Here is a 57,544-nt window from a genome sequence, read left to right on the forward strand (position 1 = left end):
CGCGTCAGCTCATCCCCACGGGCCGCGCGAGGCCGAGGGGCGGTCCCACGGGCCGCGGCGCGGGTAATTGCCGCGGTCGTTGACGGAAAGCGTTCCGCCCTGCGCGCCCATCTGCGCCGCGAGCTGCTGCAGCGCGGCGATGCGGTTCTCGGTCGAGGGGTGCGTCGTGAACAGATTGTCCATCCCCTGCCCCGACAGCGGGTTGATGATGAACATGTGCGCGGTGGCCGGATTGCGCTCGGCTTCCGGATTCGGCACGACATGCGCGGCGCTCGCGATCTTGCCCAAGGCGGATGCGAGCCACATCGGCTGACCGCAGATGCGCGCGCCGAGATCGTCGGCGGCGTATTCGCGGGTCCGGCTTATCGCCATCTGCACCAGCATCGCGCCGAGCGGCGCCAGGATCATCATGGCGATCGAGCCGATCATGCCGGGGCCGCTGTTGTTGCTGCGATGGCCGCCGAAGAACATGCCGAACTGCGCCAGCATCGAGATCGCACCCGCGATGGTCGCGGTTATGGTCATCAAGAGCGTGTCATGGTTCTTGATATGCGCGAGCTCGTGCGCGATCACGCCGGCGAGCTCCTCGCGGCTGAGCTGTTGCATCAGGCCCGTGGTGACCGCAACCGCGGCGTTCTGCGGATTGCGGCCGGTGGCGAACGCATTGGGCTGCGCCTCATCCATCACGAACACGCGCGGCATCGGCAGCCCGGCGCGGCCGGCGAGCTCGGCCACGAGTTGCACGAGGTCGGGCGCGCTGTTGCGGTCGACCTCATGGGCGCCATACATCGACAGCACCATGCGGTCCGAATTCCAGTAGGCAAAGATGTTGGTCGCGGCGGCGATCACGAGCGCGATCACGGCACCGCTGGCGCCGCCGATCAGATAGCCGACGCCCATGAAGAGGCCGGTGAGACCGGCCAATAGAATGGCAGTCTTCAGATAGCTCATTGTCGTCTCCCTACAGCCTGAAGGCGGATAAGCCGTGGCTGGCATCCCAGAGGTAGGAACTGCCCTGGCGGCGCTGCAAGATGCCGGGGTGCGTCGAGGCGCCGCGTTTGGCGCCTAAACCACTGTTTCGGACCAGGTTACTGAAACGTAATCGCCGGCTCAGGCTTCCCGCCGGTTGCCCTCCGCCTCCTTGTACAACGCTGACGGCGCCGTCTACAGTGCCAACAACGGGCAGCACGGGGGGCCGTTCCGCGCCCTCACAAAAGCGCAAGACAATCGCGGCTGTTCGTTCGAAAAACGGGGAGGAATTTAAGAATGTTTTCGCATGTGATGATCGGCACCAACGACCTGGAAAAGGCCAAGGCGTTCTATGACGCGTTGCTTGGCACGCTCGGCGTCCGGCCGGCCAAGGTCGATGGCCACCGCATCTTCTATTTCACCAAGACCGGGGTGTTCTCGGTGACCAGGCCGATCAACGGCCAGCCGGCGACCGCGGCCAATGGCGGCACCATCGGTTTTTCGGCTGATTCAGCCGAACAGGCCGACGCCTGGCACGCGGCCGGCATCGCCAATGGCGGCACTCCTTGCGAAAATCCGCCGGGCGTTCGCCAAGGCGCGGGCGGCAAACTCTATCTCGCCTATTTGCGCGATCTCGACGGCAACAAGATCTGCGCCATGCACCGGATGCCGGCGTAGCATCTCGAACCTCATCCTGAGGAGCGGCGTCTTCGCCGCGTCTCGAAGGATGAGGGCACCGGCGGGCCTCATGGTTGAAGACGGCGCAGGAGCGCCTCCTCACCATGAGGTTTAACATAAGTGATCACGGTTGGAGGGCCCGGGCCATGAATCGATTTGTCATCTCATTGACAGCGTCGGCCGCACTACTCGCGGCAAGTCTGGCACCGGCCCACGCCGAGTTCGATGTCGCTAATCTCAAGAAGGCGATCCAGGCCTCGATCGAAAGCGATTATCCAAAGCTCGACGCGCTCTACAAGGAAATCCACGCCCACCCGGAGCTTGCCTTTCAGGAGGTGAAAACCGCCGCCAGGCTCGCCGCGGAAATGCGCGCGCTGGGATTCGACGTTACCGAAAACGTCGGCAAGACCGGGCTGGTCGCGATTTACAGGAATGGCGAGGGGCCCACCATCATGGTGCGCACCGAACTCGACGGCCTGCCGATGGAGGAGAAGACCGGCCTCGACTATGCCAGCCGCGACAAGACCAGCTGGCAGAGCCGGGAGGTGTTCGTCGCCCATAGTTGCGGCCATGACATCCACATGGCGAGTTGGGTCGGAACGGCGAAGATACTGCTCGGCCTGAAAGCTCATTGGCAGGGCACGCTGATGTTCATTGCCCAGCCGGCCGAAGAAATCGTGGCAGGCGCCAAGGCGATGCTGGCGGACGGCCTGTTCACGCGATTTGGCAAGCCCGACATCGCTCTTGCCCTGCATGCCGGCCCCGGCCCTCATGGCACGGTGTTCTATCGCACCGGGGTCGGCTCATCCGCCGCCGATGGCCTCGATATCACATTCCACGGCCGCGGCGGTCACGGCTCGGCGCCGCACACGACCGTCGATCCCGTTGGGATCGCGGCGCGGTTCATCGTCGAAGTGCAAAGCGTGATCAGCCGCGAAAAGGACCCGGCTGAATTCGGCGTCATGAGCATCGGCGCCATTCACGGCGGCACCGCACCAAATATCATCCCTGACTCCGTGCGGCTCGCCGGCACCATCCGCTCCTACAAGCCCGAGGTCCGCGCCAAATTGCATGCCGGGATCGAACGAACGGCAAAGGCCGCCGCCGCGATGTCGGATGCGCCTGCCCCCGACATCAAGATCGTCGAGGGTACCAAGCCGGTGATGAACGATCCCGACGTGGTCGCGGCCGTCGCCGATGTGCTGAAGGCTGCGCTCGGCGACAAGTTCAGGACTTCACCGCCGGTGACGGCCAGCGAGGATTTCTCCGAATTCGCCGGCGCCGGGGTGCCGTCGATGATGTTCAACATCGGCGTCTATGACCAGGAACGGTTTGTCGCGGCACGCAATGGCTCCGGGCCGCCGATACCGTCCAATCATTCGCCGCTGTTCGCGCCGGTGCCGAGGCCGACCATCGAAACCGGCATCACCGCGATGACGCTCGCGGTGCTCAGCGCGTTCGACAGCAAGGCGCGGCGGAAGTAGCGGCCACGATGCCGCTTCCCATCAGGCGGAAAATCGCGGCCCTCCGCTCGCGCTTGTACAAGCCCCTCCCCGCCGTCTACATTGCCGGCCAACGAGCCGAGCGCGCGTCCGCGGGATCAACGATCCCCGCGCAAATGGGAGGAAATAATCCATGAAACACGCCTATATCCCGCGAACCACGACCTACAATCTCAATCCGGGCGAGGAACTGAACGATCTGCGCATGTCGGATGAAGTTCGTCCGCTGTACGAGCACGTCAAAAAATTCATCCGCGAAACCGTCGATCCGATGTCGGTCGAGTTCATGCGGCTTGGCGAGAGCAAGAAGGATCGCTGGAGCTTTACACCCGAGCAGCTCGCGGTGCTGCAGAAGGCCAAGGACAAGGCCAAGGAGGAAGGGCTGTGGAACTTCTTCCTGCCCGATGCCGAAACCGGCGAAGGCCTGAAGAACCTGGACTATGCCTACATCGCGGTGGAGCTGGCGAAAAATCCGATGGCCTCGGAGACCATGAATTGCTCGGCGCCCGACACCGGCAACATGGAAGTGCTGGAACGCGTCGGCACCAAGGCGCAGAAGGAGAAGTGGCTGAAGCCGCTGCTGGCCGGCGAGATCCGCTCGGCCTATGCGATGACCGAACCGAACGTCGCCTCCTCCGACGCCAAGAACATTTCGACCACGGCAAAGCTCGTCGGCGACGAATGGGTGATCAACGGCGAAAAATATTACATCTCCGGCGCCGGCGACCCGCGCTGCAAGATCATGATCGTGATGGTGAAGACCAATCCCGACGCGCCGCCGAGCAAGCAGCAGTCGCAGATCCTGGTGCCGATCGACACCCCCGGCGTCGAGATTTTGGGCCCGATGCACGTGTTCGGCCACGACCACGCGCCGCGCGGCCACATGCACCTGCGCTTCAACAATTGCCGGGTGCCGAAGGAGAACATGCTGCTGGGCGAAGGCCGCGGTTTTGAAATCTCCCAGGTCCGCCTCGGACCGGGCCGCATCCATCACTGCATGCGCACGATCGGCAAGGCGGAAAAGGCGCTCGACCTGATGGTGCAGCGCGGCCTCACCCGCGAAGCCTTCGGCAAGAAGATCGCCCATCTCGGCGGCAATATGCAGATCATCGCGCAGGCGCGCTGCGAGATCGAGGCGATGCGGCTGATGGTGCTGAAGGCGGCGAAAGCGATGGACGTGCTCGGCAACAAGGAAGCGCGGATCTGGGTCAGCATGGTGAAGGCGATGGTGCCGGAGCGCACCTGCAAGATCATCGACCAGGCGATCCAGATGCACGGCGCGACCGGTATTTCGCACTGGAGCCCGCTCGGCGAAATGTATCAGGATGTGCGGCATCTGCGCTTCGCCGACGGTCCGGACGAGGTGCACTGGATGGTGGTCGGCCGGCACGAGCTGAGCATGCCGTAACTTCCTCCCCTTCTCCCCGTTCTTCACGGGGAGAAGGTCGGGATGAGGGGTTGCTTCCGCAAACGATGCCAGTTCTGCACCGCGCTGAACGATGCCAATCAATCTCCGATCAGAATTTGGGCCCAATGAAGAGATGAAGTTGCCCTATGATGAAGGTTCTGTCTTCTCGATCCCGCTCCGAGATGGCGGAGTTGCTCGAGGAGTTGTGGCGCGGAAGGCCCCAAAGGGCAGAGTGCTGCTCGGATATTTTTTTGGGCCACGACTGGAAAGAGAAGCCCCTGTAGCACTCGATGATCTCAGCCCTGATCGTGCACTGGCGAGCATTCGCTTTGGCGACCTTCGATTGATCAAGGGACCATGGAGAGTCGTTGGCAGCATACCGGATTGGCAACGAGTCGACTGGCCAATGCCGAATTTTGTGAGACGCGATCCAATATCAGGGAAAGCCTGGTTGATCCGGTATTCTGACGTGGACCCGCTGAAAAGCGTTTCAGAACCGCTCTCGGACTACAACGATTTTGGGCATTTAGCCCGCGATGGCTTGTATGGCGCCGAAGCGGCGGAGATATGGATCTCTAAGCTTCTTGGCGAGTAGAACGGACAAAGGCGCACAAGCGCCATGCCGCCGCTCGACTTGCACCCGCGTCGAATGGTGGGCACGCTACGCCTTGCCCACCTAAGCGGAGCCTCGTTACATGCAATACGCCCCCAGCGACCTCAAACCCCGCGAGCGCTACAAGGTGCTCACATCCTTCGTGCTGCCGCGGCCGATCGCATGGGTGACATCGATCGGACCTGCCGGCGTGGTCAATGCGGCGCCGTTCAGTTTCTTCAACGTGTTCTGCGAGGATCCGCCGCTCTGCATGTTCGCCGCCAATCTGCGGCCCGACGGTCGGGTGAAGGATACCGTGATCAACATCCGCGCGACGAACGAATTCGTGGTCAACATGACTGACGAAGCGTTGGCGCTCGCGATGCACGAGAGCAGCGGCGATTTTCCGCCCGATATCGGCGAGCCGGATTATCTGGACCTGAAGCTGGCGCCTTCGACGAAGATCGCGGTGCCGCGGCTGGCGGACGCGCCGTTTTCGATGGAGTGCAAGACCTGGAAGGAGATCGACGTCAACGGCGATCGCCTGCTGGTGATGGGCGAAGGCATCCACTTCCACATCCGCGACGAATTGTGGGATCACGCCGCGATGCGCGTGCACATGGATCGCTATCATCCGATCGGCCGCATGTTCGCGGATCGCTATTGCCGGACGGATGACCGCGTGGTGTTCCCGCCGGCGGAAGGGGCGAAGGCGGGGGCATAGTCCGTAGGGTGTGCAAAGGCGCGTTAGCGCCGTGTCCACCATCCTCTTGCATGAGAGCCGTTAGAATGGTGGGCACGGCGCAAGCGCGCCTTTGCCCACCCTACGAAACCGGCCGATGCGCGCGCAGGAAGGAGCGGATCTGGCGCACTGCCAGCGGCACCCTCTCCTTCGGCTCCTTCCACGGAAACAAACTCACCTCCGCGTTCGGCGCCAGCAGCGCGCTTTCCATCGCGACCGCATAAGGATGCGCCGGGATGTCGTCGGGCAGGATCAGTACTGGCGTCTGACATTGACGCACGAAATCGCGCGTCACCGTGAACACGAAATCGGGATCCGTGCGGTACATCCGCGTCAGGAATTTCTCGGCCTGCTCCATCGTGATGTCGGGCCTGCGCTTTGTCAGTTCCGGTGCCCAGCCGGTCATGTTGTTATTGTAAAACAGGTCGCGCATTTCGGGGCGCGAACCTGAAGGCATTGCCAGCACGGCGGCAACCACACGGTCCGGTGCGCGCTTGATCAGATTCCAGATCAAGGGACCGCCGATGCAGAAGCCCAGCACCATGAACTTTTCGAAACCCAAATGATCCATCAGCGCGAGCTGGTCATCTGTGTGGGAATCCCAGGGGCGGTCGATCTCGAGCGGACCGGAGGATTGGCCGGGCGGCGCGTTGCGCAGGTCGTAGGCGACGCAGCGGTATTCGTCACCGAATTCCTTGATGGCGTTGAACGGCGGATAGTCGCCGGTGATGCCTGTTATGTTCGAGTTCAGCCCGCCGCCGGCGATCAGGAGCAGCGGAAAGCCGGAGCCGGCTTCCTCATAGTGAATACGGACGGCGCCTTTCTCGAAAAAGCTCATGGCGTTTCCCCTTGCCTGCGCTCTACGCCTTCGCCGGCTCGCCGATCTTGTCCTGCGTCTTCGTATCGAAATCACTGGCCTCGTGCCGCTCGTGCAACTGGCTCGCCGGATCGCCCGAGATGCGGTTGACCATGCGACCGCGCTTCACGGCCGGGCGCTTGGCGATCGCATCGGTCCAGCGCTGCACGTTCTTGTATTCGTGCACCGAGAGAAACTCGCCGGCGCCGTAGACCAGGCCCTTGGCCAGCGCGCCGTACCACGGCCAGGTCGCCATGTCGGCGATGGTGTAGTCCTTGCCGGCGAGAAATTCATTGTCGGCCAGGCGGCGGTCGAGAACATCGAGCTGGCGCTTCACCTCCATCGCGTAGCGGTCGATCGCGTATTCGATCTTGGTCGGCGCGTAGGCGTAGAAATGGCCAAAGCCGCCGCCGAGAAACGGCGCGCTGCCCATCTGCCAGAACAGCCAGGACAGGCATTCCGCCCGCGCTTCACCGCTCGTCGGCAGGAAGGCGCCGAACTTTTCGGCCAGATGCATCAGGATCGCGCCGGATTCGAACACCCGGATCGGGGTCGGTCCGCTGCGGTCCATCAGCGCGGGAATCTTCGAGTTCGGATTGACGGAGACAAAGCCGCTGCCGAACTGGTTGCCGTCGATCTTGATCAGCCAGGCGTCGTATTCCGCGCCGCTATGGCCGGCGGCCAGCAGCTCCTCGAACATCACGGTGACCTTGACGCCGTTCGGCGTCGCCAGCGAATAGAGCTGGAACGGATGCCGGCCGACTGGCAATTCCGCCTCATGCGTGGGACCGGCGATCGGGCGATTAATGGCGGCGAATTGGCCACCGCTTGCCTTGTTCCAGGTCCAGACTTTTGGCGGGGTATATTCGGCGGGTTCGTTTACGGGGGCGTCGGTCATTTCTTTTTATCTCCAGAGCCGCAGGGTGGGCAAAGGCTCGCTTGCGCCATGCCTACCACGCAAATGTGCGTGTTGCATATGGTGGCCACAACCCGCCTTGCCTACCCTACATATCTGCGTGATGGGCCCCCGGCCGCAGATGTACTCGGAGCAATGCTTCTGTGGCTGGCGTAGCAGAGATCGGCCATAATGGATGTGTCGCTACAGCAGAGACCTTCCAGATGCTCCCATCACAGCGCGCCTTGTTCGAGATACCGCGCCAGGTTTGCTACCTCAATGCCGCCTCCTACAGCCCGCTGCCGCTTCGAACCCTGGAGGCCGGGCGATCAGCGGTTCTTCGCAAGGGCACGCCATGGACGCTCGAGGCCTCCTTCGCCAGCCAGCAGAATGAGCGCGCGCGCCTTGCGGCCGCCCGGCTGATCAATGCCGAGGCTTCCGATATCGCGCTGATCCCCTCGATCAGCTACGGCGTTGCGACGGCCGCGAAGATCCTGCCGATCGCCCGCGGCACGCGCGTGATCGTGCTGGAGAACGATCATTCCTCGCCGGTGCTCGAATGGCAGACGCGGGCCGAGGCGGAAGGATTTTCCGTCGAGACGGTTCGACAACCTGACGATGGCGACTGGACATCGGCGGTGCTTGCCGCGATCGAACGATCCGGCGCACCGCGGGTCAGCCTGGCCTCGATCTCATCGGTGCACTGGTCGGACGGCGGGCTGATCGATGTCGAGAAGGTAGGCGCGGCACTGCGGCGACAGGGCGCGGCCTTCCTTGTCGACACGACGCAGAGCACCGGCGTACTGACGACCGACGTGAAGCGTCTCGACCCGGATTTTGTGATCTTCCCGACCTATAAATGGCTGCTCGGCCCTTACGGCCGCGCCTTTCTCTATGTCGCCAAACGCCACCAAGGCGGAATCCCGCTCGAGCAGACCGCGTCCGGCCGCCGCAACGTGCGCGCCGAGAACGCGGTTTATTTCACCGATCCCGGTTACGTCGGCGATGCCCGTCGCTACGACATGGGCGAGCGCGATTATTTCATCTCGATGGAGATGGCCTCGATCGGCATGGAGATGATGGCCGACTGGGGCGCGCCAGCCATCGAGCAACGCCTCACGATGCTCACCGAGCGGATCGCGGCGGGCGTGCGCGGCCTCGGTGTCGGCGTGCCCGAGCTTCGTCTGCGCAGCCCGCATGTTTTGAGTCTCGCCTTCAAGGGCGGAATGCCGACGGGGTTGATCGAGGGCATGGCAAGCGAGGGCGTCTACGTCGCGCCGCGTTTGGGCCGCATGCGCGTGTCGCCGCACGTCTATAATGACGAAGCCGACGCCGACCGGTTCGTTGAGGTATTGAGTAGGCGGCTGCGCGCGTGATGCGTAGGGTGGGCAAAGGCGCACTTGCGCCGTGCCCACCATGTTCATGTCATGCCGCAAGATGGTGGGCACGCTGCGCTTTGCCCACCCTACGAGTTCACATTTGCCGTCATTGCGAGGAGCGAAGCGACGAAGCAATCCATTCTTTCTTTGCGTGGTGAGATGGATTGCTTCGCTTCGCTCGCAATGACGACACCTAGGACGCCACCATCTCGCGCGGCTGCTCAGCCCGCTCCATCACAAAGCCCTCATACCCCTTGGCCGCAACGTCGTTGCAGATCTGTCGGTAAGGCCCCACCCCTCCGATATAGGGCATGAAGATGCGTGGCTTGCCGGGGACGTTGGCGCCCATGTACCAGGAATTGGCCTGCGGATAGAGCGTGGTGGCGGCGACCTCGTTGACGTGAGCGACCCATTTGTCCTCCGCGTCGACTGTCGCCTCCATGGTGTCGAGGCCGCAGTCGCGCAAATACGCCATGCAATCGCTGATCCAGTCGACATGCTGCTCGATCGAGACGATCATGTTCGACAGCACCGACGGACTGCCGGGGCCGGTGACGACGAAGAGATTGGGGAAGCCGGCGCTCATCAGGCCGAGATAGGTGCGCGGGCCGGCGGCCCATTTTTGATTGAGCGTCTGCCCGCCGCGCCCCCTGATGTCGATCTTCGCCACCGATCCCGTCATCGCGTCAAAGCCGGTCGCGAGCACGAGTGCATCGACTTCGTAATCCCTGCCCGCGACGCGCACCGCGCTTTCGGTGATCTCCTCGATCGGATTCGATTTGATATCGACCAGCGTCACGTTCGGGCGATTGAAGGTCGCGAAATAATCCGTGTCGATGCAGATGCGCTTCGAGCCGATCGGATGGTTGTTCGGCTGCAACAGCTTCGCCGTTTCTGGATCGTTGACGACCTCGGCGATCTTGCCGCGGACGAAATCGGCGGCGGTGTCGTTGGCGGCCTTGTCCAGCGCGAGGTTATTATAGACCGACATGAAGGTGAGCCCGCCGCGATTCCAGCGCGCCTCGTACTTCGCGCGGCGCTCGTTGCCGCCGTCATCGAGCGCGCCGCGGTCGGGCATTTCGGTATAGATGCCGTTCTTCGCGACTTCGCGCGCGAAGCGCCTGATCTCGGGATAGTTGTCGCGAAATTTCTGCCGCTCTTCCTCGGTCAGCGGCGCGTTGCGGGCGGGAATGGAGAAGTTCGCGGTGCGCTGGAAGACCGTGAGCTGGCTCGCTTGCTCGGCAATAGCAGGCACCGACTGGATGCCCGACGATCCGGTGCCGATCACGCCGACGCGCTGGCCGGTGAAATCGACTTCCTCATGCGGCCAGTGACCGGTGTGGTAGACCTTGCCCTTGAAGCGATCGAGGCCCTTGATCTCGGGCATCCGCGCGTTCGACAGGCAGCCGGTGGCGAGCACGACGAATTTTGCCGTCACCGTCCTGCCGTCCGAAGTCGAGACCGACCAGAGATTGGTGGCCTCGTCGAACGCGGCGCGCTCGACACGGGTATTGAACTGGATGTCCCTTCGCAAATCGAAGCGGTCGGCGACGTGGTTGGCGTATTTCAAAATCTCCGGCTGCGGCGCGTAGCGCTCGCTCCAGTCCCATTCCTGCTGCAGCTCTTCCGAAAACGAATAGGAGTACTGCATGCTCTCGACGTCGCAGCGCGCGCCGGGATAGCGGTTCCAGTACCAGGTGCCGCCGACGCCCGAGCCCTGCTCATAGACCCGCGCCGTCGTCCCCTGCCCGCGCAGCCGGTGCAGCATATACATGCCGGCAAAGCCCGCACCGACCACGACGACGTCGTAGCTCTCGGACGATTTGGCGGTAACGGAAGGCGTAGCGGACATGAGGGCTCCCTGAAAGATTATCTGTTTGCCCGTCAGCATTCTCTCGATAGCGTCAAAGCGCAAGACGCAAATCGACGGCATGGCATTGCATATTTTGCGCGGTGGAATGTTTGCTCCTCATGGCGAGGGCAAGGCCGCTTGGCATGCAAGCCTCCAATAGGCTAGCGTCTCAGAAAGCCGAGCAGCAATCTGGAATGCTGCCGCCGGGAGGACAAGCCATGAAATCGCCGATCTGCGACATGCTGGGAATTGAGTTTCCGTTGCTCGCCTTCAGCCATTGCCGCGACGTCGTCGCCGCCGTCAGCCGTGCCGGCGGCTTTGGCGTGCTGGGCGCGACGGCGCACTCGCCTGAAACCATCGAGCAGGAATTGAAATGGATCGATGATCACACCGACGGCAAGCCCTATGGGCTCGACGTGCTGATCCCCGAGAACATTTCGACCGCGGGCGAAAAGGACGTCACCTGGAAGAGCCTGGAGGCGCGGATCTCGCCGCAGCATCGCGACTTCACCCGCAACCTCCTGAAGAAATACGGCATCGAGCTGACGACGACCAACGTCGCCGACAACCAGCCGCAGCCGTTCGATGCGCAGCGCGCGCTCGACGTTCTCGAGGTTTCATTCCGTCACCCGATCAAGCTGATCGCGAACGCGCTCGGCGTGCCGCCCAGGCAGATGATCGACATGGGCCGCAAGCACGGCGTGCCGGTCGCGGCGCTCGTCGGCTCGAAGGAACACGCGCTGCGGCAAGTCGCCGCCGGCGTCGATATTCTGGTGGCGCAGGGCACCGAGGCCGGCGGCCATTGCGGCGAAGTGTCGACCATGGTGCTGGTGCCCGAAGTGATCAAGGCGATCAGGCCGGTGCGCGACGTGCCGGTGCTGGCCGCGGGTGGCATCATGACGGGACGGCAGATGGCGGCCTGCATGGCGATGGGCGCGGCCGGCGCCTGGACCGGATCGGTGTGGCTGGCGACGGTGGAATCCGAGACCACCGAAATCTTCCGCGAGAAGATGATCGCGGCCTCCTCGCGCGACGCGGTGCGCTCCAAGGGCCGCACCGGCAAGCCGGCGCGGCAATTGCGGTCGGTGTGGACGGATGCGTGGGACCGCGGGCCGGATAGTCCCGGCGCGTTGCCGATGCCGCTGCAAAGCATCATCAGCCGCGACGCCTTCAACTCGATCGACCGCGCCGCGGCCGCCGGCAATGTGCAGGCGCGCGATCTCGTCAGCTATTTCGTCGGACAGGGCGTCGGCCTGATCGACAGCGTGAAATCGGCCGGCGCGGTGGTGCAGGAGTTCAAGGAAGATTTTGCCGATGCCGTGGAGCATATGAATATGCTGATGGAGGAGTGACCTCCACTCCCGTAGGGTGGGCAAAGCGAAGCGTGCCCACCATTCCCGAGCAAGACGTTAGATGGTGGGCACGGCGCTAGCGCGCCTTTGCCCACCCTACGAGTTCGAATTTCTGGAAAGCGAAACAAGAAAAAATGTCCAACTCCCCCCTTCCCGAAGACCGCATTCCCGTCATCGTCGGCGTCGGCGAAATCGTTGACCGGCCCAAGGACATCGCCGCCGGCCTCGAGCCGATGGCCTTGCTCGAACAGGCGGTGCGGCGCGCGGAAGCCGACAGCGGCGCAAAGCTGCTCGGCGAGCTCGGCTCGCTCGACGTCGTCAATTTCCTGAGCTGGCGCTACCGCGATCCGGAGAAGCAGCTCGCAGCAAAGCTCGGCGCCAATCCGGCGCATTGCTATTACGGTCCGGTCGGCGGCGAGAGCCCGATCCGCTACATTCACGAAGCGGCGAAGCGCATCGCGCGCGGCGAGTGCAGCGTGGCGGTGGTCTGCGGGGCGGAGGCGCAATCGACCGCGACCAAGGCCGAGCGCGGCGGCATCTCGCTGCCGTGGACGCCGTTCGCCCATGACGTCGAGGAGCCGAAACGCGGCGCGGCGTTCCAGAAGCCGATGGCGGTGAAGCTCGGCGTGTTCCGTCCCATCACCGTCTATCCGCTGTATGAATCGGCCACTTCGGCGCATTGGGGCCAGACGCCGCGCGAGGCGCTCGCCGAATCCGGCGAACTGTGGTCGACCTATGCGCGCGTGGCGTCCGAGAATGAAAATTCATGGCTGAAGAAGCGTTTTGCGCCTGATGAAATCACCACGCCGACACCGGAGAACCGGTTGATCGCCTGGCCCTATACAAAACTGATGGTAGCCAATCCGACCGTGAACATGGGCGGCGCGGTCCTGCTGACGTCGCTCGCCAAGGCACGCGCGGCCGGCGCATCGGAGGAACGGCTGATCTATCCGCTCGGCGGCGCCTCGGCGGAAGAGCCGCGCGATTACCTCGTGCGCGATCAGTTCTATGAAAGCCATCCGCAGAACGCTGTGCTGAAGGCGGTGATGGATATCGTCGAAGGCGACGGCAGGAAATTCGACGCCATCGAACTCTATAGCTGTTTCCCCTGCGTGCCCAAGATGGCGCGGCGGACGCTGGGCCTAGGCCGCGACGTGCAGCCGACGGTGACCGGTGGCCTCACCTTCTTCGGCGCGCCGCTCAACACCTATATGACGCACGCGGCGGTGGCGATGGTGCGCAAGCTCCGCCAGGGCGACAAGCTCGGCCTGCTCTACGGCCAGGGCGGTTTTGTCACCAAGCATCACGGGCTGGTGCTGTCGCGCGAGGCGCCCAAAGCCGCGCTCAAGCAGGACACCAGCGTGCAGGCCGAGGCCGACCGCAACCGCCGCAAGGTGCCGGAGTTCGTCACGGAGGCTACCGGCAAGGGCAAGGTCGAAGCCTTCACCGTGATCTACAAGGGCAAGGGCGACGTCGAGCATGGCGTGGTGATGCTGCGCACCGAGGCCGACGCGCGGGCGCTGGCCCGCATCCCCGCCAATGACGCGGCGACGCTGAAGCATTTGCTGAACATGGAGCGGACGCCGGTGGGGACGGTCGGCAATATCGTCGCGGCCGAGGACGGCGTGCTGGAGTGGCGCTTGGGTTAGCGGTCGCGTTCTTCCTTCTCCCCTTGTGGGAGAAGGGAAGAGAGTTCTGCTTCTTCCACCTTCCCCTGGAACCGGCTCCGTCACGCCGCCCGCACCGTATCCAGGAAATTGCCGACTTCCAGCTTGAGGCGATTGCTGTCAGCCGACAGCGACTGCGCCGCGGAAAGCACCTGCGCGGAGGCTGAGCCGGTCTCGCCGGCGCCGCGCTGCACATCGGTGATGTTGGCGGAGACCTGCTGGGTGCCTTCGGCCGCCTGCTGCACGTTGCGGGAGATTTCCTGGGTGGCGGCGCCCTGCTCTTCCACGGCGGCCGCGATCGTCGAAGCGATCTCGGCCAGCCGTTCGATGGTGCCACTGATCTCCTTGATCGCGCTGACCGACTCCTGGGTGGCGCCCTGGATGCCGGTGATCTGCTGGCCGATCTCGCCGGTCGCTTTCGCAGTCTGCTCCGCGAGCGCCTTCACTTCGGATGCGACGACCGCAAACCCGCGGCCAGCCTCGCCGGCGCGCGCCGCCTCGATGGTGGCGTTGAGTGCCAACAAATTGGTTTGTCCGGCGATGGTGTTGATAAGTTCGACGACGTCGCCGATGCGGGCTGCCGCCTTCGACAATTCGCTGACGCGGTCGTTGGTGACGCGGGCCTGGTCGACGGCCTCGCCGGCCATCCGCGCCGAGGCCTGCACCTGACGGCTGATCTCGTTGACGGAAGACGACAGTTCCTCCGTCGCCGATGCGACCGACTGCACGTTGGTGGAAGCCTCCTCAGAGGCCGCGGCCACCATGGTCGTCACCTGCTGGGCGCGTTCGGCGGTTGCCGTCAGCGTGCCGGCGGAGGCTTCGAGCTCGGTGGACGCCGACGAGACGGTTTCGACGATCTCGCCGACGGCTGCCTCGAACGAATCCGCCAGCCTGACCATCTCGGCCTTGCGCTGCTGCGCCGCGATCTGGTCCAGCTTCATCTTGGCTTCCGCTTCGTCACGGGCCTTCTGCTCCGAGACGACCTTGAATTTCTCGACGGCGCCGGCGACCGCGCCGAGCTCATCCTTGCGACCAAGGCCCGGCAGCACTACCGCAAAATTGCCGCCGGCAAGCTCTTCCATCGACACGCTCAATGCACGCATCGGCCGGGCAATGGTGAAGAACGAGAATACGCTGGTTGCGATCAGCAGCAGGATCGTGCCGATGCCCAGGGCAAGGGCTTCCCATTCCGACGTGGCCATTTCCCGCTCAGCCTGCGCAGCCTGCTGTTCCACGTTGTGTTTGGCGAAATCGGCGATCTGGTTGGCAAGCGGCTCGAGCTCGGCCGCGATCGGCAGCGTCACTTCGCGGGCGATGCGAATCGCCTCTTCGTTCAGCTTCGCAATCTTCGCTGCCGCCTCGGCACCGCCGCCTGCCGCAGCAATCGCTTCGCTGCGAACGGCCGCGATCTGCTGCGCGCCCTTCGCGTAATCTTCCGCCCGCGCCTTGAGCTTCTCGATGCGAGCTTTGTTCTCGGCGGACTTCGACAGCCTGTGCATTTCGTCGGTGAATTTGCTCACCGACTTGAGGCGAGCGGCGAGATACTCATTAGCCTTCTGCATTTCTATTGCTGTATTGACGAGGCGAAGATCGCGGATACCAACCTGCATGCCACGGATCGATGCCTTTGCGTCCACCGCGTCGCGCGCGATCGTCTGTTGCCCCGCCATGCGGACGTCGAGGTCGCGCATCGCGGCATTGGCGCGGATCTGGACAATCACCATTGTGGCAACGAGCAGCACGCCGAGGGCTGAAGCGATGCCGAGTTTGGCGCCGATTGACAGGTTGAGGATGAATCGCGACATGGCCTTGCGTCCTTCAAATCAAACGGGGAAATAGCAACACGACCGCCTGTGTCCCGCATGGCGGGATCACGGTTGAAGAAGCGCCGGGCCAATTTGGACGAGCCGGTTCGTTACGACCGAAGGGCTCCTGCGGCAGATGGCCACAGAGCGGCACCCATGACCAAAGATCCCATGCGATAGTTAACCAGTGTCTAAGGTGCCGCGGATGACAGGCTGGTAGTATTACGGTATCGCGGCTCGCGCCGTCGTCATCATGATGGGTCGCCGGTCTGCTTGCGCGCCGCCGACAAGGTCTGCTGCGGCGTTTCACCGAACAGTTCGCGATACAGCGCGGTGAACTCACCCATGTGCCAGAAGCCGTTCGCGAGCGCGACCGCTTTCACCGACTGCACTGATACGCCTCGCACCAGTTGTTGTCGGACATTCCATAGCCGCCGCAGCCGCATGTAGCGATGCATGCTCATGCCGCGAATGGCAACCACGGCGTTATGCAGCGTCCGTACCGAGACCCCGAGTTGCCGCGCCACGTCGGCGCTGTATAACGTCTTGCCGGTGCTGTCGGCCACGAACTCGTCCAGCTTCCGGACCAGCGCCAGATAGTGGCTAAGACTCAGGCGCTTGGCTTCGGGTGTGGGCGATGCCGCAGCCATCGCCAGATCGACGGCCAGCAGGAGCGATTCTTCCACGTGCTCGATCACATTCGGCTGTGCGAAAGTATTGGGCGAATGCGAAGCGAGCGTCAGGGCATCGCGAACCGTCGCCCGCAGCGTTTCGCATTTGTCCGGCTGCGTCGCGATCAATTGAGCGCTATCGGCGTCCCCCGGCCAGCCGCGATCGTCGATGGAAGCGAAATTCACAAGCGCGACCAGATTGGCCTGCTGCTCCACGATCTCACACGTCGCGGTACCCCTGACCAGGAGCACCGACGGCGCGCGGGCTTCAACGCCGTTGATGATCAACGAAGCCGCATCGTCCATCGCGAAGCCGACGATCGCGCCGGTGGTGGAATACTGCATCTGCAGGATTCGCGGGAACGTCCGCTGCAGATAGACCGAACATGACTTCAGCTTCAACGAGGCGAAAGCGGCTGCGAAACCTTTGGTGTCGATCGGAATGCTTCTGGCGTCGCCCAGTCCTTCGATGCTCCGGAAACGATCGACGTCCAGAGACCGGCAAACCTTTACGAACTCAGAATCAACTAGTTCATCGAGCAACGACACGCGGCGGTCATCCGAGCCATCGGTAGCGATCATTGGCAGATCTTCTGGCACCAGACCTTTTGACATCAAATCGTCACGATGCCTTTGCGTCTTACCACTTTTTCCCGATTCCGGAAGTTCAGTTTGCCACAATTGGCCCCAGTTTCATTCAGGGCGATTGGTGGGCACGTGCCGCAATCGCGGTTTCACGATCTAGGGATGTCCCCTGCTCCTCTTGCAGCCGAAGATCGGCTGCTCGCGGCAGTTCGTGGTTTCGATTCGAAGCGTCTGTGGTCGCGAAGCCGGCATGAGAAGCCGGCTTCGGACATCAGGACGCACTCAGGCCGCCCGCACCGAGTCGAGGAAGCGGCCGACTTCGAGCTTGAGGCGGTTGGAGTCACCCGAGAGCGACCGCGCCGCCGAAAGAACCTGCGAGGACGCCGAGCCGGTTTCGCTGGCGCCGCGCTGCACGTCGGTAATGTTGGAGGACACCTGCTGGGTACCGGTGGCCGCCTGCTGCACGTTGCGGGAGATTTCCTGCGTCGCGGCACCCTGCTCTTCCACGGCGGCCGCAATCGTCGACGAGATCTCCGAAAGTTTCTCGATCGTGCCGCTGATCGCCTGGATGGCGTTCACCGACTCCTGGGTGGCGGCCTGGATGCCGGTAATCTGCTGTCCGATCTCGCCGGTAGCCTTTGCGGTCTGCTCGGCCAGCGCCTTGACCTCGGAAGCCACGACGGCAAAGCCGCGGCCAGCCTCGCCCGCCCGCGCCGCCTCGATGGTGGCGTTGAGCGCCAGAAGGTTGGTCTGGCCCGCGATGGTGTTGATCAGCTCGACGACGTCGCCGATGCGGGTTGCCGCCTTGGACAATTCGCTGACGCGTTCGTTGGTGACGCGCGCCTGATCCACGGCGTCATTGGCCATCCGCGCCGATTCCTGGACCTGGCGGCTGATCTCGGTAACGGACGACGCCATCTCCTCGGTCGCCGACGCCACCGACTGCACATTGGTCGAAGCTTCCTCGGACGCCGCCGCAACGGTGGTCGCGAGTTCCTGCGCGCGTTCTGCGGTCGCCGTGAGCGTGCCCGCCGAGACCTCGAGCTGACCGGACGCCGACGACACGGCCTCGACGATGCGCCCGACCGCGGTTTCGAAATCGTCGGCCATCTTGCTCATGTCCGCCTTCCGGCTGCTGGTCGCACGGGTCTCGGCCTCGCGCTGTTCGGCTTCCAGCGTCTTTTGGGCGAGAGCATTGCTCTTGAACACCTCCACCGCCTTGGCCATCTCGCCGATCTCGTCGCCGCGTCCGACGCCGGGCACCTCGACGGCAAGGTTGCCGCTGGCGAGATCGTTCATCGCAACGGTCATCCGCTGCAGCGGGGCTGTGACGCTCCGCGCCACGAACACCGACACCACGAGCGTCAACAGCAGGATCACGCCGGCCACGATCAGGGAGCGCTGGGTCGAGGCCCAGGTCTGCGCCGTCAGGTCGTCGATGTACACGCCGGTGCCGACGACCCAGTTCCACGGCGCGAAGCCGACCACATAGGACAGTTTCGGTTGCGGCTTGTCGAAGCCGGGCTTGGGCCATTCATAGGGGACGAAGCCCGAGCCGCCCTTTTTGACGGCATTGACGAAATCGACGAACAGCAGCTTGCCGTTAGGATCCTTGTAGGCCGACAGATCATTGCCGTTCATCTCCGGCTTGATCGGGTGCATCACCATTTTCGGATGCATGTCGTTGATCCAATAATAGTCGTTGTTGCCGTAGCGGAGCACGCCGATCCGCGCCATCGCCCGCTTCTGCGCGTCGGCGTCCGAAATCCCGCCCTTCTGCGCCGCGGCATGCTCTTCCTTGATGATGCCGAGCGCGAGGTCGCCGAGATGCTGCAGTTCGATCTGCTTCTGCTGGTTGAGGCTCGATGCCAGCTCCCGCGAGTCGAGGAAGGCGATGCCCAGGAGCCCGGCGAACCCGAGGCAGATAAGGGCATAGATCTTTCGGCCAACCGTCATCCTGGCCCGACTTACCATTGCAAACATGCTCGGATCTCCACGCGACGACGAAGGTCGTCCGCCCCATTGCACGGAATCGTATAGGTCAGCCGCTCTCTACCCGTTAATTTTGTAGTCAGTAGATATACGGGGTTCTGTTAACCAGGGCCCACGTGGCCGGCGCCTCAGGCCGCCCGCACCGAGTCGAGGAACTTGCCGACCTCGAGCCTGAGGCGGTTGGAGTCCGTCGACAGCGATTGCGCCGCCGACAGCACCTGCGAAGAGGCCGATCCGGTTTCGCTGGCGCCGCGCTGCACGTCGGTGATGTTGGAGGAAACCTGCTGGGTTCCCTCGGCAGCCTGCTGTACGTTGCGGGAGATTTCCTGGGTCGCGGCGCCCTGCTCTTCCACCGCCGCCGCAATGGTCGAGGCAATCTCGGACAATCGTTCGATGGTTCCGCTGATCTCCTTGATGGCGCCGACCGAATCCTGCGTGGCGGCCTGGATACCGGCGATCTGCTGGCCGATCTCGCCGGTCGCCTTCGCTGTCTGCTCGGCGAGCGCCTTCACTTCAGACGCCACGACAGCAAAGCCGCGGCCGGCCTCGCCGGCGCGCGCCGCCTCGATGGTGGCGTTGAGCGCCAGCAGATTGGTCTGGCCGGCGATGGTGTTGATGAGTTCGACGACGTCGCCGATGCGCGCCGCCGCCTTCGACAATTCGGCGACGCGATCATTGGTCGTGCGGGCCTGGTCGACCGCTTCGCTGGCCATCCGCGCTGATTCCTGCACCTGGCGGCTGATCTCGTTGACCGACGAGGACAGCTCTTCGGTGGCCGACGCCACCGACTGCACGTTGGTGGAAGCTTCTTCCGAAGCCGCAGCCACCACCGTGGTCAGTTCCTGCGAGCGCTCGGCGGTCGATGTCAGCGTGCCGGCAGAGGCTTCGAGTTCGGTCGAGGCCGACGACACGGTCTTGACGATCTCGCCTACCGCGCGCTCGAAACCATCGGCGAGTTGCAGCATGTCGGTGCGGCGCTGTGCGGCGGAGCGGACTTCCGCCTCCTTCTGCTCGTGCTCCATGCGGATTCGCGCGAGACCATTTTCCTTGAACACCAGGGCGGTCTTGGCGACATCGCCGACCTCGTCGCCGCGCTCCGTGCCCGAAATGTTGATGTCGTATTTGCCACCGGCAAGCTGCTGCAGCAACTCGACGACCGCGCGGATCGGCTTGGCAATGCCGTACTGACCGACCGCGAAGCCGAAGCCGAGACCGAACACCAGGCTTGCGACCGCGAGGATCATCAGGAGGCGCGACGCGGAGGCATATTCCTCCTCTGCGGCCTTGTTGTTTTCCATGACCCGCTGGTCAAGCCTGTTGGCCACCGCGCGGATAGCGAGCTGCAGCGTCTCTGCCGCGGCGCGGCTCTTCATCGTCGCATCCCGCAATGCGGCCGCCGACTGCGTCACTTCAGTGGATTTGGCGTCATCGACCGACTGAAGCGTCTGCTTCAGTTGCGCCTGATAGGCGGCAAGCGCCGATCTGACGGCCGGCATCAGGGCCTGAGTCTTCTCGTCCACCGTCTTGCTGACCTCGGCAAGACGCTCCTCGAGCTGCTTGACCTGCTCGTCGATTATCGCGCGCGCAGCCAGCCTGTTTTCGTCACGCGGATCGAGAGCGCTGCGAAACTCGCCGCGGTTGATGGCCACCACGTTGTTGTTGGCGCGGGTAGCCAGCAAGGCCCGTTCCGCCGATCGCGCCATGGTATTCGACTTTTCGCTCACCGAATGCAGCGAGCTGATCCCGAGCCAGGCCATGATTCCCGTGATCAGTGACAGCACACAAATGATGGCCAGCACTTTCGTGAGCACACGGAAATTCGACAGAAACGACATCGGGGAGACCTCTTTGTCAGCCGCGTTAAAAAAACGCCTCAACAAAGGGTTTACGTTCCAGCCCTTTATCCAGTGTAAAGTTGACGATCCGTAGCTTTACGGGATTGCGAACGCATTTGTTTCTGAGTGTTGCTGGCGAAAAGAAGAGGCTTGATTCGATCGATGCTCCGTCTTCAAAAAAACGAAAGCCCGGCCGCGAGGGCCGGGCTTTGAATTTTCCTGATGGTGGAGAGATCAGGCCGCCCGCACCGAGCCGAGGAACTTGCCGACCTCGCGCTTGAGACGGCCGGAGTCGGACGACAGCGACTGCGCCGCCGACAGCACCTGCGATGAGGCCGAACCGGTTTCGCCGGCGCCGCGCTGCACGTCGGTGATGTTGGAAGAAACCTGCTGGGTCCCGCGCGCAGCCTGCTGCACGTTGCGGGAGATTTCCTGGGTCGCGGCGCCCTGCTCTTCCACGGCGGCTGCAATGGTCGACGAGATTTCCGACAGCTTCTCGATGGTAGAGCTGATCGCCTGGATCGCCCCGACCGACTCTTCCGTCGCAGCCTGGATGCCGCTGATCTGCTGACCGATCTCGCCGGTCGCCTTCGAGGTCTGCTCGGCAAGCGCCTTCACCTCGGAAGCAACGACCGCGAAGCCGCGGCCGGCATCGCCGGCGCGCGCGGCCTCGATGGTGGCGTTGAGCGCCAGCAAATTGGTCTGCTCGGCGATGGTGTTGATGAGTTCGACCACCGCGCCGATGCGGGCAGCGGCCTTCGACAATTCGCTGACGCGGCTATTGGTGGTGCGGGCCTGATCGACGGCCTCATTGGCCATCCGCGCCGATTCCTGAACCTGGCGGCCGATCTCGGTGATCGACGACGCCATCTCCTCGGTGGAGGAAGCCACCGACTGCACATTGGTGGAAGCTTCCTCGGAAGCCGCGGCCACCATCGTGGTCAGTTCCTGGGCGCGTTCGGCGGTCGTCGTCAGCGTACCGGCGGCGGTTTCGAGGTCGGTCGAGGCCGACGATACGGTCTCGACGATCTTGCCGATCGCGCCTTCGAAATCGTCGGCGAGCTTGATCATTTCGGCCTTGCGCCGTTGCGCCGCGACCAAGTCCTGCTGGACCTTGGCTTCGGCTTCCTCGCGCGCCTTGTGCTCGGCGTTCTCGCGAATGACGGTCACCGTCTTGGCGAGGTCGCCGATTTCGTCGCCGCGGGTCGCACCGGGAATCTCGACTTCGAGATTGCCGCCCGCCATCTCGCCCAGCGCGCCGTTCAGGCGCGTCATCGGACGCGCGACACCCATGAACGAGAACACCACCGAGGCGATCAGCGAGGCGACCACGATGATCGCCATGATCAGGTTGATCTGGTTGGCACTCTCGGTATCGGCCATGACCTCGTCCTTGGAGGTCTTCGCATCCTTTTGCGCGGCCGCGACGGTCGTTTCCATCAGATCGGCGACGTCGGCGGCGGCCTTGACCGTGCGGTTGGCGACGATGTCGTTCTTGATTTGCTCGGTCTTGACGGCTTCCTCATTGGCGGCCAGGAAGCGTTTGACGAGCGAGGAAAGGTTGCTGACTACGACCAGCAATTCGCGATCGTCGGCCTCGCCGCGCAGCTTGTTGAACACGTCCTTCAGCGAGGCCTCGGTCTTGGCCATCTCGGTGACCAGGTTGGCGTCGCCGGTGGCGCCGAGCTTCCAGGCAGCCGCCCGCAGCGCGTTCACCTTGCCATCAGCCTGGAACAGCAGACGTTCGATCTCGAGGCGGTTGTCCAGCTTCTGCATGGCCGGCAACTTCATCTGAGTATCGACCGCCTTGTTCCATTCCTCCGAGATCACCGAGCGCTTCTCGATCTGCGCCAGCAGCGTCGTCTGCGCCTGGGCGAGATCTTCCACGGCGGCGGCAAAGCCCTCCATCAGGGATTTCGTCTTCTGCAGCCGCTCCTTGGCGTCCGCTCGCTGGGCCATCGCCAGCGCCGCCTCCAGCTCCTTTGCCGCGCTCGCCTTGTGACGCTGCAAATCGGCGAGGGCCTTTTCGACTTCAGCCTTCCTTCTGGACAGGCGGACGTCGCCGGCGGCCAGCTGAATTTTGCGCAGGTCGATATGCGCGGCGAGCGCACTATTCGCAACCTGCTGCGACCGATTGGCGCGCTCGCTGGCTTCCTCGATCTTCGCTTCGGTGACCATCTGGTTGGCCACCATGCCGATCGCCAGCAGGACGCCCACCGCCCCGGCCAAGCCCAGTTTGTTTCCGATGCGGTTGAGCTTGATCATGTCGACGACCCCAAATTCTTCTGAATCAGTTTTTTCCGGAGGCGGAATTTGCCCTACCAAGGAATCAGCAACCTTCGCGCGTGAAACCCGGAGATACGGGCCAGCGTAGCGGCGACCGGTTAATTTCCGCTTGCGGGAAACTACGGAAAATCTAGCTGGGTTGCATCTCAACAAACCTCGCGTAAAACGCGAAAAAGCCCGGCGCCCTGTCCGGGAACCGGGCCTTTCGTCTGCGGCCGACCGGTTGTCAGGCTGCCCGGACGGATTCCAGAAACTTGCCGACTTCGAGCCGGAGGCGGTTGCTGTCGCCCGACAGCGACTGCGCTGCCGACAATACCTGGGAAGAGGCCGCGCCGGTCTCGCTGGCGCCGCGCTGCACGTCGGTGATGTTGCTGGAGACCTGCTGGGTGCCCCGCGCCGCCTGCTGCACGTTGCGGGAGATTTCCTGCGTCGCAGCGCCCTGCTCTTCCACGGCGGCGGCAATGGCCGAAGAGATCTCCGCCAGCCGTTCGATGGTGCCGCTGATTTCCTTGATCGCGTTCACCGACTCCTGGGTTGCGCCCTGGATGCCGGCAATCTGCTGGCTGATCTCGCCGGTGGCCTTTGCCGTCTGTTCGGCCAGCGCCTTGACCTCCGAGGCCACGACCGCAAAGCCGCGCCCGGCATCGCCGGCGCGCGCCGCCTCGATGGTGGCGTTGAGCGCGAGCAAATTGGTTTGGCCTGCGATGGTGTTGATGAGTTCGACGACATCGCCGATCCGGCCCGCCGCCTTGGACAATTCGCTGACGCGGTCGTTGGTGACGCGGGCCTGCCCGACCGCGTCGGTCGCCATCCGCGCCGATTCCTGCACCTGGCGGCCGATCTCGGTGACCGAGGAAGAAAGCTCCTCGGTCGCCGACGCCACCGACTGCACGTTGGCGGAGGCTTCGCCGGAGGCCGAAGCGACCGTCGATGTCAGCGTCTGCGAGCGTTCGGCAGTCGCCGACAGCGTGCCGGCGGACGCTTCGAGCTGCGTCGACGCCGACGATACCGTCTGCACGATCTCGCCGATCACGCTCTCGAAATTGCGCGTAATGCCGTCGACCCGCCGGCCGCGCTCGATCTTGGCTTCGGCGTCGGCGGCTGCGGCTTCGTCGGCGGCCTTCTTGGCGATCAGCGCCTGCTTGAACACCTGCAAGGTGTCGGCCATCGCACCGATTTCAGTCTTCTCGCCCTGATGCGGCACGTTGGCGCTCAGATCGCCATTGCCCAGCGCTTGCATCGGCGTAACGATGGAGGCGATGCCGCTCGAGACGTCGCGAACCAGATAGGCGCTGATACCGATGCCGATGACGACGGCGGCGCCCAGGATCAGGGCCAGCATCATCAGCGCGGAGGTGTAGCTGTCGGCCGCATCCTGTGCCGCCTTGTCGGCGCCGGCGTTGTTGAGGTCGATGTCCTTGCGCAGGACGGCATCGGCATCGAGCCCGATCTTGTTGACCGTCTTGGTGTTCAGCTCATGGGCTTCGCGCGGAATCTGGCCGGCCGCCTTGCGCGACAGCGCCATCACCTCCTCGGTGCCTTTCTTGTAGCTCTCCCAGAGCTTCACCCATTCGTTATAGAGCGCACGCTCTTCGGGCGATGTGATCATCGGCTCATAGGCCGCGCGTGCCTTGGCGTTAGCTTCGACGACGGTCGCGAGGGTCTTTTCCTGCGCCAGCTTCTCTTCCAGCGTTTCGGACAGCATGTGCTCGCGGATCACGTTGCGATAGGTGATGACGCCGGCGCGCAGGTCGCCCAGCACGCGGACGCTCGGCAGCCAGCTCGTCGAGATGTCGACCGTGTTGGCATTGATGGCCCGCATGTTCCGGACCGCGAGCAAACCCATGCCCGTCGTCGCGACGAGCAGGAAGGCCACCACGGCGATGATCTTGGTGCGGATGGAGTATTTGGCGAGCATGGCGGGAATCTCTTGGTTTTGGGCGCGTGGACACGCCGAACGTGGCAAGGCGTCGGAATGTCGGGGAATCAAGAAAAGAGACGTTGCAGGACATCAAACCCGCTACGTCCTCAGGTTGAGTTAACGAAGTCTGGTAAAAATACCTACAAGTCGGACTCACACCGGCCAAAAAACGCCGGCGCGGCGATCAGCGCATCAGCTTCAGCGCGTCGGAGAAAAACTCCGGCCCACCGAAATTGCCTGATTTCAGGGCAAGCAGCATCTCGCCTTTGTCGGAGCCGACGGATCGCAAAACCGGCACTCCTGCAGCGATTTCTTCGCCTACCAGGAAGCCGGGAAGGCGCAGGCGATCGACGACGGCGCCTGAAGTTTCACCACCGGCGACCACCAGCCGCCGCACGCCTGAACGCACCAAGCCTTCGGCGATATCGGCCATCGCCTGCTCGATGGCATGTCCGGCTGCATCGCGGCCATGCCGGGATTGCAGAGCTGAAACCTGATCCGGCGTCGAGCTGCTGGCGATCAGGATCGGGCCGTCGGTGATTCGGTCGCTTGCCCAGGCCAGCGCGCGGCGGGCTTCGGCGGGACCGGCGATGATCTGCTCGGGATCGAGATGCAAAACGGGCATCACCTTTTCGGCGTTGGCAATCTGCGCCAGCGTCGCCTGCGAGCAGCTCCCCGCAAGGCACGCCGCCGGTCCACCGACCGGCGCGTCGGATACCGCGCCCGCGGCAGCCGCCTTGACCTTGCCGGAGGCGACCAGCGCCCGCGCGAGGCCGAGGCCGATGCCGGATGCACCCACCGACAGGCGGTGATCCAGCGCCACCGCGCCGATGGTTTCGAGATCCCGATCAAAGACGGCGTCGATGATGGCTGCGCCGATGCCCTTGCCCGAGAGATCGGCGAGGCGCCCGCGAACCGCCTCCGCGCCGCGCGACAGCGTGGCGAGATCGGCCAGCCCGACCTTGGTCCGGCTCTGGCGCGCCAAAACCCGCACCAGATTGGAATCGTGCATCGGGTTGAGCGGATGGTCCTTCAGCGGGCTTTCGTTCAGCGGCACGGAACCGACGAACAGATTGCCCTGATAGACGGTGCGGCCGGTTTCCGGAAAGGCCGGCGTCACCAGCACGATCGCATCGCCGGAATCCGTCCGCAGCGCATCCATGACCGGGCCGATATTGCCGGCATCGGTGGAATCGAAGGTTGAGCAGATCTTGAACAGCACATGGCCGGCGCCGCGGCCGCGCAGCCATTTTTCCGCGGCGCGCGAGCGGTCCACCGCCACCTCAGCCTCGATCGAGCGGCTCTTGAGCGACACCACGACCGCATCCACCTCGGGGAGCGCGAGATCGTCCGAGGGAACGCCGATGGTCTGCACCGTGCGCAGGCCCTGACGGGTCAGCGTGTTGGCGAGATCGGAGGCGCCGGTGTAGTCGTCGGCGATGCAGCCCAAGGACAGTTTCACGATTTCGCTCCGGCATAGGGCTTGAACCAGGCAAGTCCGTCGGTGGTCTTGCCGCGCGGGTTGTATTCGCAGCCCACGAAGCCGCCATAGCCGAGCCGGTCGAGTTCAGCGAACAGGAAGGGATAGTTCAGCTCCTCGCCGTCGGGCTCGTTGCGCGAGGGAATGCTGGCGATCTGGATATGGCCGGTGATCGGCATCATCTCGCGCAGCCGCATGGTGACGTCGCCGTGAATGATCTGGCAGTGGTAGATGTCGAACTGCAGCTTCAGGTTTGAAATCTTCAGCTCGGTAATCAGATCGCGGGCAAAACCGAAATCGTTGAGAAAATATCCCGGCACGTTGCGCGAATTGATCGGCTCGATCACGACGTCGAGGCCGTGAGGCGCGAAGAATTCCGCCGCCCACGCCACGGACTTGTAGAATTGCTCGACGGCCTTGGCGTTGCTACGGTCGGCAATACCCGCCATCAGATGCAAGCGCTTGACGCCGGTCGCCTTGGCATAGGGCAACGCCGTATCGAGGCTTCGCTTCAGATCGTCAAACCGTTCCGGCAGCGCGGCAAAACCTTTTTCGCCGGCGTCCCAATTGCCCGGCGGCAGATTGAACAGCGCCTGTGTCAGGCCGTTGCGTTTCAAGCGTTCGCCGACGGCCTCGGCCGGGTGATCGTACGGAAACAGGAATTCGACGGCAGTGAAGCCCGCTTTCGCTGCGGCGTCGATGCGGTCGAGGAACGGAACCTCGGTGAACATCATGGAGAGATTGGCGGCAAAGCGCGGCATGTTCGGTCTCGCTTAGGGTTGCTGTTCGATGATGCGTCTCAACCGTGGGCAGTCCACGCGTTTCGAAGATATTCGTCCTGCTGTTCGTCACATAGAGGCTTGAGGGGACTGCGATCCAAATTATACCTTCTCATCAGAGCGACCAGGTCGCGTAGACTTTCCTTGTCCATCGGGCGCCGGACGATCAGTTCCAGGTCGCGAACAACCCCCGTTACCTTCTCGATTTCAGAGATCGATTGAATCCGTGCGAAGAAATAATCCTCATCCGTCTGGCTGTAGAAGCGCGGCCCGTTGATGAGCAGGACAGATTTTGCAACTTCGTTCGGCATCTCAAACGCTCGGCTAAAACAGGACCCTCGCGGTTTACTTCGGCTCGCCCGGCAGCGGCGTGCCGGTGACCTTCGCATACATCCGCGCCACCGAGGCGTCGTCGTCGCGGCCCATGCCGGCGGCCGACGTCATCAGGAACATCTGCAAGGCAGCAGCGGAAACCGGCACCGGGAATTTCTGCGAGCGCGCCATGTCCTGGATGATGCCGAGGTCTTTCACGAAAATATCTACCGCGCTGCGCGGTGCGTAATCGCCGTCGAGCACATGCGGCATGCGGTTCTCGAACATCCAGGAATTGCCGGCGGACGCCGTGATCACCTCGTAGACCTTGCGGATATCGAGCCCCTGCTTGGCGGCGAATGCGATGGCTTCGGAGGCGGCAGCGATGTGCACGCCCGCGAGCAACTGGTTGATCATCTTGAACGCGGCCCCCTGCCCGGCGGCGTCGCCGAGTTCGTAGAGTTTTGCCGCCATCGCATCCAGCGCCGGGCGTGCCTTGGCGAAGGCGGCCGGACTGCCGGAGGCCAGAATGGTGAGTTCGCCCTGCGCCGCGCGCTGCGCGCCACCGGAAATCGGCGCGTCGAGGTAATGGCGGTCAGTCGCCTCCAACTGCTTGGCGAGCCGCCGCGCGACGTCGGGATCCATGGTCGCGGAGGAAATGAATACCGCGCCTTCCCCGAGCGTTTCCGCAACGCCATTGGCGCCGAACAAAATGGTCTCGGTCTGGGCGGCGTTGACGACGACGCTGACGACGATGTCGGCGGATTTTGCGGCTTCCGCCGGCGTGCTCGCCCCCTTGCCGCCGTCGGCCACGAACCGCTTCACCGTTTCAGCGGATACGTCGCAGCCGGTGACTTCCAGCCCCGCGCGGCGCAATGAGGTCGCCATGCCATATCCCATCGAGCCCAGCCCGATGACGGCGACACGCGGTTTGGCGGATTCTGGCATTGCGGCGATTCCTCGATAGGTTTCTCGTTCGCCGCCATGGGCCGGCGGCCTTGTCCCTTGCGTATCACGGCTTGGCCGCGCTGCCAAAGCGTGAGACAAGGCTTCAAAACGGGGTCGGTTTTATGAGCGAAACAAGGATCCGCGAGGAAATCTGCCGCCTCGGCCGCTCGCTGTTCGAGCGCGGGCTGACGCCCGGTTCCTCCGGCAATATCAGCGTCAAGCTCGACGACGGCGGCTGGCTGGTGACGCCGACCAATGCCTCGCTTGGCTTCCTCGACCCGGCGCGGATGTCGCGGCTCGCACCGGATGGACGGCTGGTTTCCGGCGATGCGCCGACCAAGGAAGTGCCGCTGCACACCGCGCTCTACCAGACCCGTGGCGCCGCGCGCGCCGTGGTGCATCTGCATTCAACCCACTCGGTGGCGTTGTCGATGCTGCCGGAGATCGACCCGCGTGCCGCGCTGCCGCCGATGACACCTTATTATCTGATGAAATGCGGGCAGACCGCGCTTGTGCCTTATTACCGGCCGGGCGATCCGGCGGTTGCGGACGCCATCAAGGGGCTGGCCGGGAAATATTCGTCCGTGCTGCTCGCCAATCATGGGCCGGTGGTGTCGGGCGACACGCTTGAGGCTGCCGTGTTCGCGATGGAAGAGCTGGAAGAGACGGCGAAGCTGTATCTGCTGCTGCGGGGGTTGAACCCGAGGTACCTGTCGCCAGAACAGGTAAAGGACTTGACGAAAGTGTTCGGGCTCACTCTGCCCGAAACTCACGATCACACATAGTCATCCCATGCAAACCAATCTCAAATGCTTCAAGTCCGATAGAAAGTTCTGGGTGATTGGCTATGGGCCAGGCCATGGTCCCCTTCTGCTGAGAAGTGGAAAGACCGATGAACACCATACCCGCATCGACGTGCTAATTCTCGATGTACGTGCGATGGAAACTAGATCCTGGTCCGAAGGATTTGAGATTGCGCTGGTTGATCAGGCCTACCTGCGAGATTTCCGCAGCCGCCCGGCCGAGATGATGGAACCAGGACTCAATGTGTACGCCATCTCCGGCGAAGGGTGGCAAGGATTCATCCTTGGTGGAAACCTTTGCGTCCATGAAGATGAAGCCGATTGGGGGGCACCAAGCGCGTTCGCTGCTGCAGATCATGTAGGCCTGGCCCTGGCGGCAAGGCCAACGGACGCCGAGGTCGAAGCGGCGGCTCGTGTCCTTGATAAAGCGGGGCGCCACCATCATTGGTGGTCCAAAACCATTAAACCGTACGATGAGTTTGCCAAGACGGACCCGATCGCCAAGAGCGAGTTTGAAGGGATCGTGGAGCGGATGTTGATGGCCGCATCACAGGCAAAGCGAAATACGGAAACACCATAACGCGCTGCAGTCGTAGCCCGGATGGAGCGTAGCGCAATCCGGGGCCGGTGCTCGTTGTTTCCCGGATTTCGCTGCGCTCCATCCGGGCTACACATCACAGCCCCAGATACGCCCTCCTTACATCCGGATTGACGCGAATGTCCGCCGCACTCCCCTGCATCAGCACGCGCCCGGTCTGGAGAATGTAGGCGCGGTCGGCGATTTCCAGGCACTCCGACATGCGCTGCTCGACGATCAGCACGGTCATGCCGGCATCGCGGATGCGCTTCACCGCCTGGAAGATTTCGTCGACCAGTTTTGGCATGATGCCTTGCGACGGCTCGTCCAGCATCAGGAGCCGCGGGCGCGTCATCAGGGCGCGGCCGATGGCGAGCATCTGCTGCTCGCCGCCGGAGAGCGTTTCGGCGCGCTGCTCCAGCCGCTCCTGCAGGCGCGGAAACAGCTTGAACACGAGATCGAGCGGCGCTTCGCGGTCGGCCTCGCCGCGATAGAGGTAGCTGCCGAGGCGCAGATTGTCGCGCACCGACAGGCGCGGAAACAGCCGACGGTTTTCCGGCACATAGGCGATGCCGCGCGAGGTGATGACGTGCTGCGCCATGCCGTCGATGCGGGTGCCGTCGAACGACACCGTGCCGGAGCGCGGGCGCTCGGCACCGGCAATCGATTTCAACAGCGTCGACTTGCCGGCCCCGTTGGCGCCGGCGACGCAGACGATCTCGCCTTTCTCCACCTCGATCGAGACCGCCGAGATCGCGACCAGGCCCTGATAGGCGGTGGTGACTTCATGCACCGACAGCATGACGGTCTCCCAGATAGGCGGTGATGACTTTCGGATCGCGGACGACGTCGGCGGGCTTGCCCTCGACCAGCACCTTGCCGAGATCGAGCACGATCGCGCGGTCGACCAGCGGCATCACGATCTCCATGACATGCTCGACCATCAGCACGGTGACGCCGGTATCCCGCACCTTGCGCACCAGTTCGACGCCGGTCTTGGCTTCGACAGGCGTCAGTCCCGTGAGCACTTCGTCGAGCAGCAGCAGCTTCGGCTCGGTCGCCAGCGCCCGCGCCACTTCGAGCCGACGCTTCTCGGACGGCACCAGATCGCTCGCCAGCACATTGGCGCGCGGGCCGAGGCCGCAGAATTCCAGCACCTCATGTGCCTTGCGGCGGGCATCGCGCATCACGGTGCTGCGCACCAGCGCGCCGACGATGACGTTGTCGATGACCGTCATGGTCTCGAAACTCTTGACCACCTGAAAGGTGCGGCCGACGCCGCGCTGGCAACGTTCGGCGGCCGGCAATGCGGTGACATCCTCGCCGTCGAAGATGATCGAGCCTTGGGTCGGCGGCAGCACGCCCGCGATCAGGTTGAACAGCGTCGACTTGCCCGCACCGTTCGGGCCGATCAGGCCGACGATCTCGCCGCGCCCGACCGAGATCGAGACGTCGCTGTTGGCGATCAGGCCGCCAAAGCGCTGCCAGACGCCGCGGGTTTCCAGCAAGGGCGTCGTCATCGAACAGCCTCCTTGCGCCTGGGCGAGAGCAGTCCAGCCAGGCTCTTGACCGAGAACAGGCCGATCAGCCCCTGCGGGCGCGCCAGCGAGATCGCGATGATCAGGCCGCCATAGACGATCAAGTCGATACCCTTTCCGGAGCCGCCGACATAGGAGCGCGTCAGTTCGGTGAGCGGGATCAGGATGACCGCGCCCAGCATCGGCCCCCACAGCGTGCCGATGCCGCCGAGCACCGCGGGCAACGCCATCAGCAGCGAGAACTGAAAGCCCATGACGCTTTCGGGATCGATGTAGGAAACGAACTGCGCATAGAAGCTGCCGCCGACCGCGACCAGGAACGCCGACACCGCCGCCGCGCCCATCTTGGAATTGAATACGACGACGCCGAGGCTTTCAGCGGCTTCCGGATTGTCCTTCACCGCCCGCCACCAATAGCCCCATTTGGAATCTTCCAGCCACCAGGTGACGAACCAGGCGACACAGGCCAGCGCCAGCGCGAAGTAGAAATACGGCAGCTTGCTGCGCGGGAATTGGAACTTCAGCCAGCTATCGCCGCGCACCGGGATTTCGATACCCATCGCCGCACCGGCCCAATCCCAATTGTGGAACAGCAGCAGTCCGATTTCGGCGATGACGATGGTGGCGATCACGAAGTAGTGGCCGCGCAGTCGGAAACAGGGATAGCCGAGCGCCATCGCGATCAGCGCGGAGATCACGCCGCCGCCGAGCATGCCGAACCATGGCAGCACGCCGAACTTGGTGAACAGCAGCGCGGTGGTATAGGCGCCAAGCCCGAAATAGAGCGCATGCCCGAGCGAGATCTGCCCGCAATAGCCGGACAGGATGTTCCAGCTTTGCGACAGCGCGCCCCACATCAGGGTCAGCACCATCATGTTCTGGAGGTAGGAGTCCTTGACGAACAGCGGGACGGTGGCCGCGATTGCGGCGAGGACAAAGGCGACGATGAGGTCGCGGCGGCGGCGTTCTGCGAAAGCGGTATCCATCACATCGATCCGAACAGGCCGCGCGGGCGGACAAAGACCACAAGGAGATAGACGGCGTAGATGCCGACCGCCTTCAGCGACGGCGGCAGCAACATCGCAGTGGTGGCCTCGACGAGGCCGACGATGATGCCGCCGGCGAAAGCGCCGAACACGCTGCCGAAGCCGCCGAGCGCCACCGTCACATAGGCGATCAGCGCAAAGGAGGCGCCGACGTCGGGATAGATGTAGAAGAAGATGGCCATGATCGCGCCGGCAAGGCCGACCAGCGCCGCGCCGAGACCCCAGCCCAGCGCAAACACCTTGTTCTTGTCGATGCCGACCAGCGCCACCGCGCCGGCGTCCTCGCGGGTCGCTTCCAGCGCGCGGCCGAAATCGGTGCGGTTGATGAAGAGATAGAGCCCGCCGAACGCCGCGATCGCGACCAGCGCGCCGACCAGTTGCGGCACCGGCAGGAAGATGCCGGCCACCGACACCGTCTTGCCGCCGAGCCATGAATGGGTGACGCTGCGGTAATCCGGCGTGAAGAAATACTGCGTCAGGCCACGCATGACGATGGCCAAACCAAATGTCGAGAAGATCTGCACCATCCCGGCATTGGCTTTGGCGCGCACCGCAAAGCGCACGATCAATAGATAGACCACCGCCCCGAACACGAACAGGGCGGCAGCGACCAGCGGCGCCGACAGCAAGGGATCGATCGCGAAGAACACGAACAGGAAGAACGTCGCGTACATCGCGATCATCAGGAACTCGCCATGCGCGAAGTTCACGACGTCCATCAGGCCGAAGATCAGCGCGAGGCCGACGGCGATGAGGCCATAGAGCAGGCCCATGAGGAGACCGCTGGCGAGGCTTTGAATGATGGCGTCGGCTGTCATGAAAGTCGCTCCAGCCCGGAGGCATTACTCTCAACTTTCGTCATTGCGAGCCAACGGGTCGGCGCGTAGCGCCGCCCGATGACAGGCTCCGCGAAGCAATCCATTCTTTCTTCGTGCGGCACGATGGATTGCTTCGTCGCTACGCTCCTCGCAATGACGAGGGGCGGCAGTCTCTGGCTAGTCGTCACAGTCATATCCCCCGCCCCCGCGTTCCCGTTTTATTTCATCGGCCAAACGGCTTCGGCGATGGCGGCCTGCGGCGGGAAGATGGTGACGAACTTGCCGCCGATATATTGCAGCAGCACCGGGTCGGCGTCGTTGTTCTGGCCGAGCTCGTCGAACTTGACGCGCTTCCAGGGCATGATGGTCTGCTCGCCCGGAATGTCGGTCGCGACCAGCGCCTCGCGGATCTTTTCGCCGTCGGTCGACTTGGCGCGGTTGATGGCATCAGCCATCACCAGGAGCCCCATGAACTGGCGCGAGGTCAGATCGTTGAAATCCTTGCCCGACTTCTCCTTGAACATGGCGTTGATCTTGCCGACCATCGGCCGCTTGGCGGCGAGGTCGAGCGAGAAGCTGCCGCGCGAGATCACGCCTTCGAGCTTGTCGCCGACCGCGTCATAGAGCGCCTTTTCGGAGAAGCCGGCGTCCTGCGCCACGATCGCGTTCGGCTTGTAGCCGAGCTCGGCCATGGTCTTCACCAGCAGGATGCCGTCGGTGGTGTAGCTCGAGGGCATCAGCACGTCGGCATTCGCGGTCTTGAGCTGCTGCACTTCCGCGGACAATGACGGCGAGTTGGAACGGTACTTGATGTCGGAGATGACCTGGTAGCCGCGCTCGGACGCCAGCTTGAGCTGGGTGTTGGCGGAGTCGGTGCCGAAGATGGTGTCTTCGTGGAACAGCGACAGCGTGTCTATCTTCGTGCCCTTCTTCTTCATCGCGTCGAAAAAGCTGAACATCGCCGCCGAGAACATCTCGTCATGGGGCGCGGCGCGGAAATAGAATTTGAGGCCGCGCTTGTGCAGGCTCGGCGAGGAATTGTCCGCCGAGATGAACGGGACCTGGTAGCGCTCGCAGATCTGGCTGACGGTGACCGCGACCGCGCTCTGATAGGTGCCGACGACGGCGCAGACCTTTTCCTGGGTGATCAGGCGCTCGGTCTCGGCGCGGCCTTTCTGCGGATCGGCCTGGTGATCGGCGAAGACGAGGCGGACCTTGGCGCCGCCGAGGCCGGGCAAGCCCTCGCCCTTCGCCAGCGGCAGATCGAAATCGTGGTCCTTGTTGATGATGTCGAGCGCGGTCTCGAACGACTTCTGCGCATCGACGCCCATCTGCGCGCTGGCGCCGGAGAATGGATAGATCACGCCGATCACGACTTCGGACGTCTGCGCGCGGGCCGCGACAGGTCCGAGCGCTGCGGCAGCGGTGGCTCCAAGCAGTACATTACGGCGCGTGATGTTCATGGCGATATCCTTATGCTGGATGGCGACTATCGATGAAACGGGCGATGGTTACGGTAAAGCCTCAATGAGCAGCAGGCGCTGCATCAAAGCACGGCAAGCGCTTTGTTCCTGAGATCGGTCACGAGCATCAATCCGGGCGCGTGCGTGATCGCAAACGGCACCTTCGCGGCCTGGATGACCGATTGCGGGGTCACGCCGCACGCCCAGAACACCGGAATTTCGTCAGCCTCGACCGGCACCGGATCGCCGTAGTCGGGCTTGGCGAGATCGGCAATGCCGATCTGTTCGGGAAGACCAATATGAACCGGCGCCCCATGCACCGAGGGGAAGCGCGACGTGATCTGCACCGCGCGGATCGCATTGGCGGGCTTGAACGGCCGCATCGTCACCACCATCGGTCCGGCAAAGGGCCCGGCCGGGCTGCAGGCGATATTGGTGCGGTACATCGGCACGCGCACGTCGCGCTCGATATGGCGGATCGGCAGACCTTCCTCCAGCAGCGCCTCCTCGAACGAGAACGAGCAGCCGAGCACGAAGGCCACGAGATCGTCGCGCCAGTGCGCCGTGATGTCGGTTGGCTCCTCTAAGATTTCGCCGTCGCGCCAGATGCGATAGCGCGGCAGGTCGGTGCGGATGTCGAGGTCGATGCCGAGCGCGGGAATGCGGGGATCGCCGACGTCGGACATGCCGATGATCGGGCACGGCTTGGGATTGAGCTGGCAGAAGCGGTGAAAGGCGCCCGCGAGTTTTTCCGGCAGGATGGCGAGGTTGCCCTGGACGAAGCCGTTGGCGACGCCTGCGGTGTGATGGGCCATGCCGTTGCGGCAGGCATGGCGGGCCGCGACGCTCGGCGATAAATCCGCCGTATCCTGACCTTGCCGTTCCGTCCTCGCCAAGCTGGTCATCGTTGTCCCCGCTTCCATTCTTGTCGACATCTACTCCCGCATATGGCTATGATAATGTCTAATCGTCTTTTCTAATCAAGTTCAATAAAACAAAATTATCGATCTGCGGGCAGAGGGTGCATGACTGATTTCAAGGCAATTGAGACTTTCATGTGGGTGGTGACGCTCGGCAGCTTTCGCGGCGCGGCCCAGAAGCTCAACACCACCCAGCCCGCGATCTCGCAACGGATCGCCCAGCTCGAACGCGAGGTCGGCGTGCGGCTGCTGCAGCGCGACCGCCGCATGGTGTTGCCGACGCCGAGCGGACGGCAATTGATGGTCTATGCCGAGAAACTGATCGGGCTGCGCTCGGAGATGCTCGCCGTGGTCGGCGATCGCTCGGCGATGCGCGGCGTGCTGCGACTCGGCGTCGCCGAAACCATCGTGCACACCTGGTTGTCGCAGCTCATCAAGAGCGTCAATCACGCCTATCCCAACATCTCGCTCGAAATCGAAGTCGACATCACCTCGAATTTGCGGACGCGCCTCTTGGCGCAGGAGATCGAACTCGCGTTCCTGCTCGGGCCCCTGACGGCGCCGAGCGTCAGCAACCGTGTGCTGTGCGATTATCCGGTCGGGTTCCTCGCCAGCCCCTCGCTCGGGCTCGGCACCCGCCAGTTGACCGTGCATGATCTCGCGAAATTTCCGATCATCACCTTCCCGCGCAAGACCCCGCCCTATGAGGTCGTGCGCTCGCTGTTCAACCGGCCGGACCTGCCGCCGATGCGCCTGCATGCCAGCGCCTCGATTGCGACCGTCATTCACATGGCGATCGAGGGCCTCGGCATTGCCGTGATTCCGACCGCGATCGTCGAAAGCGAAATGACCGACGGACGGCTGCAATTGCTGTCGACCGACGTGCAACTGCCAAAGCTGACGTTTTCGGCGAGCTGGCTGGCCTCGCCCGATACCGTCGCCGTGGAACGCGTGGCCGAGCTCGCCGCAAATCTGGCCCGCGGCGGCGTCATTGTTGACGGGCCGCCGCAGGCGCGTCATTGAAAACGACCGAACAAGAATGAACAAGCGCCTGCCCACCTGATCCCGGAATAGTGCATGACCAAGATCGGCTCCAACCTGCAAATCGATTCCGCCCGGCTGTGGGGCACGATTCACGAAACCGCCAAATTCGGTGCCACGCCGAAAGGCGGCGTACGGCGGCTGACGCTGGGGCCCGAGGACAAGCAGGTGCGCGACTGGTTCCGGAACGCCTGCGAGGCTGCAGGGCTGGAAGTGCATGTCGACGCGCTGGGTTCGATGTTCGGTGTGCGCAAGGGCCGCGACATGTCGAAGCCGCCGGTGGGGCTCGGCTCGCATCTCGACACGCAACCGACCGGCGGCAAATATGACGGCGTGCTCGGCACGCTGGCGGCGCTGGAAGTGGTGCGCACGCTCAACGATGCCGGCATCGAAACCGAGACACCGATCTGCGTCTGCAACTGGACCAACGAGGAAGGCTCGCGGTTTGCGCCGGCGATGATGGCCTCCGCCGCCTATGTCGGCGATTTCACCACCGATGACATTTTGTCGCGCCGGGATGCCGAGGGTGTCACCGTGGCGCAGGCGCTCGACAGCATCGGTTACCGCGGCGATCGGCCGGTGGGAACGCAGAAATTCTCAGGCTTCGTCGAACTGCACATCGAACAGGGCCCGATCCTGGAGGCCGAGAACAAGACCATCGGCGTCGTCGATTCCGGCCAGGGCGTGCTGTGGTACGACGGCAAGATCACCGGCTTCGAGAGCCATGCCGGCTCGACCCCGATGCCGCTGCGGCGCGATGCGCTGGCGACGCTGTCGGAAATCGTGCTGGCGATGGAAGCAATCGCAAAGAAGCACGGCCCGAAGGCGGTCGGCACCATCGGGGAAGCCGTGATCGCCAATCCCTCACGCAACGTCATTCCCGGCGAGATCGCCTTCACCGTGGATTGCCGCAGCGCCGATGCCGCGATCATGGATGCACTGGACAGGGATCTGCGTGCGGCGATTGCCGAGATCGCGGCCCGGCGCAAGGTCGAGGTGCAATTCGACCTGATCTGGCGCAAGCCGCCGACGCATTTCGATCCGAAACTGGTGGATGCGGTGGAGAATGCCGCAAAAATGCTCGGCTATTCGCACCGGCGCATCACTTCCGGCGCCGGCCACGATGCCTGCAACCTCAACACCGTGATGCCGGCGGCGATGGTGTTCGTGCCCTGCAAGGACGGTATCAGCCACAACGAACTCGAAGACGCCACCCAGCCCGATTGCGCGGCGGGCGCCAACGTGCTGATGCATACCGTACTGGCACTGGCCGGCGTCGCATCCTGATATCAAAACAAGAAATGGGGGGAATGCCCATGCGCGGAGTTTTTGTCGACGCCAATGAATCGCTGGCCGTGATCTTCGAACGACTGGAACAGCCCGGCGATCCCAAGGTGCGGATCAACCGCAATCCCGACATCAGCCCGGAGCAATATCCTGAGATCCTCGACGGCGCCGAAATCGCCATCGTCGATCACACCGCGTTGCCGACCGATATCGCGAAGAAATGCGCGGGCCTGAAGCACGTGGTGTTTCTCGGCACCGGCGCGCGCAGCTACATGAGTCCCGACGAGCTCGCCGAGACCGGCATCCACGTGCACCTGATCAAGGGCTATGGTGATACGGCGGTCGCCGAATGCGCCATCGCGCTGATGTGGGAAGGCGCGCGCGGCCTTGCCAAGATGGACCGCGGCATCCGCGCCGGCAACTGGCTGCGCGACGACGGGATGCAGCTCACCGGCAAGACGCTCGGCCTGATCGGTTTTGGCGGCATCGCCGCCGAAGTCGCCCGCATCGCGCTCGGCGCAGGGATGCGCGTGATCGCCTGGAACCGGTCGCCGAAAAAATATCCGAAGGTCGAGTTCCTCGATTTCGACGAAGTGCTGACCGAGAGCGACGTGGTTTCGATCCATCTGCTGCTGAACGACGAGACGCGCGGCATGATCTCGCGCGCCTGCATCGAGGGGATGAAGCCCGGCGTCATCCTGGTCAACACCGCGCGCGGCGCCATCGTCGACGAGGAAGCGATGATCGAAGCCCTGAAATCGGGCCATATCCGTCACGCCGGGCTCGACGTTTTCAACATCGAGCCGCTGCCGGCGGACCATCCGCTGACGGCGCTGCCCAACGTAACGCTATCGGCGCATTCGGCATTCCGCACGCCGGAGGCCAGCGAGAATTTGATGAGTGCGGCCTGGGAGCATTGCCGGCGGATCGCGAGGGGAAAGTAGCCGCAAATCGCTCCTTGCGGGTTTGAACCGGATCCCGAGCCTTTGCGACCACAGGAAGCGTGCGCCCTGCCGGTGCGCGCATCCGAGGTTCACATGCGCTCACGTTTCATGAATTCACTGTTCGATCGAGGTCAGCCCGCTGACGCTGCCGATTCCTACAAACGGCGGCTCGCCATCTACGAAAGCGAACTCGACGAGCCCGAATTCACCTCCCGCGATACGGGCGACCGCCGCATCGACGTTCACGCCTTCGGCCGGGATTTCGTGCCGGATTGCGAGGAGGGTTCGGACGAAGGCTACGTGCTCCTGACCAACGGCATGAGCGAGCAGCGCATGGCCGTGCCGCCTGAGGCGAAGGAGACAAAGGCGCGCGCCGAGCTGATGTGGTACGTCCGCGAGGCAACGACGGAGATTTGCAGCAACCTGCGCTGGCTCGGTTCAGTCCCGTTCATCGACAACACCTGGTTCGGGTTCGGGCACCGTGTGCCCATGCCGGCGCCGCCCGTCCGCGGCACCGACTTCAAGACCTTCCTGTTCCTCACGCCGATCATCACCCCGGACCAGCGCATCGCAGAGCAGCTTTCGAGCGGCGGGGATGCAGCGGAAATTCTGACCGTCAACCTGATCTCCGACCGCGAGTATGAGCTGATCAAGAACGAGGGCCTCGACGCGTTCCTGGATCTTCTTGACGAGAATGGATATCCGCCGATCTTCGATCCGGCACGTAAGTCGTATGTTTAGCCGCAGGGCGCGACAGGGTTCGCCGAGGTAGGTCCCGTTTCCTTCCCCCTGATGGGCAAGGAGGATCGCTGAACGCTGACGCCTCCATCGCCATCACGCGTTTGATTGGCTTCGCGGCCGGCTACGCGGAGCACAACGTGTCTACCGCCGGCACTGTGGGGTCCCCCAACTCTATTGATCTAAGTCAAGCCTGAATAACCTGACCTGCTAGAGCGTAGGTATCAGGGGAAGCAACCGACGCGCGCGACAACGCCAAGGTTGGCTGGCCCCTGCCCTGCTACCCGGAAATTTGCTGGTCGCATCGCTCATTCTATCGGTCCGGGGAACAGGACGATGCGATTGCGTCTGCAGGAGGTTCAGATGAGCAGCCCGTCATCGCCGAGCAATCCCCTGGCTCCGATTGAAGAATTGATGAGGGCCGGCCAGCAATCGATGAAGCAGTTTGATGATGCGATCGCCGCGGCCATGGGCGTGGGCGCCAGCCGTCCGGCGAGTCAGGGAATGTCACCGTTTGCGATGTATCCGGATTACGTGACAGAGGCCTGGCGGCTCTGGAATGCCAGTATCGTCAATGCGTTTGCAGCGGCCGGGACGTCGGTTCAACCCTCGCGAGGCGACAAGCGTTTCAAGGACGACGCCTGGCAGCACTCCCCTTATTACGATCTCCTCAAGCAATCCTATCTGCTCACCTCGAAGCAATTGTCCGACCTGGTCGATCAGGCCCAGGTCGATGACAAATCCAGGCTGCAGCTTCGCTTCTATGCACGGCAGTTCATCGATGCGATGAGCCCGTCCAACTTCCCCGCGACAAACCCGGACGTCATTCGAACCGCAATCCGGACGCGCGCGGCGAGCCTGGCGACCGGAATGCAGAACCTGATCGAGGATCTCAAAAAAGGGCGCATCACCCGGGTTGACGAATCCGCCTTTGAAGTCGGGCGGAACCTTGCGGCAACGCCCGGATCGGTGGTTTTCGAAAACGAGCTGATCCAGCTCATCGAATATACGCCGCAGACGGTCGAGGTCGAGAAGACACCGCTTCTCATCGTGCCGCCCTGCATCAACAAATACTACCTGCTGGATCTCGGCGCAGGCAATTCGTTCGTTGAATATGCCGTCGCTCAAGGCCATCGCGTCTTCCTGATCTCATGGCGCAGCGCGATCCCCGAAACGCAGTATCTGACCTGGGACGACTATCTGAACCTTGGGCCGCTCAAGGCCATCGACGTCGTGCGCGACATCGCCGCTGTCGACAAGATTCATGTGCTGGGTTTTTGCGTCGGAGGCACGATTCTGAGTTGCGCAGCCGGAGTACTGGCCGCTCGCGGAGAGCACAAGCTGGCTACCATGACGCTGCTGACCACGATGGTCGACTTTGTCGATACCGGCGAGATTGGACTCCTGATCGACGAGAATGCAGTCGCCTTGCGGGAGGCAATGATCGGAAGAGGCGGCATCCTGCCGGGCAAGGAACTCGCCTTTACCTTCGGGACTCTCCGCGCCAATGACCTGATCTGGCGCTATGTCGTCGAGAGCTACCTGAAAGGTGCGACGCCCGAGGCGTTCGACCTGTTGTACTGGGATTCCGACAGTGTCAGCCTGCCTGGCCCGATGTACTGCTGGTACACGCGCAACACCTATCTCGAAAACAAGATCAAGGAGCCGGGCAAGACGACGCAGTGTGGCTTGCCGATCGATCTCTCGCAGGTAAGCGTGCCACTGTATCTGCTGGCTTCTCGCGAGGACCATATTGTCCCCTGGCAGAGCGCGTACCGATCGAAGGATCTAATGGGAAAAGATCCTCGTTTCGTGCTGGCGGCCAGTGGTCACGTTGCAGGTGTAATCAACCCACCCGCCCGCAAGAAGCGCAACTTCTGGCTTAATGACAATATCAATCGCGATGCAAAGACCTGGCTGGAGGAAGCCCAGGAGAAGCCGGGAAGCTGGTGGCCCGACTGGGATAATTGGCTGAAGCGTCATTCGAGCGGCAAGATGCGCGCGCCGGCCCAGCCGGGAAACGCCAACTTCAAGATCATTGAGCCGGCGCCTGGAAGATACGTGAAGCAAAAGTCGAATTGACGAACCCGTCCTGCCGTCAATGTCCCTAAAGCAAAGGCAACGCAGATGGACCATCCGCTCAGACGTCCGGAAGAAATTCTGGCCTATCGGTCAATGAAACAAATGCTCAAGCCCAGAGCTCTTTGGAGTGTGGGCCCGGCAGACACCATCCTGTCAGCAGCGAAGATAATGGCCGAAAAGAATATCGGCTTTCTGGTGGTTCTGGAGAATGGAAAGATCGTCGGCGTTCTTTCCGAACGCGATTGCATGCGGCGCGTTGTACTGGCCCGCAAATACCCTGAAGTGACGCTGGTGGTGGACGTCATGGTTCGAGATGTCGTCACGGCCAATCTTGAGAGCACGTTTGCTGATTGTTTGAGATTGATGCACACGAACGGCATTCGTCACCTGCCGGTTGTCGACAACGAGAAGCCGGTTGGCGTCATCTCGGTTCGTGACCTGCTGCGTGAGGCGGTAGAACATCACACCAAGGTCATCAGCGAGCTTGAGCGCGAACGAATGACGATGCTGACGTCAACAGCTTGAGGATAGCCGCGCCCGCTGACCTGCGGTTTTGAAGTGGAGTGTCGCCATGAATCTCCTGATCGTGCTGGCCGCTCTTGTCTTTCTGATGTTTGTCGCCTATCGCGGCTACAGCGTGATCCTGTTTGCTCCGGTCGCCGCTTTGGGCGCCGTGTTGCTGACCGATCCCTCACTGGTCCCGCCGATGTTCTCCAGCGTTTTCATGGAGAAGATGGTCGGCTTCATCAAGAACTACTTTCCTGTGTTCATGCTCGGCGCCGTGTTTGGCAAAGTCATCGAACTCTCGGGTTTCTCGAAGTCGATCGTAGCCGCGGTAATCGGCGTGCTTGGCCGGGAGCGCGCCGTCCTTTCCATCGTCGTGGTCTGCGCGATCCTGACCTATGGCGGCGTGTCGCTGTTCGTCGTGGTGTTCGCAGTCTATCCGTTCGCAGCCGAGATGTTCCGCCAGGGCGATATTCCGAAGCGTCTCATTCCCTGCACGATCGCGCTCGGCGCTTTCAGCTTCACGATGGACGCGCTGCCGGGAACGCCGCAGATCCAGAACATCATTCCGACCACGTTTTTCAACACGACGACGTGGGCCGCGCCAATACTAGGGCTGGTCGGCAGTGTTTTCGTTTTCGGCGTCGGTCTTGCCTACATCGAAAACCGCCGCCGTGCCGCGCAAAAACGCGGAGAAGGGTACGGCACCGAGCTTGTGAACGAGCCCGAGCCGTTCGAGGAAAAGGAATTGCCGAACCCGTGGATCGCCCTTACGCCGCTGGTCGTGGTGGGCGTCATGAACTTCGTATTCACGCAGCTCGTACCTCGCGCCTATGGCGCAGTTCATGAGGTCAATCTCGGCGGCCACCCGATCGTGACGAAAGTCGGTCCGCTGGCGGCTATATGGGCCGTCGAGGGCGCGCTACTGCTCGGCATCCTGACAGTGTTCATCTTTGCCTGGCGTCCCGTGCTGGCGAAGTTCGCGGATGGCAGCAAGGCCGCCGTCGCCGGCGCCCTGCTTGCCTCGCTCAATACCGCCTCCGAATACGGGTTCGGCGGCGTGATTGCGTTGTTGCCGGGCTTTGAGATGGTGGCCGCCGCGCTCCGGGCAATTCCCAATCCGCTCGTGAACGAGGCCGTTACGGTGACGGTGCTCGCCGGCATCACCGGCTCCGCATCCGGAGGCATGAGCATTGCGCTCGCCGCCATGTCCGATGAATTCATTGCCGCTGCGCAGGCCGCCAATATCCCCCTCGAAGTTTTCCATCGGATCGCGGCGATGGCGAGTGGTGGCATGGACACGTTGCCTCATAATGGCGCCGTCATCACCCTGCTTGCCGTGACGGGTCTCACCCACAGGCAGGCCTACGGAGACGTGTTCGTGATCACAATGACGAAAACCGCCGCGGTGTTCGTGGCTATCGCGTTCTTCTATCTTACCGGGTTGTATTGATAAGATTTCAGTGCATCGCCCTGCATAACGAAGGAAGCTGCTCGCCGTGCAGCGAGCCGCCTGCCACATACTCCCCTCATCCTGAGGAGACCGCGCAGCGGTCGTCTCGAAGGATGGCCGCGGGTGAGATCGAGGCCTCATGGTTCTCCGAGCGATGCGAAGTATCGTCCGGAGACGCGCTCCTCACCATGAGGGTTTCAGTCAATCCACCATATCAGCCACGGCCTTGCCGCAGGCCGCGGTGTCCGCGTTGCCGCCGAGGTCGCGCGTGCGCAGCGTGCGTTCGCCGAGGGTGCGCTCGATGGCGCCGACGATGGATTCTGCGGCGTCCTTCTCGCCGAGATGCTCCATCATCATCGCGCCCGACCAGATCATGCCGATCGGGTTAGCAATACCCTGCCCCGCGATGTCGGGCGCCGAGCCGTGCACAGGCTCGAACACGGATGGGAAATTGCCTTCCGGATTGATGTTGCCCGACGGCGCGATGCCGATGGTGCCGGTGCAGGCCGGTCCGAGATCGGAGAGGATATCGCCGAACAAATTCGAGCCGACCACGACGTCGAACCAGTCCGGATGCAGCACGAAGTTCGCGGTGAGGATGTCGATGTGGTACTTGTCCCACTTCACGCCCGGATACTTCTTCGCCATCGCCTCCACGCGCTCGTCCCAATAGGGCATCGTGATCGAGATGCCGTTGGACTTGGTCGCCGAGGTCAGGTGCTTCTTCGGCCGCGATTGCGCCAGCTCAAACGCGAATTTCAGGATGCGGTCGACGCCGGTCCGCGTCATCACCGTCTGCTGCGTGACGAATTCACGGTCGGTATCAGGGAACATGCGGCCGCCGACGGAAGAATACTCGCCCTCGGTATTCTCGCGCACCACCCAGAAATCGATATCGCCGGGCTTGCGGTTGGCGAGCGGCGACGGCACGCCGGGCATCAGCCGCACAGGGCGCAAATTGACATACTGATCGAACTCGCGGCGGAACTTGATCAGCGAGCCCCACAGGGAGACGTGATCGGGAATTTTCGCCGGCCAGCCGACGGCGCCGAAATAGATCGCGTCGTGCTTGCCGATTTCCGCCTTCCAGTCCTCCGGCATCATCTCGCCGTGCTTCTCGTAATAGTCCCAGGAGGCGAAATCGAAATGATCGAATTGGACGGAGACCCCGTGCTTTTTCCCTGCCGCCTCCAGCACGCGCAGCCCCTCCGGCATCACTTCCTTGCCGATGCCGTCGCCGGGAATGACGGCGATCCGATATTGTTTCTTGGCGCTGCTCATCGAGAGTTTCCTTGTTGGCTTTGCTGAGCCGGCTAATGCCGCTTATTTGATTGCCTTGCAATGGACCAAACCTGCCGCCTGCGCAACGCTGCACTGCAATGTTGACCGCCATGGCGCCCCAAGCCTAACAATTTACCGGCCCCCTCTTCCTGCCTCCCTCACCGAAGCGAGAATTCCCATGGATCTGCATCTCCGCGGCAAACGCGTCCTGATCACCGGCGCCTCCAAGGGCATTGGCGCGGCCGCGGCCGAAGCCTTTGCCGAGGAAGGAGCCGACGTCATGCTGGCCGCCCGCAACGGCGAGCAACTCAAGGCGCTGGCCGAGCGGCTGCGCTCGGCGCACCAGATCGGCGCAACCACCCATGTCGTCGACCTGCGCAAGAGCGAGGACATCGCCCGGCTCGTCAAGGAAGCCGCCGATATCGACATCCTCGTCAACAATGCCGGCGACATTCCCGGCGGCTCGGTCGACAAGATCGACGAGGCAACCTGGCGGCACGCCTGGGAGCTGAAGGTGTTCGGCTACATCAACCTCACCCGGGCGATCTACGCGCAGATGAAGGCGCGAGGCGGTGGCGTCATCGTCAACGACATCGGCGCCGCCGGTGAAAAATTCGACGCCAATTACATTTGCGGCAGCGCCGGCAATGCTGCGCTGATGGCGTTCACCCGCGCGCTCGGTGGCAAAAGCCTCGCCGACAACATCCGCGTGGTCGGCATCAATCCCGGCCCGGTCGGCACCGATCGTCACGTGACGCTGCTGAAGACGCGGGCCAGGAACCAGTTCGGCGACGAAAACCGCTACAGGGAATTCCAGAAGGGCATGCCGCTCGGCCGTCCCGCCCATGCGCGCGAGATCGGCGATCTCATGGCGTTCCTGGCATCAGATCGGTCGGGCTATACGTCGGGGGTGATCTTTACCGTCGACGGTGGGCATACGTCGGGCTGGAGTTAGGCGCAGCAGCCTCCACCGTCATTGCGAGCGAAGCGAAGCACTCCACAGCGCCGCAAGTGCGACATGGATTGCTTCGTCGCTTCGCTCCTCGCAATGACGGAGTCCGCTAACCCGTCGTGCGCTCGAACAACTGCCGGATCAGCGTCGTGATCCTGCCCTTCGGCGACATCATCTCGTACATGATCGTAAAGTGGTCCGCGCCAGGGATTTCCTCATATGTCACCGGCAAGCCGTATCGCGCGCGGTGGCCGGCGAAATCGGCGGTCTGCTTGCGCAACAGCGGCAGCTCGGCGCTGCCGACCACCAGCGACAGCGGTTTTGGCGGGCCGCCCTCTTGCATCATCGGCGAGTTGCGGCGCGAAGTCGCCTCGTCGGCGCGCAGTTTCTCGTTGAGATAGGAGTGGCGGATCGGTTCGAGATCGTAGATGCCACTGATGGCCATGCCCGCCCTCACCTTCGGGTGCGACAACGCCATCGAGGTCAGGTGCCCGCCGGCGGACCAGCCCGATACCACGATGCTTCCAGCAGCGGCGCCAAGCGCCGGCAATTGCCCGGTGAGGTAATCGATACCGGCGTGGATTTCGGCGACGATCTCGTCGAGCGCAGCCTCCGGCGCCAGCGTGTAGCCGATCAGCGCGACATTGATGCCGTGCGCCATCGGCCCTTCCGCCACGACGGTGAAGACTTCTTTCGCCCGCGCCTGCCAATAGCCGCCATGAATGAACAGGAGCGTTGGCGCATTGTCGGCGGCTTTCAGGAAATCGATCCGGTTGCGCTCGCGCGGGCCGTATCGCAGGTCGATATGGCCAGGAAAACGCTTGCGCATGTCGGCGGAGCGCTGCTCCCAGCCGGCCACCATCTCGACGCTGCCGGATACGGCAACGCCGTTATTGAGGCCGAGGTCGAGCGCCTCCCGGCTCAGGGAGCGCCAGTCCAGCGCGGAAAACAGTGTCGTCATGCAATATCTCCGGTCGGCCACAACGTGAGTGCGTTTCCACTTTGCCGGAAAATGTTCTACAGCACCATCGGCGATCCAAGAAACGGAGATAGCGAAGTGGCAGATCAGGGGCTGGTGCGTGAGACGGCAATTGCCATTGTCGGCAAGCTGAAGGCGGGCGAGGTCACGCCCCTCGACCTGCTCGACGTGCTGGAGAAACGCATCGCCGAGGTCGACGGCAAGGTCAACGCGCTGCCGACACTGTGCTTCGATCGCGCCCGCAAGCACGCCACTGCGCTGATGGAAAAACCGGCAGCCGAGCGCGGCCTGCTCGCCGGCCTGCCGATCCCGATCAAGGACCTGACCAATGTCGCGGGTGTCCTGACCACGCAGGGCTCGCCGATCTACAAGGATGCGATCCCCACCAAGTCGGACATTCTGGTCGAGCATCTCGAAAACAATGGCGGGGTGATCTACGCCAAGTCGAACACGCCGGAATTCGGCGCCGGCGCCAACACGTTCAACGAAGTGTTCGGCCCGACCCGCAATCCCTGGGACACGTCGCGCTCCGCCGCCGGCTCTTCGGGCGGCGCAGCGGTCGCGCTTGCGACCGGCACCGCATGGTTGGCGCATGGCTCTGATATGGGCGGCAGCTTGCGCAACCCCGCGAGCTTCTGCGGCATCGTCGGTCTGCGCCCGAGCATCGGCCGCGTCGCGCACAGCCTGGCAGCCGCGGTCGACCGCAATCTCGGCGTCCAGGGTCCGATGGCGCGCAATGTCGAAGACCTCGCACTGCTGCTCGACGCCATGAGCGGCGAGCATCGCGGCGATCCGCTGTCGCTGCCGGTGCTGCCGACGTCGTTTCTTTCGGCCGCGCGCTCCGGCGGCAAGCCGAAGCGCGTCGCCTATTCGCCCGATCTCGGCATTACGCCGGTCGACCCTGAAGTCGCCGCCGTCACCCGCAAGGCGGCGCAGCGTTTCTCGGAAGCCGGAGTCATCGTCGAAGAGGCCCATCCGGACCTGCGCGAGGCCCATGAATGCTTCCACGTGCTGCGCGCGTTCGATTTCGCGCTCTCCAAGGCGGCGCTGCTGCGCTCCAAGCGCGACCTGCTCAAGCCGGAAGTGATCTGGAACATCGAGGAAGGTCTCAAGCTGACGGTCGAGCAGATCGAACGCGCCGAAGCGCAGCGCGTCGCGATGACCGCGCGCACGCTGGAATTTTTCGACAAATACGATCTGTTGTTGGCGCCCGCGACCATCGTGCCGCCCTTCCCGGTCGAGAACCGCTACGTCGCCGAATGCGCCGGCAAGAAGTTCGACAATTACGTCGAATGGCTCGGCATCGTCTATGCGATCACATTGGTGTGTTGTCCCGCGCTGTCGCTGCCCTGCGGTTTCACTGCCTCCGGCCTGCCGATTGGATTGCAGGTGGTGGCCCCGCCACGCGGCGAAGCGCAATTGCTCGCGGGCAGCAAGGTGCTGGAGGATATTCTGGGCGTGCGCGGCACGACACCGATCGATCCAAGGGCGCCCAAGTAAGCGCGATCGTCAGGACACCGTCTCCATCCGGCCCAACGCTCTCCGTTTTGTGATCGGGGAACCTGGCATAGCCCGTCGTCGTTTCCCGCCGTTGTGCGGCGAATTGATCCGGGACAAAGGGATCGTGCATCGCCCTTTGGAGACGGATCATGACCGATCAAGCCATCAAATCCGCCGACGACCATTTCGACATCCAGGATGTGGAGCGGCGGATCAAGGCGATCTTCATCGGCTCGATCGGCAATCTCGTCGAATGGTATGATTTCTACGCCTATACCGCGTTCGCGCTGTATTTCGCGCCGGCCTTTTTTCCGAACAGCGATCCCGTCGTCCAGCAGCTCAACGCCGCGGTGCTGTTCGCGGCGACCTTCCTGATGCGGCCGCTCGGCGGCTGGCTGTTCGGCTTCATCGCCGACCGTTATGGCCGGCGGCTGTCGCTGACGCTTTCCGTCGTCTGCATGTGCTTTGGCTCGCTGATCATCGCGGTGACACCGACCTACGCCACCATCGGCTTCGCCGCCCCCGCCATTCTGGCGCTGGCGCGCATCATCGAGGGCTTGAGCCTCGGCGGCGAATACGGCGCCAGCGCGACCTACCTGACCGAGGTCGCCGATCCCAGGCATCGCGGATTCTATTCAAGCTTTCAGTATGTGACCCTGATCGGCGGGCAACTCACCGCCATCATGGTGCTGTTGCTGCTGCAGAAGGTGTTCCTCACGCCGGATCAGCTGAAGGACTGGGGCTGGCGGATACCCTTCGTCATCGGCGCACTGCTTGCAATCTTTGCCGCCGTCATGCGCCGCAATCTGCACGAGACCGATGCGTTTGAGGAAGCGAAGAAGCTGACAAAGCCGACCGGCTCGATCCGCGGGCTTCTGAAATATCCGCGCGAATTGTTGCTGGTGGTCGGCCTTACCGCCGGCGGCACGGCCGCGTTCTACACCTTCACCACCTACATGCAGACTTTTGTAAAACTCTCGGTCGGCCTCACCGAGGACCAGACCACGACCGTGATCTTCGGCTCGCTGATCTTTGCGACCCTGCTGCAGCCGATCTATGGCGCCCTCTCCGATCGCATCGGCCGCAAGCCGCTGCTGATCTTCTTCGGGGCCGCCGGCACGCTGGCAACAGTCCCCATTCTGACCACACTGAAGGAAACCAAATCGCCGTTCACGGCCTTCCTGCTGATCTGCGCCGCCTGGATTTTCGTCGCCGGCTATACCTCGATCAACGCGGTGGTGAAGGCCGAACTATTCCCGACCAATGTCCGCGCACTCGGCGTCGGCCTGCCCTATGCCATCACGGTATCGCTGTTCGGCGGCACCGCACCCGCGGTCGCGCTCTATTTCAAGACGATGGGGCATGAGGACTGGTTCTACTATTATCTCAGCGGCATGATCTTCCTCTCACTCCTCATCTATGCGACCATGCGCGACACCAAGCATGCGTCCGCCATGCATCGCCACGAGTGACTGATTCAGATGGACAACGAGAACGAGCCGCCGCCGGAGAGCAAGCTGACGCGCAGCAAGGCACGCTGGGCGCGCGAAGGAAAATTCCTCACGGGAAAGATCTCGCGGCCTGAGGAAATGCGTCTGCCGCCGGGCCAGCACCTGACCCGGGATTGGCCGACGCTCGATCTCGGGCTGACGCCGAACATCTCGCGCGAGCGCTGGCGGCTCGACGTCTACGGTGCGGTCGAACATCCGATCTTCTGGGATTTTGCCCAGTTCACCGCGCAGCCGCAGAGCAAATTCGTATCAGACATTCACTGCGTCACGACCTGGTCGCGCTACGACAATCAATGGGAGGGATTGGCGACCCGCGATCTCCTTGAGGCCTGCCGGCCGCGCCAGGAAGCCCGCTTCGTCGTGCTGCATTCGCATGACGGCTACACCACCAACCTGCCGCTGGAAGATTTCGCCGCCGAGGACGCGCTGCTGGCCCATGGCTGGTCCGGCGCCCCGCTGGAGCAGGAGCATGGCGGCCCGGTGCGCCTCGTCGTGCCGCATCTTTATTTCTGGAAGAGCGCAAAGTGGCTGCAAAGCATCGAGTTTCTCGAACACGACGCGCCCGGCTATTGGGAAGTCCGCGGCTATCACAACCGCGGCGACCCCTGGCTGGAACAGCGCTATTCCAGCGACTGACGCAACAACACCAAGCGAGGAGAACGCCTGTGCCGACGGAACGCTTCCAATTCACCGGCGAAGGCGGTCATCAGCTCGCCGCCGCGCTGGATATGCCGGATGGACCGGTGCACGCCTATGCGCTGTTCGCGCATTGCTTCACCTGCGGCAAGGATGTGCTGGCCGCCAAGCGCATTGCGACCGCGCTGGCTGCACGGGGCATCGCGGTGCTGCGGTTCGATTTTACGGGCCTCGGCTCCAGCGAAGGCGATTTCGCCAACTCGACCTTCTCTTCCAACGTCGCCGACCTCGTCCGCGCCGCCGTTCATCTGCGTGAAACCCGCGGCGCGCCTGCGCTCCTGATCGGGCACAGCCTCGGCGGCGCCGCGATCCTTGCCGCTGCGGGGCAGATCCCGGAGGCCAAGGCGGTCGTGACCATCGCCGCGCCTTCCGATCCCGTGCACGTCACGCATCTGTTTAGGGATCGCATCGAGGACATCCGCGCGCAGGGCAAGGTAGAAGTTCAGCTCGCCGGACGGCCGTTTCACATCAAGCGCGAATTCCTCGACGACATCGCCGAGCACAGCCTGGCGGTGCACATCGCAAAACTTCACAAGGCGCTGCTGGTCATGCATTCGCCGACCGACGACACGGTCGGGATCGACAATGCGACGAAGATCTTCGTCGCGGCTAGGCACCCCAAGAGTTTCGTTTCACTATCGGGCGCGGATCATCTGCTGAGCGGTAAGCGCGATGCCGCCTATGTCGCCGGCATCATCGCCGCCTGGGCCGAGCGCTATATCGAGCCCATTGCCGCGCAGCCTGCGGCGGCAAGCGAGGCGCCGCGCAATGTCGTGGTGCGCGAAACCCGCAACGGCAAGTTCCAGCAGATCGTCACCGCAGGTCCGCATGAGATGCTGGCGGACGAGCCGCTTGCCGCCGGCGGCCAGGATACCGGACCGGGCCCCTATGATTTCCTGCTCACCGGCCTTGGCGCCTGCACGTCGATGACGATGCGGATGTATGCCGACCGCAAATCGCTGCCGCTGGAGCGCGTCACCGTGACGCTGAAGCACAGCAAGATCCACGCGAGGGATTGCGAGGAATGCGAAACGCGGGAGGGCATGCTGGATCAGATCGACCGAGTGATCACAATCGAAGGCGCGCTCGATGCCGACCAGCGCGCGCGGCTGATGGAGATCGCCGACAAGTGCCCGGTGCACCGGACGCTGAAGTCGGAGATCCGGATCGTGACGAAGGCGGCGGATTAAGCCGCTGCCAGCGGGCGGACGCGCAGTGCGCCACGCAGGCCCGCGGCGGTGCCGACGAGAATGCCGGCGAAGGCAATCAATGACGCCAGCGCCAGCGTGGAAAATCCGGTCAGCCCCTGCCCGATCGAGCAGCCGAATGCCATGACGCCGCCCGCACCCATCAGCGCGGCACCGCCGCCCGAGCGCAGCATGTGGCGCGGCGACTGAAAGCCTTCGAGCTGGAAGCGGCCCGTCAATAGCGCCGTTGCGAGACTGCCGGCGAACACGCCGAACACCGTGACGATACCGAAATTGAGCGTCGAGCCCGTCGACAGCATGACATATTGCAGCGCGTCCGCGATCGGCGCGATGAAGGTGAGCGAAGTCACCGGCACCGGGTTGAAGTCGTCGGCGCCGAGATAGCCGGAGGCAAACCAGCCTGCGGCCACCAGCAGGCCGATCACGAGGCCGGCGGCGATCTGGCCAGGCGACCGCCGGAACGCCTGATGCGCAAAGGCAAAGATGATCAGCGCCGCGGAGATGATCGACGCGGCCAGCATGCGCGCAGCTGTTGCACTCAGGCCCGCGCCGGCGAGCAAGGCCGGCACCGAGTTCGCGGTGGTCGTTGTCTGTGACGCGCCGACCATTGCGATGCGCGACGGCGCGATCAGGCCCTTCAGCGTCATCTGCGCGAAAATCGCCAGCACGACCACCACCACAAAGGAACGGAGATTGCCGCGCCCGAGCAGCACCAGCGCACGCGAGCCGCAGCCGTTCGACAGCACCATGCCGTAGCCGAACAACAGCCCACCAAAGAACATCACCGGCGCGGAGAAGGAAGACTGCAGATAGATCGACTTGCCGATATCGACGAACCCGCCCGCAGCCAGCAACTGCGTCATGGCAACCGCCACGCCAATCGCCAGCGCGTAGCTGCGCACCAGCCGGCCATCGCCCTCGGCCCAAAAACCCCTGAGGCTGCTGAGCAGGCAGAATCCGCTCAACAATCCCACCGATCCATAGACGAGGCCGATCAATAACCCGCTGACCACGACGATATTGGCACTGTCCAGCACTGGCGTTTCCCTGTTCCCTCGCGGCCGATCCAGCCGTCACCGCTCACATAGGACGCAATTTCAGCGGTTGCTAATATGTTGGAAAGGTGCGCCCGTCCACGGACTAACGATCCAGAGAATGAATTGATCGCCGACATCGCCGACGACAGAACAAAATCGCTGCCTCCAATTGGCGGACGGCAGGTTTATTCCCCATGAAAAAATGATGGAATCCCGCGCCTGCAGCGAATGCCTGTCTTCAAGGCCGCAGGATCACCCGGTCCCGCGATGAGCCGGCCACCGCGATGAAGGCAGCCTTCGCCTGTTCCAGCGGATAGATTGCACTTGACTTGATCGGGAACGGCTTGAGATGGCCGCCGGCAAAGCCGGGAGCGAGTTCGCGCAGCACCGTCCCTGTCGCGACCGAGGACAGACCGAGCGTATCGATGCCCACATAAGTGTGCTGGCCGCGATAGAACTCCAGAATGTTGAACTGCACGATGCGATCGACCGCCGCGATCAGGATCTGCCGGCCGCGCAACGCCAGCGATTGGTGCGCGGCCTGGAAGTAGGGATCGCCCACCGTGTTAAACACGATATCGGCGCCCTTGCCGCCGGTGAGTTCGCGCACGCGCGCCGCGACATCGGTCGCAGAGGCATCGATGACCTCCACCTTTGAATTGGCGTGGCCTTCGTAAGCCTCGGCCTTGCGCACGACGCCGATCACACGCGCGCCGTGCCAGGTCGCGATCTGCACCGCCGCCTGCCCGACCTTGCCGTTGACGCCCATCACCAGCACGGTCTCGCCCGCTTTCGGAATGCCGGCGCGGCGCAGTCCTTCCATTGCGGTAACGAAGGGCACGCCGATACCGGCGGCCTCTTCCCATGAAATGCTTTTCGGCTTCTCCACCACGGCATCAAGCTCGACCACGAGATGCGAGGCATGCGTGCCGTCCCGGCGAATGCCGAGATCGCCGGAGGAGCCGAACACTTCACGCCCGATCCACCCCTGCGGCCCATCGATCACGACCCCCGCATAGTCACGACCGGGCGTGCGCGGAAAGACGGCATAGGGCATCAGCCCGGTCGCCGCCTTTACGTCGGATGGGTTGACGGCCGCGGCCCTGACCTCGATCAGCAGATCGTTTTCGCCACGTGAGAGCGCGTGCGCTTCGATCACAGGCGCGAGTGAAGCGGCGTCGGTGACCTTCGCCGGCAGGCGGACGCAGCGGGCCTGGACTGATTGGCTATCTGACCTGGAAGCCGGCTTCACGATATCCCCGGATGGCTTGAGCGCTATTCGGCGGCAGATAGCCGCGTGGCCCATGACTAGCCGACCGGCCGTTTAGTGCAAGAGGCTTGTCAAATTTCCGTCGGCTTCGGAGGGTGCCGCGACCTGCGCGCGGAAAGTTCTTTCAAGGCCGTGAAGTCACCTCGAATGAAAGCCTCCTTCTTCGCCCGGCTCCATTTCTTCAACTTGCGCTCATTCTCTATGGCATCGGTCACCCGATCGAACCATTGTGAGAAAACCAGCGTCACGGGCAGTCTAGTGCACGTGTACCCGTCAAACGTCCCTGCTTTGTGCTGGGCAATCCTTATTTCCAACGCCGTTCGCGTCGTTCCAATGTAAAAACTCCCATCGGCGCAGCGGACGATGTAGAGAAAGGCTCCTTCCGTCATTCCGGCCTCTGTATCATTCGCTCCAACTCCTCATCCTGAGGAGCTTGCGTAGCAAGCGTCTCGAAGGATGCAGGCCCGCCTGTGGCCTCATGGTTCGAGACGGCGCTTCGCGCCTCCTCACCATGAGGGGAGAAAACTAGGCTTTCGGCCGCTTGTCGTAAACCCGTTTCGCCTTGCCGAGCGAACGTTCCAGCGTGTTCGGCGCGACGGCCTTGATGCGAGCGGTGATGCCGATGGTGTTCTTGATGAAGACCGCGACCTTTTCGGCGTGCGGCAGCAGCCCGCTGCCGTCCCAGCTTTCGGGGCGGGCTTCGGCAAGCACGGTCATCTCGTCCATCCGCCCCTCGCGCGTCAGCTCGATGATGAAATGGCCGCCGCACCAGTCGGTGGCGAGCAGCGCTTCCTCGATCTGGGTCGGGAACACGTTGACGCCACGCAGGATGATCATGTCGTCGGACCGGCCGGTCACCTTCTCCATCCGCCGCATGCCGGGGCGCGCGGTGCCGGGCAGCAATCGCGTCAGGTCGCGGGTGCGGTAGCGGATGATCGGAAAGCCCTGCTTGGTCAGCGAGGTGAACACCAGTTCGCCCCTCTCGCCGTCCGGCAGCACCGCGCCAGTCTCGGGATCGATGACTTCAGGGTAGAAATGATCCTCCCAGATATGCAGGCCGTCCTTGGTCTCCACGCATTCCTGCGCGACGCCTGGGCCGATCACTTCCGACAGCCCGTAGATGTCGGTCGCGTCCATGTCAAAAGCCTGTTCGATCTCGGCGCGCATCGCGTTGGTCCAGGGCTCGGCGCCGAAGATGCCGAACTTCAGCGACGATTTTCTGGGGTCGAGGCCCTGCCGCTTGAATTCGTCGAGGATAGCCAGCATGTAGCTCGGCGTCACCGTGATGATGTCGGGCCTGAAATCGTTGATGAGTTGCACCTGACGCTCGGTCATGCCGCCGGAAACCGGCACCACGGTGCAGCCGAGTTTCTCCGCGCCGTAATGCGCGCCGAGGCCGCCGGTGAACAGGCCATAGCCGTAGGCATTGTGAATGATCATGCCGGTGCGACCGCCGGCGGCGCGGATCGACCGCGCCATCACCTCCGACCAGACGTCGATGTCGCCTTGCGTATAGCCGACCACGATCGGCTTGCCGGTCGTGCCTGAGGACGCATGAACACGGACGAGTTTTTCGCGCGGCACCGCGAACATGTTGAAGGGATAGTTGTCGCGCAGATCGGTCTTCACCGTGAACGGGAATTTGGCGAGATCGGAAAGCTCTCTGAAATCGGACGGATGCACGCCGGCCGCATCGAACGCCTTCCTGTAATGCGCCACATTGTCGTAGGCGTGCTTGAGCGACCAGGCGAGGCGCTTCGTCTGCAGCGCCATGATCTCGTCGCGCGAGGCGCGTTCGGCCTCGTCCAATTCAGCGCTGTAACCGCTTCCGCTGGATTTCAATTTTGCCATGGCCATGGTGCGTTCCCCTTGGTCTGTATTCTTAACCGGCATCGTTGCCCGCATCCGGCAGCCATGTGCCGGCGATGGTGCGGGAATGGCCGCGGAACTCGGCGATCACGACGTCGCCGGCGGTAACGCGAACGTCATAGATGCCGGAACGGCCGTTACGCGAAATTTCGCGCGCGGTCGCGACCAGCACGTCGCCGAGCTTGCCCGGCCGGATGAAGGCGATGTCGCATTGCGCGGCGACGGTGCGCTCATTGCGCGAGTTGCAGGCAAAGGCGAAGGTGGAATCCGCGAGGAGAAAAATGAAGCCGCCATGGGCGATACGCTGGCCGTTGACCATGTGCGGCTGCACCGTCATCGTCAGCGTCGCGAAGCCGGGTTTTACCTCGACAATCTTCATGCCGAGGCCCTTGCTGGCGTCGTCTTCCTTCCACATCGCATCCGCGCAGGCGCGGGCGATCTCGTCCGGCGAAAGCGCGACGTTCATAGCTGATAGCCCGCTCTGCGAGACGGTTCCACGACGTTCTCTCCCTGTGCGTACGGGCTTGTTTTCAAGCCTCGTTAGTCCAAACCCTCATCCTGAGGAGCCCGCTTAGCGGGCGTCTCGAAGGATGCAGGCCACAGACGGGCCCGCATGGTTCGAGACGCGCTTCGCGCTCCTCACCATGAGGGAAACAGTCTGTCACACATGATCGTAATCCACCACGACCTTGTCCGAACACGGCCGGGCCTGGCAGGTCAGGATGAAGCCTGCCTTCAATTCCCACGGCTCCAGCGAATAATTGAGCTCCATCTGCGCGTCACCCTCGACCAGCTTGGCGCGGCAGGTCGAGCACATGCCGCCCTTGCAGGCGAACGGCAGATCCATGCCGGCGCGCAAGGCGGCATCGAGGATGGATTCCTCCTCGGCGACCGGCACCTCGCGGCGCTTGCCATCGATGATCAGCGACGCCATCGCCTTGGGCGGCGCGGACGTCTCGATAACTTTCTTCGGACGCGGCTTGCCGCCGAACTCCGAGACGAAGCGCTCGACGTGAATGCGATCATCAGCGATCCCAATCTCGCGGCAGGTCGCCTCGATGTCTTCGCTCATGCCCATCGGGCCGCAGATGAAGACGTGATCGACGCTTGCCGCCGGCACCAGCGAACGCAGCAGCACGCGCACCTTTTCGCCGTCGAGCCGGCCGTGCAGGATCGGAATGTCCTGCTCCTCGCCCGAAATGACGTGGAACAGCGACAGCCGCTGCATGAAGCGGTCCTTCAACTCCTCCAGCTCTTCGAGGAACAGCATGCTCGTGGTCGAGCGGTTGCCGTAGAACAGGAAGAAGCGGCTGCTCGGCTCGCGCGCCAGCACGCCCTTGACGATCGACAGGATCGGCGTGATGCCGCTGCCGGCGGCAAAGCCGACATAGACCCGCGCCTCCGCGGGCGCATGCGCGATGCCGAAACGGCCGGTCGGCGTCATCACATCGAGCTCGTCGCCGGCTTTCAATTCATCCGCGGCCCAGTTCGAGAACGCGCCGCCATCGACCTTCTTGACGG

50 protein-coding genes (1 of these 50 cut by a window edge) are annotated in these 57,544 nt (G+C 63.2%); 22 read left to right on the top strand and 28 right to left on the bottom strand.

What is annotated here, in order from left to right:
• Positions 1-9: 9 nt before the first annotated feature.
• Positions 10-951 (bottom strand): zinc metalloprotease HtpX, encoded by a 942-nt coding sequence (gene htpX, locus CQ14_RS40670; RefSeq protein WP_057863352.1) that lies wholly within the window; start codon positions 949-951, stop codon positions 10-12.
• Positions 952-1,266: 315 nt separating this feature from the next.
• Between htpX and CQ14_RS40675 the strand changes: the two genes are divergently transcribed.
• The 5 genes from CQ14_RS40675 to CQ14_RS40690 all read left to right on the top strand — a co-directional run bounded on the left by CQ14_RS40675 (position 1,267) and on the right by CQ14_RS40690 (position 5,873).
• Complete coding sequence (locus CQ14_RS40675) at positions 1,267-1,647, top strand: VOC family protein (RefSeq protein ID WP_057863353.1); 381 nt, start codon at positions 1,267-1,269, stop codon at positions 1,645-1,647.
• 146 nt (positions 1,648-1,793) lie between these two features.
• On the top strand, positions 1,794-3,131 hold the full coding sequence (locus CQ14_RS40680; protein WP_057863354.1) for an amidohydrolase: 1,338 nt from the start codon (positions 1,794-1,796) through the stop codon (positions 3,129-3,131).
• Between the two features lie 151 nt (positions 3,132-3,282).
• Positions 3,283-4,557 (top strand): acyl-CoA dehydrogenase family protein, encoded by a 1,275-nt coding sequence (locus CQ14_RS40685; RefSeq protein ID WP_057863355.1) that lies wholly within the window; start codon positions 3,283-3,285, stop codon positions 4,555-4,557.
• A gap of 91 nt (positions 4,558-4,648) precedes the next feature.
• Positions 4,649-5,152 (top strand): immunity 26/phosphotriesterase HocA family protein, encoded by a 504-nt coding sequence (locus tag CQ14_RS43040; RefSeq protein WP_156435870.1) that lies wholly within the window; start codon positions 4,649-4,651, stop codon positions 5,150-5,152.
• A gap of 100 nt (positions 5,153-5,252) precedes the next feature.
• Complete coding sequence (locus CQ14_RS40690) at positions 5,253-5,873, top strand: flavin reductase family protein (RefSeq protein ID WP_057863356.1); 621 nt, start codon at positions 5,253-5,255, stop codon at positions 5,871-5,873.
• Positions 5,874-5,973: 100 nt separating this feature from the next.
• On the opposite strand, the gene CQ14_RS40695 is transcribed toward CQ14_RS40690, so the two are convergent.
• Complete coding sequence (locus CQ14_RS40695; protein ID WP_057863357.1) at positions 5,974-6,729, bottom strand: alpha/beta fold hydrolase; 756 nt, start codon at positions 6,727-6,729, stop codon at positions 5,974-5,976.
• A gap of 22 nt (positions 6,730-6,751) precedes the next feature.
• Positions 6,752-7,645 carry a glutathione-dependent disulfide-bond oxidoreductase gene (yghU, locus tag CQ14_RS40700; RefSeq protein ID WP_057863358.1) on the bottom strand — a complete coding sequence of 298 codons (894 nt, stop codon included), beginning with the start codon at positions 7,643-7,645 and terminating at the stop codon, positions 6,752-6,754.
• 221 nt (positions 7,646-7,866) lie between these two features.
• On the opposite strand from yghU, the gene CQ14_RS40705 reads away from it, so the two are divergent.
• Positions 7,867-9,018: an aminotransferase class V-fold PLP-dependent enzyme gene (locus CQ14_RS40705; RefSeq protein WP_057863359.1), complete on the top strand. Its 1,152-nt coding sequence runs from the start codon at positions 7,867-7,869 to the stop codon at positions 9,016-9,018.
• A 196-nt stretch (positions 9,019-9,214) separates the two neighbouring features.
• On the opposite strand, the gene CQ14_RS40710 is transcribed toward CQ14_RS40705, so the two are convergent.
• A complete protein-coding gene (locus CQ14_RS40710) occupies positions 9,215-10,873 on the bottom strand; it encodes a flavin-containing monooxygenase (protein WP_057863450.1) in 1,659 nt (552 codons plus the stop codon).
• Positions 10,874-11,091: 218 nt separating this feature from the next.
• Between CQ14_RS40710 and CQ14_RS40715 the strand changes: the two genes are divergently transcribed.
• Both CQ14_RS40715 and CQ14_RS40720 read left to right on the top strand, forming a co-directional pair.
• Entirely contained in the window at positions 11,092-12,225 is a 1,134-nt protein-coding gene (locus tag CQ14_RS40715) for a nitronate monooxygenase (protein ID WP_057863360.1), read from the top strand.
• Positions 12,226-12,359: 134 nt separating this feature from the next.
• Complete coding sequence (locus CQ14_RS40720) at positions 12,360-13,874, top strand: acetyl-CoA acetyltransferase (RefSeq protein ID WP_057863361.1); 1,515 nt, start codon at positions 12,360-12,362, stop codon at positions 13,872-13,874.
• Between the two features lie 80 nt (positions 13,875-13,954).
• Here CQ14_RS40720 and CQ14_RS40725 read toward each other — a convergent pair whose 3' ends face one another.
• The 10 genes from CQ14_RS40725 to ltnD form a co-directional block, all read right to left on the bottom strand.
• Complete coding sequence (locus CQ14_RS40725) at positions 13,955-15,697, bottom strand: methyl-accepting chemotaxis protein (RefSeq protein ID WP_057863362.1); 1,743 nt, start codon at positions 15,695-15,697, stop codon at positions 13,955-13,957.
• A gap of 251 nt (positions 15,698-15,948) precedes the next feature.
• Positions 15,949-17,049, bottom strand: a complete 1,101-nt coding sequence (locus CQ14_RS40730) for a helix-turn-helix domain-containing protein (protein WP_210183189.1) — start codon at positions 17,047-17,049, stop codon at positions 15,949-15,951.
• A gap of 186 nt (positions 17,050-17,235) precedes the next feature.
• Complete coding sequence (locus CQ14_RS40735) at positions 17,236-18,936, bottom strand: methyl-accepting chemotaxis protein (RefSeq protein WP_057863364.1); 1,701 nt, start codon at positions 18,934-18,936, stop codon at positions 17,236-17,238.
• 137 nt (positions 18,937-19,073) lie between these two features.
• Positions 19,074-20,780, bottom strand: a complete 1,707-nt coding sequence (locus tag CQ14_RS40740) for a methyl-accepting chemotaxis protein (RefSeq protein WP_057863365.1) — start codon at positions 20,778-20,780, stop codon at positions 19,074-19,076.
• Between the two features lie 234 nt (positions 20,781-21,014).
• Positions 21,015-23,045, bottom strand: a complete 2,031-nt coding sequence (locus CQ14_RS40745; protein ID WP_245320912.1) for a methyl-accepting chemotaxis protein — start codon at positions 23,043-23,045, stop codon at positions 21,015-21,017.
• A gap of 247 nt (positions 23,046-23,292) precedes the next feature.
• Positions 23,293-24,984 carry a methyl-accepting chemotaxis protein gene (locus CQ14_RS40750; RefSeq protein WP_057863366.1) on the bottom strand — a complete coding sequence of 564 codons (1,692 nt, stop codon included), beginning with the start codon at positions 24,982-24,984 and terminating at the stop codon, positions 23,293-23,295.
• Positions 24,985-25,171: 187 nt separating this feature from the next.
• Positions 25,172-26,449 (bottom strand): 3-oxo-tetronate kinase, encoded by a 1,278-nt coding sequence (gene otnK, locus CQ14_RS40755; protein ID WP_057863367.1) that lies wholly within the window; start codon positions 26,447-26,449, stop codon positions 25,172-25,174.
• Positions 26,446-27,228, bottom strand: a complete 783-nt coding sequence (gene otnI / locus CQ14_RS40760; RefSeq protein WP_057863368.1) for a 2-oxo-tetronate isomerase — start codon at positions 27,226-27,228, stop codon at positions 26,446-26,448. The genes otnK and otnI overlap by 4 nt, the downstream gene beginning before the upstream one ends.
• Before the next feature lie 38 nt (positions 27,229-27,266).
• A complete protein-coding gene (locus CQ14_RS40765) occupies positions 27,267-27,557 on the bottom strand; it encodes a hypothetical protein (RefSeq protein WP_057863369.1) in 291 nt (96 codons plus the stop codon).
• 34 nt (positions 27,558-27,591) lie between these two features.
• Entirely contained in the window at positions 27,592-28,506 is a 915-nt protein-coding gene (gene ltnD, locus CQ14_RS40770; protein ID WP_057863370.1) for an L-threonate dehydrogenase, read from the bottom strand.
• Positions 28,507-28,628: 122 nt separating this feature from the next.
• Here ltnD and otnC point away from each other — a divergent pair, with 122 nt between their 5' ends.
• The gene (otnC, locus tag CQ14_RS40775; protein ID WP_057863371.1) at positions 28,629-29,291 is read left to right on the top strand and encodes a 3-oxo-tetronate 4-phosphate decarboxylase; all 663 of its coding nucleotides are present in this window, start codon (positions 28,629-28,631) and stop codon (positions 29,289-29,291) included.
• A 7-nt stretch (positions 29,292-29,298) separates the two neighbouring features.
• Entirely contained in the window at positions 29,299-29,889 is a 591-nt protein-coding gene (locus tag CQ14_RS47450) for a hypothetical protein (protein ID WP_245320914.1), read from the top strand.
• Between the two features lie 94 nt (positions 29,890-29,983).
• Here CQ14_RS47450 and CQ14_RS40785 read toward each other — a convergent pair whose 3' ends face one another.
• From CQ14_RS40785 to CQ14_RS40815, 6 genes are all read right to left on the bottom strand, one after another.
• Positions 29,984-30,688: an ABC transporter ATP-binding protein gene (locus CQ14_RS40785; protein ID WP_057863372.1), complete on the bottom strand. Its 705-nt coding sequence runs from the start codon at positions 30,686-30,688 to the stop codon at positions 29,984-29,986.
• Complete coding sequence (locus CQ14_RS40790; RefSeq protein WP_057863373.1) at positions 30,672-31,406, bottom strand: ABC transporter ATP-binding protein; 735 nt, start codon at positions 31,404-31,406, stop codon at positions 30,672-30,674. Before CQ14_RS40790 ends, CQ14_RS40785 begins: the two co-directional genes overlap by 17 nt.
• The gene (locus CQ14_RS40795) at positions 31,403-32,410 is read right to left on the bottom strand and encodes a branched-chain amino acid ABC transporter permease (RefSeq protein ID WP_057863374.1); all 1,008 of its coding nucleotides are present in this window, start codon (positions 32,408-32,410) and stop codon (positions 31,403-31,405) included. The genes CQ14_RS40790 and CQ14_RS40795 overlap by 4 nt, the downstream gene beginning before the upstream one ends.
• The gene (locus CQ14_RS40800; RefSeq protein WP_057863375.1) at positions 32,410-33,288 is read right to left on the bottom strand and encodes a branched-chain amino acid ABC transporter permease; all 879 of its coding nucleotides are present in this window, start codon (positions 33,286-33,288) and stop codon (positions 32,410-32,412) included. Before CQ14_RS40800 ends, CQ14_RS40795 begins: the two co-directional genes overlap by 1 nt.
• Positions 33,289-33,506: 218 nt before the next feature.
• The gene (locus CQ14_RS40810; protein ID WP_057863377.1) at positions 33,507-34,751 is read right to left on the bottom strand and encodes an ABC transporter substrate-binding protein; all 1,245 of its coding nucleotides are present in this window, start codon (positions 34,749-34,751) and stop codon (positions 33,507-33,509) included.
• Between the two features lie 83 nt (positions 34,752-34,834).
• Entirely contained in the window at positions 34,835-35,656 is an 822-nt protein-coding gene (locus tag CQ14_RS40815) for a putative hydro-lyase (RefSeq protein WP_057863378.1), read from the bottom strand.
• Between the two features lie 120 nt (positions 35,657-35,776).
• On the opposite strand from CQ14_RS40815, the gene CQ14_RS40820 reads away from it, so the two are divergent.
• From CQ14_RS40820 to CQ14_RS40850, 7 genes are all read left to right on the top strand, one after another.
• Complete coding sequence (locus tag CQ14_RS40820; protein ID WP_057863379.1) at positions 35,777-36,694, top strand: LysR family transcriptional regulator; 918 nt, start codon at positions 35,777-35,779, stop codon at positions 36,692-36,694.
• 54 nt (positions 36,695-36,748) lie between these two features.
• The gene (locus CQ14_RS40825) at positions 36,749-37,999 is read left to right on the top strand and encodes a Zn-dependent hydrolase (protein WP_057863380.1); all 1,251 of its coding nucleotides are present in this window, start codon (positions 36,749-36,751) and stop codon (positions 37,997-37,999) included.
• A gap of 29 nt (positions 38,000-38,028) precedes the next feature.
• Complete coding sequence (locus CQ14_RS40830; protein WP_057863381.1) at positions 38,029-38,943, top strand: NAD(P)-dependent oxidoreductase; 915 nt, start codon at positions 38,029-38,031, stop codon at positions 38,941-38,943.
• A 93-nt stretch (positions 38,944-39,036) separates the two neighbouring features.
• A complete protein-coding gene (locus CQ14_RS40835; protein ID WP_057863382.1) occupies positions 39,037-39,684 on the top strand; it encodes a suppressor of fused domain protein in 648 nt (215 codons plus the stop codon).
• Between the two features lie 360 nt (positions 39,685-40,044).
• Entirely contained in the window at positions 40,045-41,763 is a 1,719-nt protein-coding gene (locus CQ14_RS40840) for a PHA/PHB synthase family protein (RefSeq protein ID WP_063800501.1), read from the top strand.
• Between the two features lie 45 nt (positions 41,764-41,808).
• Positions 41,809-42,288, top strand: a complete 480-nt coding sequence (locus CQ14_RS40845) for a CBS domain-containing protein (protein WP_082650256.1) — start codon at positions 41,809-41,811, stop codon at positions 42,286-42,288.
• Positions 42,289-42,334: 46 nt separating this feature from the next.
• Complete coding sequence (locus CQ14_RS40850) at positions 42,335-43,720, top strand: GntP family permease (RefSeq protein ID WP_057863384.1); 1,386 nt, start codon at positions 42,335-42,337, stop codon at positions 43,718-43,720.
• A 201-nt stretch (positions 43,721-43,921) separates the two neighbouring features.
• Here CQ14_RS40850 and CQ14_RS40855 read toward each other — a convergent pair whose 3' ends face one another.
• Positions 43,922-45,001 carry a tartrate dehydrogenase gene (locus tag CQ14_RS40855; protein ID WP_057863385.1) on the bottom strand — a complete coding sequence of 360 codons (1,080 nt, stop codon included), beginning with the start codon at positions 44,999-45,001 and terminating at the stop codon, positions 43,922-43,924.
• A gap of 178 nt (positions 45,002-45,179) precedes the next feature.
• Between CQ14_RS40855 and CQ14_RS40860 the strand changes: the two genes are divergently transcribed.
• Positions 45,180-45,956 (top strand): SDR family oxidoreductase, encoded by a 777-nt coding sequence (locus CQ14_RS40860; protein WP_057863386.1) that lies wholly within the window; start codon positions 45,180-45,182, stop codon positions 45,954-45,956.
• Positions 45,957-46,062: 106 nt separating this feature from the next.
• Here the strand turns inward: CQ14_RS40860 and CQ14_RS40865 are convergent, their stop codons facing one another.
• Positions 46,063-46,914: an alpha/beta hydrolase gene (locus CQ14_RS40865; protein WP_057863387.1), complete on the bottom strand. Its 852-nt coding sequence runs from the start codon at positions 46,912-46,914 to the stop codon at positions 46,063-46,065.
• Between the two features lie 51 nt (positions 46,915-46,965).
• On the opposite strand from CQ14_RS40865, the gene CQ14_RS40870 reads away from it, so the two are divergent.
• The 4 genes from CQ14_RS40870 (at position 46,966) to CQ14_RS40885 (ending at position 51,829) form a co-directional block, all read left to right on the top strand.
• Positions 46,966-48,432, top strand: a complete 1,467-nt coding sequence (locus tag CQ14_RS40870) for an amidase (RefSeq protein WP_057863388.1) — start codon at positions 46,966-46,968, stop codon at positions 48,430-48,432.
• Positions 48,433-48,581: 149 nt separating this feature from the next.
• Positions 48,582-49,904 carry an MFS transporter gene (locus tag CQ14_RS40875; RefSeq protein WP_057863389.1) on the top strand — a complete coding sequence of 441 codons (1,323 nt, stop codon included), beginning with the start codon at positions 48,582-48,584 and terminating at the stop codon, positions 49,902-49,904.
• Between the two features lie 9 nt (positions 49,905-49,913).
• Positions 49,914-50,579, top strand: a complete 666-nt coding sequence (locus CQ14_RS40880) for a sulfite oxidase-like oxidoreductase (protein ID WP_057863390.1) — start codon at positions 49,914-49,916, stop codon at positions 50,577-50,579.
• Positions 50,580-50,608: 29 nt separating this feature from the next.
• Positions 50,609-51,829: a bifunctional alpha/beta hydrolase/OsmC family protein gene (locus tag CQ14_RS40885; protein ID WP_057863391.1), complete on the top strand. Its 1,221-nt coding sequence runs from the start codon at positions 50,609-50,611 to the stop codon at positions 51,827-51,829.
• Here the strand turns inward: CQ14_RS40885 and CQ14_RS40890 are convergent.
• The 6 genes from CQ14_RS40890 to paaE form a co-directional block, all read right to left on the bottom strand.
• On the bottom strand, positions 51,826-52,884 hold the full coding sequence (locus CQ14_RS40890; protein WP_199805742.1) for a YeeE/YedE family protein: 1,059 nt from the start codon (positions 52,882-52,884) through the stop codon (positions 51,826-51,828). The genes CQ14_RS40885 and CQ14_RS40890 overlap by 4 nt on opposite strands.
• 238 nt (positions 52,885-53,122) lie before the next feature.
• On the bottom strand, positions 53,123-54,136 hold the full coding sequence (locus CQ14_RS40895) for a quinone oxidoreductase family protein (RefSeq protein ID WP_057863392.1): 1,014 nt from the start codon (positions 54,134-54,136) through the stop codon (positions 53,123-53,125).
• Between the two features lie 89 nt (positions 54,137-54,225).
• The gene (locus CQ14_RS40900; protein WP_057863393.1) at positions 54,226-54,543 is read right to left on the bottom strand and encodes a GIY-YIG nuclease family protein; all 318 of its coding nucleotides are present in this window, start codon (positions 54,541-54,543) and stop codon (positions 54,226-54,228) included.
• A gap of 136 nt (positions 54,544-54,679) precedes the next feature.
• Positions 54,680-56,011, bottom strand: coding sequence for a phenylacetate--CoA ligase PaaK (paaK, locus tag CQ14_RS40905; RefSeq protein WP_057863394.1), 1,332 nt, complete (start codon positions 56,009-56,011; stop codon positions 54,680-54,682).
• A 25-nt stretch (positions 56,012-56,036) separates the two neighbouring features.
• A complete protein-coding gene (gene paaI, locus CQ14_RS40910) occupies positions 56,037-56,489 on the bottom strand; it encodes a hydroxyphenylacetyl-CoA thioesterase PaaI (protein WP_057863395.1) in 453 nt (150 codons plus the stop codon).
• Between the two features lie 195 nt (positions 56,490-56,684).
• A protein-coding gene (paaE, locus tag CQ14_RS40915; protein ID WP_057863396.1) for a 1,2-phenylacetyl-CoA epoxidase subunit PaaE crosses the window boundary here: on the bottom strand, positions 56,685-57,544 show its 3' portion. The gene runs 220 nt beyond the window's last position; only the last 860 of its 1,080 coding nucleotides appear in the window; its start codon lies off the right edge, out of view; its stop codon occupies positions 56,685-56,687.

The organism is Bradyrhizobium lablabi, from assembly GCF_001440475.1.
GTDB lineage: Bacteria > Pseudomonadota > Alphaproteobacteria > Rhizobiales > Xanthobacteraceae > Bradyrhizobium > Bradyrhizobium lablabi.

What these genes read in the sequence shown, in the direction of transcription:
- CQ14_RS40815 (WP_057863378.1), bottom strand. Translation starts at nt 35,656, where the DNA reads ATGACCAGCTTGGCGAGGACGGAACGGCAAGGTCAGGATACGGCGGAT.
- CQ14_RS40800 (WP_057863375.1), bottom strand. Translation starts at nt 33,288, where the DNA reads ATGACAGCCGACGCCATCATTCAAAGCCTCGCCAGCGGTCTCCTCATG.
- CQ14_RS40740 (WP_057863365.1), bottom strand. Translation starts at nt 20,780, where the DNA reads ATGTCGTTTCTGTCGAATTTCCGTGTGCTCACGAAAGTGCTGGCCATC.
- CQ14_RS47450 (WP_245320914.1), top strand. Translation starts at nt 29,299, where the DNA reads ATGCAAACCAATCTCAAATGCTTCAAGTCCGATAGAAAGTTCTGGGTG.
- CQ14_RS40825 (WP_057863380.1), top strand. Translation starts at nt 36,749, where the DNA reads ATGACCAAGATCGGCTCCAACCTGCAAATCGATTCCGCCCGGCTGTGG.
- CQ14_RS40845 (WP_082650256.1), top strand. Translation starts at nt 41,809, where the DNA reads ATGGACCATCCGCTCAGACGTCCGGAAGAAATTCTGGCCTATCGGTCA.
- htpX (WP_057863352.1), bottom strand. Translation starts at nt 951, where the DNA reads ATGAGCTATCTGAAGACTGCCATTCTATTGGCCGGTCTCACCGGCCTC.
- CQ14_RS40880 (WP_057863390.1), top strand. Translation starts at nt 49,914, where the DNA reads ATGGACAACGAGAACGAGCCGCCGCCGGAGAGCAAGCTGACGCGCAGC.
- CQ14_RS40830 (WP_057863381.1), top strand. Translation starts at nt 38,029, where the DNA reads ATGCGCGGAGTTTTTGTCGACGCCAATGAATCGCTGGCCGTGATCTTC.
- CQ14_RS40765 (WP_057863369.1), bottom strand. Translation starts at nt 27,557, where the DNA reads ATGCCGAACGAAGTTGCAAAATCTGTCCTGCTCATCAACGGGCCGCGC.
- CQ14_RS40720 (WP_057863361.1), top strand. Translation starts at nt 12,360, where the DNA reads ATGTCCAACTCCCCCCTTCCCGAAGACCGCATTCCCGTCATCGTCGGC.
- CQ14_RS40675 (WP_057863353.1), top strand. Translation starts at nt 1,267, where the DNA reads ATGTTTTCGCATGTGATGATCGGCACCAACGACCTGGAAAAGGCCAAG.
- CQ14_RS40690 (WP_057863356.1), top strand. Translation starts at nt 5,253, where the DNA reads ATGCAATACGCCCCCAGCGACCTCAAACCCCGCGAGCGCTACAAGGTG.
- CQ14_RS40855 (WP_057863385.1), bottom strand. Translation starts at nt 45,001, where the DNA reads ATGAGCAGCGCCAAGAAACAATATCGGATCGCCGTCATTCCCGGCGAC.
- CQ14_RS40810 (WP_057863377.1), bottom strand. Translation starts at nt 34,751, where the DNA reads ATGAACATCACGCGCCGTAATGTACTGCTTGGAGCCACCGCTGCCGCA.
- CQ14_RS40785 (WP_057863372.1), bottom strand. Translation starts at nt 30,688, where the DNA reads ATGCTGTCGGTGCATGAAGTCACCACCGCCTATCAGGGCCTGGTCGCG.
- CQ14_RS40790 (WP_057863373.1), bottom strand. Translation starts at nt 31,406, where the DNA reads ATGACGACGCCCTTGCTGGAAACCCGCGGCGTCTGGCAGCGCTTTGGC.
- paaK (WP_057863394.1), bottom strand. Translation starts at nt 56,011, where the DNA reads ATGGCCATGGCAAAATTGAAATCCAGCGGAAGCGGTTACAGCGCTGAA.
- otnI (WP_057863368.1), bottom strand. Translation starts at nt 27,228, where the DNA reads ATGCCGCGCTTTGCCGCCAATCTCTCCATGATGTTCACCGAGGTTCCG.
- CQ14_RS40695 (WP_057863357.1), bottom strand. Translation starts at nt 6,729, where the DNA reads ATGAGCTTTTTCGAGAAAGGCGCCGTCCGTATTCACTATGAGGAAGCC.
- CQ14_RS40840 (WP_063800501.1), top strand. Translation starts at nt 40,045, where the DNA reads ATGAGCAGCCCGTCATCGCCGAGCAATCCCCTGGCTCCGATTGAAGAA.
- CQ14_RS40680 (WP_057863354.1), top strand. Translation starts at nt 1,794, where the DNA reads ATGAATCGATTTGTCATCTCATTGACAGCGTCGGCCGCACTACTCGCG.
- CQ14_RS40725 (WP_057863362.1), bottom strand. Translation starts at nt 15,697, where the DNA reads ATGTCGCGATTCATCCTCAACCTGTCAATCGGCGCCAAACTCGGCATC.
- CQ14_RS40860 (WP_057863386.1), top strand. Translation starts at nt 45,180, where the DNA reads ATGGATCTGCATCTCCGCGGCAAACGCGTCCTGATCACCGGCGCCTCC.
- CQ14_RS40705 (WP_057863359.1), top strand. Translation starts at nt 7,867, where the DNA reads ATGCTCCCATCACAGCGCGCCTTGTTCGAGATACCGCGCCAGGTTTGC.
- CQ14_RS40900 (WP_057863393.1), bottom strand. Translation starts at nt 54,543, where the DNA reads ATGACGGAAGGAGCCTTTCTCTACATCGTCCGCTGCGCCGATGGGAGT.
- CQ14_RS40795 (WP_057863374.1), bottom strand. Translation starts at nt 32,410, where the DNA reads ATGGATACCGCTTTCGCAGAACGCCGCCGCCGCGACCTCATCGTCGCC.
- CQ14_RS40685 (WP_057863355.1), top strand. Translation starts at nt 3,283, where the DNA reads ATGAAACACGCCTATATCCCGCGAACCACGACCTACAATCTCAATCCG.
- CQ14_RS40850 (WP_057863384.1), top strand. Translation starts at nt 42,335, where the DNA reads ATGAATCTCCTGATCGTGCTGGCCGCTCTTGTCTTTCTGATGTTTGTC.
- ltnD (WP_057863370.1), bottom strand. Translation starts at nt 28,506, where the DNA reads ATGCCAGAATCCGCCAAACCGCGTGTCGCCGTCATCGGGCTGGGCTCG.
- CQ14_RS40750 (WP_057863366.1), bottom strand. Translation starts at nt 24,984, where the DNA reads ATGCTCGCCAAATACTCCATCCGCACCAAGATCATCGCCGTGGTGGCC.
- otnC (WP_057863371.1), top strand. Translation starts at nt 28,629, where the DNA reads ATGAGCGAAACAAGGATCCGCGAGGAAATCTGCCGCCTCGGCCGCTCG.
- CQ14_RS40715 (WP_057863360.1), top strand. Translation starts at nt 11,092, where the DNA reads ATGAAATCGCCGATCTGCGACATGCTGGGAATTGAGTTTCCGTTGCTC.
- CQ14_RS40865 (WP_057863387.1), bottom strand. Translation starts at nt 46,914, where the DNA reads ATGACGACACTGTTTTCCGCGCTGGACTGGCGCTCCCTGAGCCGGGAG.
- yghU (WP_057863358.1), bottom strand. Translation starts at nt 7,645, where the DNA reads ATGACCGACGCCCCCGTAAACGAACCCGCCGAATATACCCCGCCAAAA.
- CQ14_RS40735 (WP_057863364.1), bottom strand. Translation starts at nt 18,936, where the DNA reads ATGTTTGCAATGGTAAGTCGGGCCAGGATGACGGTTGGCCGAAAGATC.
- CQ14_RS40875 (WP_057863389.1), top strand. Translation starts at nt 48,582, where the DNA reads ATGACCGATCAAGCCATCAAATCCGCCGACGACCATTTCGACATCCAG.
- CQ14_RS40835 (WP_057863382.1), top strand. Translation starts at nt 39,037, where the DNA reads ATGCGCTCACGTTTCATGAATTCACTGTTCGATCGAGGTCAGCCCGCT.
- CQ14_RS40820 (WP_057863379.1), top strand. Translation starts at nt 35,777, where the DNA reads ATGACTGATTTCAAGGCAATTGAGACTTTCATGTGGGTGGTGACGCTC.
- CQ14_RS40745 (WP_245320912.1), bottom strand. Translation starts at nt 23,045, where the DNA reads ATGATCAAGCTCAACCGCATCGGAAACAAACTGGGCTTGGCCGGGGCG.
- CQ14_RS40870 (WP_057863388.1), top strand. Translation starts at nt 46,966, where the DNA reads ATGTTCTACAGCACCATCGGCGATCCAAGAAACGGAGATAGCGAAGTG.
- CQ14_RS40710 (WP_057863450.1), bottom strand. Translation starts at nt 10,873, where the DNA reads ATGTCCGCTACGCCTTCCGTTACCGCCAAATCGTCCGAGAGCTACGAC.
- paaI (WP_057863395.1), bottom strand. Translation starts at nt 56,489, where the DNA reads ATGAACGTCGCGCTTTCGCCGGACGAGATCGCCCGCGCCTGCGCGGAT.
- CQ14_RS43040 (WP_156435870.1), top strand. Translation starts at nt 4,649, where the DNA reads ATGCCAATCAATCTCCGATCAGAATTTGGGCCCAATGAAGAGATGAAG.